We start from the raw sequence: 57,671 nt of genomic DNA, 5'->3' as shown, positions 1-57,671 counted from the left end.
TTTTAAATAATGAGTCATTAACGCCAACTCTAACTGTTTACTATAACGACAATGGGGTAGATAAAATCGCGTATATTGTTTTGTTCAACTACGCGGATAATCCATCTTCAAGATCTGCTCATATTCATATTAATTGGGATACAGTCAAAGCAGGTTTCTCGGCTACAGATAGCTTTCCAGTTACCAATATTCAGAGAATTTCATTTTCAGCGTTTACAAGTAGCTATAACGCCCACTCATCATTGCCCTTGAGTCAGTCAGAAGATGGTTATATTCGTATTACCAATTCAGTCGTTACTGGTACAAATGCACAGTTAAATCTAAGCCGAGTGATCGTACCTCAGCATAATTATGGCTTATGTACTAGCTATGACGACCATTACGATCTGAATCCACAGCGAATAGTAGATAACATGGCTGCTTTGGGATATCACGGTTTTATTAACCATTACTGTGGTATGTCACATTATCCTGAAATGATCTGGAGAAGTGATATTAATAGATTCCAGATTCCAGACACACTCGTTACAGGTCAAGATGTCGTTAACCCTTGTACCCGTAAATGGCATGAGAAATATGCTCAAGCTCTGCATAATGCAAATATGCAACCTGTTTTTGGGGTAAGTTTTGAAATGTACTCGTTAGGAGCAAATGAGTTTTGGGCACAGCGCGACTGGAATAGTAATTTGGGTAAAACGGCCTACCAGCCACCAAGTTATTTCTTTAGTTTATGTGATCAAAATGCTTTGGCATACTTACATAAAGTTTTTATTGAGTTTGCAGATACCTTGGTGACGGGCGGGTGTGATGTCAACATGCAAATTGGTGAGCCTTGGTGGTGGTACAACACGGATACGAACTTACCATGTGTCTATGACTATCCAACTAAGTTAGCTTTTAATGCAGATACAGGTTTATATGCGCCGGACTTGGGAACAATTTATGATGCAATGAATAAGACTGGAACGCCATACGATGAGTTTAAGTCATGGTTACGAAATAAATTAGGACAAACATGCCAAGATATTCGAACAGCGATTAAAGCAAAATATTCAAATGCTCAAGTGTGCCCATTAATCTTTTTCCCATCTATTCGTTCTCCAATACAAACCTTAGCAACTTATATCAATTATCCAAGCGAGCACTATTCTTATCCAAATTTTGATTACATCATGACGGAGGCCTATGATTGGCTTTTAGAAGCGAAACTAGATTTAGCTCATCAGGCTGTTTCACAAATACCAACTCAAGATTTAGGCTACCCTGTAAATAAAGTGGCTTATTTATCAGGATTTGTACCAGATGCATCTATTGCTTATATCTACGGGTTCGATAAAAACAAACCATATCGTACACCGATCTGGCAACGGATTTTTGGAGATATGCAAAACAACTTATCGCTTGGTCTGATGAAGCAGTTTATCTGGGCATATCCACAAGTGATGTTTGACTCGATTACGATTGATACTACTCAAGCTCCAAATGGCTTTTTTGTTGAAAATACGCTATATACACCTATTAGTGATAACACACCATATCCACCAGATATTTACCTATAAGTAAAGATAAGCTGTTTAATATATAAACAATTTAATCAGAAGCCTCTTAACATAAGAGGCTTCTTGATTTTGAAAAACATGCTTGCCTAGACGTACTTGACTGGCTATGCTGTGATGGATTGTCATGAAAGCCAATTTAATTTAAGCAAAATTAAGCTCTTGTATTACCAATATATAATCTATTTTGCTCGACTATAAATACCGAATGATTTAAAGGAAACCCAAAGATGAAATCTCGTGCAGCTGTCGCCTTTGCCCCAGGAAAACCTTTAGAAATTGTTGAAGTTGATGTTGCACCACCTCAAGCAGGTGAAGTTCTCATAAAAATTACCCATACTGGGGTATGTCATACCGATGCTTTTACACTATCTGGTGATGATCCTGAGGGTGTTTTCCCTGCGATTTTAGGCCATGAAGGCGCAGGTGTCGTGGTTGAAGTTGGTGAGGGCGTAACAAGCGTTCAGCCGGGTGATCATGTTATTCCGCTTTATACAGCAGAATGTAAAGAATGCTTATTCTGTAAATCTGGAAAAACAAACCTATGTGTTGCCGTACGTGCTACACAAGGTAAAGGTGTAATGCCAGATGGAACTACACGTTTTTCATATAATGGTGAGCCGATTTACCACTATATGGGTTGTTCAACTTTTAGTGAATATACGGTAGTTGCTGAAGTATCTTTAGCTAAGATCAATCCTGAGGCGAATCACGAGCAAGTTTGTTTACTTGGATGCGGCGTGACGACTGGTATTGGCGCCGTGCATAACACAGCAAAAGTACAAGAAGGTGACTCGGTTGCGGTATTTGGCTTAGGTGGTATTGGCCTAGCTGTTGTACAAGGTGCACGTCAGGCAAAAGCAGGACGGATTATTGTAATTGACACAAACCCAGATAAATTTGAACTTGCTAAACAGTTTGGTGCTACAGATTTCTTAAACCCTAAAGATTATGATCAACCTATTCAGCAAGTGATTGTAGAAATGACAGGCTGGGGTGTAGATCATTCATTTGAATGTATTGGTAACGTAAACGTTATGCGCTCGGCTCTAGAGTGCGCACATCGTGGTTGGGGACAATCCGTTATTATTGGTGTAGCGGGTGCAGGTCAAGAAATTTCGACACGCCCATTTCAGTTAGTGACAGGCCGTAAATGGTTAGGTACTGCTTTTGGTGGTGTGAAAGGCCGTACACAACTTCCTAAAATGGTCGAAGATGCGATGAAAGGTGAAATTCAACTTGAACCTTTTGTGACTCATACTATGCCTCTACAAGACATTAACGAAGCTTTTGTTTTAATGCATGAAGGTAAATCAATTCGTACTGTCATTCATTTTTAAAAAAAGAAAAAGGGCTGTGATTCAGCCCTTTTTTATGACTTATTATAGTTTTATATCTTAGAGGGCATTACCACACATGTCAGTTGTGCCTTGAGGATAGCTAAACTGTAGCGCATTACGGTCAGTAATGAGTTCACTCGACAACTCTTGGCCAAATAAATTTGTAGAATGAATATCTACAACTCCATCAACTGTAAACGCCACTTTCTGTAGTGCACCAGGTAGTTTAAATTTGTATCCTTCATCAAGGCCATTTAAAATGAATCCGACCTGCCTAGTATTCTGGTTGATGTAAATACCTAAGCGTTGATATGCATTTGTATTAACTGTCATGTTTCTATTTTTATGATATCTATCTATTAAAGTATCCTCATTAACTTGGGAACTTAAGCTGTAATATAAACTAGGAGGGTTTTCACCAAAGTCAGGATCATATGCGCCAACAATAAAATTATAAAATGAATTAATTATATAATTATTATCTGTGACACCCGTAAAACTGATATCAGATGAATAATAGGAGCTTCCTGAAGAAATTGTAGGTATCTTAAGCTGCATTTCAAAAGCAACAATATCTTTATGAGGTAATAAAAAATCACCTTCATAGCTTATTGAATTCATTTTTGATTTGCTTTTTGCTGTGTATACAAAATAACCGTAATAATCTTCAGTGATTGGGTCTATTTTGAAACCGAAATTTTGCCCATTAATTCGAGGAAATTTCATCGTAGGTGGTCGATCAGGATACTGAGTATTAAATAGATCATAATCTTCTAGAGTCGCATCAAAATTATATTTGCAGACTGGAGCAGAAGAATTAAGGGAGGTAGTTTGAGTCAAAAGCATTTGAGGTGCTAATTTTTCATTCTTTGTAGGTGATGAAATGCTTTTAGATGCGACTTTTTGATCGGATTCATTACGCGATGTTGTATTGGTATTATCAGAAGATACTTCATATATTGCCCAGCATAATGTAATTGCACCAACAGCAACTATGCCTATTTTTTTCATAAAATATTCCTATCGAGTTAAGTGTTAAATTTTTAGAAAGTAGTGTTAAAGTAAAATTTATTATTAATATTTATGTTTTTAAATTTTATTCAGCTTAATAACGATTCAATATGATTAATCATATTGAATCGTTACAGTAGCCATTGCACGTACTTTACCAGCAGTCACATTTGTTGCTGTTTGATAGTAACGAGCAGTCAATGGCACGTTATATTCAACAGTTTGATTTGATTTCACTGTTCCCAACTCTAGTTTATCGCCTGTACCAATAACCTGATTCTTATTTTGATAATTCCATAAAAGTTGAACCCCAACACCATTTGCTTTAGTTGCATTTGGTTCAAGATTTTTTAAAACTTGGGTATTAGTGCCATCCTGTTGATAATCAAAACTCAAGCTAATGAGGTTTTTCTCTTCATAGCCAGTAGGGTTGATACCACCATTACATAAAATATTTAGATCGAATGACTGGTCGCCTTGGGTTGAACCAACACCTTTAAATCCTGCTTTTGTAACAGTTGGCAACTGTACCTGTTTATTAATAGCACCGCGCCATTCGCAAGAAGAAGAAGCGATTGTAATTGCATTGCCATGTACAGTACTGGTTAAAAAAGGGCGATCACTTCGATTTCCGGCATAATAAGTACTATAAACACCAGGGACTAAAGTTCCAGATCCAGTGTTTTCAGCTGTTTTCACAATTTCTACAACAAAATAACCTTCAGCAAGAGTAATACGAGTACTTGGGACACGACGAGTATAAGGATAGTAACCAGAAAAATTTTCGGCATTAAATGCCTCACGATAAAGACGAATACCAATTCCTGGGATATTTGTTGAGTAGATGCTATCCCCAAGTATGCTAATTGGGTAATTTTGTAATAACTGAGCAACCATCATATCCGAAGAATTACAGGTATACATTGTATAAGGATCTGGTCTAATCTCAAAAAGTGATTTAACTAAAACTTTACCTACAGGGTCACTTGGTCGAACCACAACTCGTCCAACCTGCATTGGAACATCAATTGTTCTGAAACCGCTACTAGTCGTACATGATGCTTGAGCACCAGTATTAATACAAAAACCTAATACTACTAAAGCACCACTATTTAAAAGTAATTTTTTCATTTGCAGACAGCCTCAGTCATTACTACGCTTTGTTGCTTATTTTGCAACTGGTTACTCACATTGTACTCAACCGAACAACGCTCATTGCTTTCATCACCCCATTTTACATAGAGACGATCTTGAGCTTGTGGGGTACGTAAGTAAATCATACTACCTTGTGCAACAATACCTACAGCTTCGTCTTTTTGGTTAAAGACTTGGGCTGCAAACGGTAAGCTGTTGCCATCTACAGTTTTACTATTAATATAAACTGCATAACCAGTTTTGGTTGCAAAGTCCACTTTAGCAATTGCACCAGCAAACGGTGCAATTCGTTGACTCGTTTCTTCAAGTTCTACTTTGCTAGACATTTCTTGAGGATCAAGCGTAATGTCATTAAGACGGTAAGGAGTAACATATGGGACTACTGCATAACCCGCTTTGTTAATACTTAGACCCACTGTATTACTTACTTTTGCTCCTGCTGCTTCAGGTGCGTGAACAAGTACCATCGTTTGTCCTTGTTCAGGGCCAAACAAAACACCTTCTGAGTGGGCAACAACACTACCAGTTAAACTAACCATTGCTTGTTGGTAAGAATCAGCTACGCTATAAGAACCACCAACAGTTGTATAGTTGGTACGATAACGACCATTTACGTTAAATGATGGATTTGTATAGTCTTGATGCGACATAGAAGCACCATAACTAAAGCGATCACCCACCATACCACTTGCACCCACTGTACGACTATCTTCAGACGCAGTAATGTTGACATTGACTGAATTCTTTTTAAAGTTCATTGGGAAAGATAGTGTCATCAAGTACTGAGTATCACGTGATTGAGTGTTTGAACCATATTCAACTTGACGGTTAATCGCAGATAAACCATAGGTTAAACCATGGTAATTATTGCTATAACCAACTTGATATTGTTTAGTGGTTTCACTACGGTTCCAATAATCGACCCATGAACCTACCATGTAGAAGTTACCCCAACCTTCAGGAAGACCTTGGTTTAAGGTAATTTGGAATTCACTACGTTGGCGACCAGCAGCGTAAGTATTGATACCTTTGTCTTCTAAATCACGAATAAGCAGGGCATCACGTAATTTATAGAAGTTTTCTGTTGAGTAGCGATAAGCTGCAAGTGTTAAGTTTGTATTCGTTGGAGAAATTAACTTGCTATAACTTAAACGGAAACTTTGACCTGATTGTGAAGCTTGTTTTTCAAAGTCCGCTTCAGAGTGGGTAACGTCAAATGCAACAGCACCAATAGGGGTTGCAAAAGCAGCACCTAACAATAAGGCTGTATAATTTTCAGAAGCTTGAATTCCAGTATAACCCGTTAAGTAGTTGTTAATACCTTGTTGATATTTACCTTGAACTACCCAAGGATTAAGATCAATATCTCGATCACGGAATTGACCGACTGTTAATGAATAACGGTTCACGCCAGGACGTAACATCTGTACAACAGATGCATAAGGTACAGCAAATTTTTGTATTTCACCATTTGCTTCAATAACAGTAACTTCAATCTCCCCACCAAAACCAGTAGGGTATAAGTCGTTAATTTCAAAGTTACCCGGTGCTACTGTTGTTTGATAAATCAGTTGACCTTGTTGGCGAACTTCAACTTTGGCGTTGGTTTTCGCATTACCACGAATACGTGGAGCATACCCCAACATACTGTTCGGTAGCATTCGGTCATCACTTGAAAAATCGATACCACGATAACCATAAGAGTCAAATACTTCGCCGTTGGTAAAGCTATCACCAAGTGTTAAAACGCCGCGATATTTAGGGAATGCTCGCTGTAAATAAGTACTGGTTTCTTCGTAACTTGATTTAGACTGATTTTCAGCAGGAGTGTCTTGCCATTGCCACTGACCATTATGACGTAATTGCCAGCCGGCTAAATTTAATCCGGCTGTAATCCCCATAAATGCATTTGACGTTTCACTTCTATCGTTAGAATTAGTAAACGTTTTATAAGCACTACCATTATAAGATAAAAAGCCTGCATTAATGCCACGATCCCATACACTTGGGTCAACATAACCTTGAGCATTTTTTTGTAATGCGACTTGTGGAATTGAAATATCTACACGTAAGCGAGAGTTATCAAACTCATAAAATGCGTTTTCTACCCATTCTTCGATTTTGTAACACGTATTATTTTCTTTTTGAAGCGGAGCATGCTTAGATAAAACCTCTTGCTTTACGCCGTATTCAAGAAGATTCATTCCTGTAAAGCAAGTTACAGCATTTTGTGTTGGATCTACTGCTTTAAACACCATGCGACGTTTACCAAACCATTGACCATTTACATATACGTCAACGTTATATTCGCCTGGTAAAACAGGATTACCGTATTTAAAACGAGAAATATCAACTTTTTTGGCATCGCCAATTAAGAAAGCAGAATCAAACTCAGCTTCGACAGGAGCACTCGCAGCTGTTTCTTCAGCGTGCACGAATACAGGCATTGTCATTGTAACAACGCCAGAAGCCAAGTAATAACAAATATGGCGTTTTAATAATTTATAAGATTCTTGCCGTTTTTTTGGCATAGCTAAGTCCGCCTACTCACATAATAGGTGCTTAAAATTTATTAAAAATATAAATCTGATTATTGAAGTTTTATCGTGTGTTCGACTCGACCACCGTAGTCATTCACATTAATAAAACTCATATCCTGAACATTGCCATTCTTAAGCTGAACGGATGCATCAGAAAAAGGCTTAACCATTAGCCCTTCAGGTAATAAATCAACTTTTTTATCACCAACTTTCTGAAAAATAGAAGTCATTGTGATATGAAAAGGTGTTGGATTTTTTACCGTTAAGTTTTGACCAGATTTAACCCATTGAAGCTTATCTGCTGCTAAGTTCGCGTCATCTTTAATCGAAGCTGGACGATAGAAGAATTTAATACGTGAGCGAATAGCTAATTGCAGAAAATTATCAGGTGTCGTATCTGCACCCTTGGAAGTTGGTCTTGGTGGAATATCCAAAACGTTCAACCATAAAACTGTTTCTTGCTTCTGATTTAACTGAGAAGCAGTAGGTAGGGCAGTAATACGAAAAGTCTGACTTTTGGTTGCTTCAACACGAGAAATTGGAGGAGCAATCATAAAAGGAACTTTTGATTGATCCGGAGTACTTTTTGGGTCGCCTTCATCAATCCAAGCTTGAACAAGAGCTGGTTTTGAACCGTTATTGCTAACTTGTAGCGTCACTTCACGAGCATCTGATGGATAAATTACACGAGTGCCATGAATTACAATTTCTGCATGAGAGGCAGGTGCGGCTAGCGCTGAAGCAAATGCCAAACCTAACAAAAAATTATAACTGTTCAATTTCATTTCTGGATTCTCAGCCAAGGAAGTTCGGGAAAGCGTACACAAAATAGGGCTTCTATAAAAATATAGAAACCCTATTGTCTATCAATTATTGATAGATAATTGTGTATTGAACAGAAGTGTTCACTTTACCAGCAGTAGAAGCGCCAGTTGCATAGTATTCAGCGTAGTAGTTAAGATCTGCACTACCAGCTGCAGCAACGTCAACCCATTGAGAGTTCGCTTGAGCACCATTTGCACCCGCAGCAAGAACTGGAATTACTTGGTTATTGTTACCTAAAAGTTGAACATTAACGTTTTTAGCACCAGTAGCGTCTTGGTTAAGTAAACGACCAGTATTAAAGTCAACAGTTGCACCTGGTTCGAAATAAGTTGCAACTTTACCTTCTGAACAGTTAGCTAACTTGATTTGGAAAGGAGTACGACCAGCAACATTTCCAGCAGCAGCTAAAGTTTGTTTAGAAACAGTTGGAAGAGTAACTGTGAAGTCTTTACCAGCAGGTGTAACGATGTCACAAGTTTTGTCTGTTACTAAACCATTAATTGTAATTGTACCATCAGCCGCTTGAGCGTTCGCAATCCCTACAACTGAAAGAGCAGCGATCAAAGCAAGTTTTTTCATAGTGTTTTCTCAAAAAGTCTGGATAAAAGTTTAATCTCTTACTTTTCCAGAGGTTGGCATCTTGAAAAGTAATGCGGCGATACTAACATTTTTTCAACAAAATGCAAACCTCATCACACTATTTTTAAATAATAAGAAATAATCTGCTGTTTTGAGCTAAACTTAAGCATAGTTTTATCGATCTAATCAATTGTTTTAAAAAAAGAATTGTGTATTAATTAATGTATAAAAAAAATTACATAAGAGAAGTACTAGAAAGAATAGATATTTGAAAAAAAATCAATAAAACAATTATATACGATAATTTATCTCTTTGCCCAACAAAGTGTGAGAAATTAATCATTTTTTAAGATAAAAGGCGAATTGTTTATTATTTTGTTCAAATGATAAACGATTCACCTTAATTTCTATGTTAGCACTTCATCTAGAGAAATGAGTCTGGACTAATCATTTTAGTGATAATTTAGAACTACTACTTTTTTATTCGCGGTTATTGTTTCAATACTCGTATCCATTTTTTCAGTATGACTTGCCAAGTTGAATACATTGTCTTTATTTAAATATTGAGTATCGATAGTCGTATTCAGAGTATTGATTTGAGCACATGCTTTTTCAACATTTACTGTAGAACAAGTGTCTTCAACAATATTTCCTTTAATCATTATTGTGTTATTTGCATAACAAAATAGTGGGGAAGTGGAAATCACCGCCAAAACCATAAGTTTAAATATATTATTTTTCATTTTATATATACCTATTTATTAAATAGTTAATATAAGAGATACAATAATTTTTATTTAAAAACAATATAAAAATTCGTTTTAATAAAAAATAAATAAATAACATGTGACCTATATCTCACTAATTATTTTATTTATATAAATAGTTAATACTTTACAATTAATTTAATAGAAATGATAATAAAATCACACTTTTGTGATAATAATGAATCGCAGTCCATATAAATTTAAATTACTGATAATAAATACTTTTAATAAAAACACCATCTTTCAGCGATAGATTAAACTTACTCTTGGATATTTTTATTAATAATAAAATTTATATAATATAATTTTTCAATAATCATGAAAATAATTGATAATATAAAATACAAACCTTTAAAGCTCTTTCAAATTTTCAATTAATAAAATAACCAAATTTTAAAATACAGTTAAATAATTGCAAAAATTTATTTAGAATAAATTAATAGTTTTAAAATTGGACTTTGAAGCCACTTAAGGCTCCAAAAGCTAATTCTTGTACTATGACAAATGCTAGCTACTTGTATGAATTTGTTTTAATCCTTAACTTTGAACAAAATAAGTCTCTTAAATTTGTATTAGTGGATAAAGCTCAATACATAGTCAGCAAACAAAATGCCAGAGTGGGAAATATCGTATGTTTAACTCAACTTGTTCCTTTTTGGTCTTATAAAATTCAATAATTTAAGAAATAAGGTAACAAGTTGAGTTAATTTTTTTTAACTGAACTTGTTACCTTAATGAGCAGTAATATAAGGATATTTTTAATGAAGCCTATGTAGAATTGCTTTCAGTCCATAATATTAGTGAGATGAGATAACTGATGTGTTTTTATATATACACATTGAATCCTTAGCTTTCTGATACTTATATCTAGAAGATAGTGTTCTGGCATCCTTAAAAAATCATTGAATTAAAAAGTGGTTATAACAAATATATAGAAAGTTATATTTGTCTAAATTAATTGTTGATAAAACAACACTAGCCTTGAAAAATGATGAAATATAAACATTTCCAATCCTACTATATTTTCTTAAATAATTGAAAATTAACAATAAATTAAATTGGCATAAAAGCTGCTCAATGTAAGTGATGAAAGTGGAATTGTCCTAAGGAACCCGTATGTCACTTGTAGTAGATAAAAAAGAAAATTCTAAAGAATTTGTAAAAAACATCCTGTCTGAAATTTGGGTCACTCGATGTCCAGTACCCACAGCAACAGGTATTTCATTAAAACGCGGTACTTTAGTTAAAAAGTTTGAAAAACACGGCATTGATGTTGCCGTCTTGCAAGATGCGCGTAAAGGTTTATCGGTCCATCATTTTGATCATCAATTGCCAGCTCTGTTCCGAGAGGGTGGAAATGTACCTGCGTTAGCTGCACGCTCTGAAGGCGCGCCAAGCCGACTCATTGGATTGACTTGGATTGATGAGTGGCAAGTCATTATTGTGCGACCTGATTCAGATATTAGCCAGCCAGAGCATTTAAAAAATGCGAAAGTAGCTTTACCAGAATATGCTGACAAACGTGCTGGCAGTATTTTTAGAGCCATGTCATTGCAAGGTATTCGTGGCGCTTTACAACTTGCCAATCTCACTTTTCGTGATGTGAATTTTATTGAAGTACCTGAACGTGCTGGATCTAAAGAGAATCGTGATGCGAGTACGTATTGGTCAGGTCTTGATGCATTAATTACAGGTGAAGTTGATGCCGTGTATGTAAAAGGGGCTTCTGCTGTTGAAGCTGCAACTAAACGTGGCCTAAAAGTTGGGATTGATTTAGATAAATTTGAAGATGTGACTTCTCGTGTTAATAACGGTACACCTCGTCCAATTACAGTCCATGAAGACCTATTAGAAGATCATTTTGATGTGGTCGTCGATTTTCTTGAAGAGTTGTTTGATACCGCAGATTGGGCACAAGATCATTTAGATGAGGTCTTGGTCATTTTAGAAGATGAAACGATTGCAGGAGCAGAAAGTGTTGCAACAGCCTATCGAAATAATTTTCATAAGTCTTTACATCCGTCATTAAGTGAAGACCGTTTAGAGCTATTAAAACAACAAAAAGATTTTCTTTGGTTGCATGGCTTCTTAGAGTGCGATGTCGATATTGAAACATGGGTTGATCATCGTCCTTTACTCGAAGTTTTAAAACGCCGCCAAAATAAAAATTTTTAAAGAGGATTTGACCATGACAACACTTATTCAAACGCCATTATCTCGTGAACTCAATGACTTTATCGAATTGAACCGTGAAAAAGCTGAATTTGCTTTTGAAGTATTCCGTGAAACAAGAACAATTACTGCAAATGGAACCGTTAATTTTGTTGAACGTGGACCTGAAAATACCTTAGTCACTTTTAACTATGCAGGGCCGTGGTCTAAAGATAAAAAAAGCAAAGTATTGGTGGAGACAATTGATGGTGAAGTTTTCTTGGGAAGAAAAAGTGCAGGTGGCCGCTATAACAAGCTTTTTAAAGAGCATGCAGATGTCACCACAATATCTCATGTACACGCGCCGAATTTAGGCGCTTGGGCTCAAACCCATCGCACTTTACCGATTCGTTATGTGCCTGTTCAACGCTTTCATTTGTTTAAAGAGTTGCCGATTTACATTGATCGCCGTCAAGCTGAAGTGGATTTTATTTTAGATCAACTCAAAGTTGATATTGAACATCGGGCCATTTTGGAAGCCAATGGCGGAGCGACTGTATGGGGACGCCAAGGACTACAGGAAACTGCTGAATTTATTTTATTGCTTGAAGAAGGTGCTCAAATTCAGCTGCTGGCTGAATTAGTCGGTGGGAGCCGAGAATACGGGCAAGGGGTTTTACATCAGCAATGGAAAATGAGTGGATTGACTGAAAAAGCAAAATCGCTGGGCTTGCTTCCTCTGAATTAGATAAAGATTTAAAAAATAAAGATCGAGAATACTATGGCTGTAAAACTTTTATGGTATCTCACTTCTCCAGATGGGCCATATCCTTGGTTGGAATCTGGGCGGTGGGATACTGATTATGAACACTTGCAACAGATTGCGATTAGCGCAGATCGACTTGGTTTTTACGGTTCACTCATGGGTACAAGTGAGTATGAAACACTTGCTGTTGCTGCGAGTTTAATTCCATTTACTGAACGTTTAAAGTTTATGGTTGCCCAACATCCCGGAGAAGTTCAGCCAGCAGTTTTGGCAAAATATGCGCAAACTTTTGATGCATTTTCTAAAGGGCGTTTGTTATTTAATGTCGTTAATGGAAATGATAAGGGTTTAGCAGCTTTAGGCATTCACTATACTCATGATAAGCGTTATGACTTTAGTAAAGAATACTGGAATGCATTTCAACAAAACTACTTAGGTGATACCTCGGGATTTGAGGGCGAGTTTATTCAAATTGCTCCACGCTCAGAGGGCGGATCGCCAATGTCCAAATGGCGTGGTCCAACTCAAAAACAAGGTGTTCCTTTGTGGGGAGCAGGAACTTCTGCCAAAGGCGTTCAGCACTCTGTTGAATTATTAGATGTATATTTGAGTTTTGCGAATACACCGCCGTTACTTGGAGAAAAGTTTAGCAAGGTCGCGGCTGAGGCAGCAAAAATTGGCCGAACTTTAGAATTTGGTACTCGATTACAAATTATTGTTCGGGAAACAGAAGAAGAGGCTTGGCAATATGCTCAGTCGTTACTTGACAAGATTGATGTAAATTATGCAATTGAAGCTGTTAAACGACAGCTTCCTCCAAATGAAAGTTTTGAGAGTTATCAAAGCAACAACCCATCTATTCAAAAGAACTTAGAACAATTACGTCGAGGTGTTTTGCCTCAAGCTAAAGATTTTGAAATTTATCCTAATGTTTGGACTGGCCCATCTTTATTTGGTTTCGATATTTTAAACCCAGCCGCAGGAACTGCCTTAGTGGGTAGTGCTGAAAATATTGCCAAACGGATTAAAGAATACGAAAGCTATGGTGTATCAGCCTTTATCTTGTCTGGGTTTCCGTTAATTGGAGAAGCCTATCGCGTAGCAGATTTATTGTTCCCATTATTAGAGCTAGATCATGGTTTTGAGTTACCTAAGCTAAATAAAAATTCATCCATTGATTCCCTCTTGAATCAAGAAGTCGTGGTTTAAGGGAGAAGGCATGAATAAAATTACACGTAGAGAACTCATTAAACAGACGGGATTAGGTGTTGGCGCTTTTGCTGCAATGAGCCTTATAGGATGTTCTAAGCCCGACTCTTCATCGTCTGAAAGCGCTACTGCCGCTTCACCTCAAAATGATACGCCGAAAAAAGGTGGTGTTATCAAAATTGGAGTGATCAATGGTAACCAAGCAGGCAATTTAGATGCACATAAACCTATTGGTATGTCCAGTGCGTTTAGAGGCTGGCCTTTATATGCAAAGTTATGGGAATGGGGAAGAGATATTCAGCCAAAACTTGCCCTTGCTGAATTTGCTGAACCCAATAATGATGGAACGAAATGGACCATTCGTCTAAAAAAAGGACTCGAATTTCACCACGGTAAAACTATTACAGCCGATGATGTTATTTTCTCTTTACGGCGATTAACCGACCCCAAACTTGCCTCACCATTTGCAGCTTATCTTTATTCTTTGCAAAGAGATGCAATTAAAAAGCGCGATGAATATACCGTTGAAATTCCTTTTTCTCAAGGAAAGGGATTGGTTGTTTTACCAGAAGCATGGATGAGCTGGGGTGGTATTGTTCCTACAGACTACGACCCACTTAAAAATGTAATCGGCGCTGGCCCCTTTAAGCTTGAAAGTTTTACACCCGGCCAGCGTTCACGTTTTGTACGTTTTGAAAATTACTGGAAAGAAAATCAACCTTATGCTGATGCAATAGAAATTATTGATTTTAAGGATCAGACCGGGCGTCTTGCTGCTTTGCAATCTGGCCAAATTGATATTGCTTCTGGGGTAAGTGCGGAGCATATTGCTTTAATTCAATCTAATAAACGGCTAAATCTAGTTTCATCGGAAACCGATGCTTGGCAATCATTTGATATGAATACATCTAAAGCTCCGTTCAATGATCCTCGGGTACGACAAGCTTTTAGATTGATTACCAATAGAGATGATTTAGTTAAACGGGCTTTAGCCGGGCAAGGACGAGTTGCAAATGACCTTTATTCGTTTAGCGATCCTGTATATGACCACAGTATTGCTCAGCGCAAGCAAGATTTAAATAAAGCAAAATCGCTACTCAAAGAAGCTGGTTTTAATAACAGTTTAACAGTCGATTTATATACAGGCCCAGATAGCAATGCCGCATTAGTTTTTGCTCAACATGCTGCTCAGGCTGGTGTCATTGTTAATGTTAAACAGGTTGAAGCTGCTACTTTTGCGGATGCTGTAAAACAAGATTGGGCATTTAATACAGGCTCGAATGTTTCACGTCCTTTCTTATTAACAGTCTTGCAAATTGATGGGCCGGGTGCGGCAAATAATAAAACTCGATTTAAGAATGAGCGCTTTACGGAACTAGTGCATGCAGCATTACAACAACCCGATTTGGAAAAACGAAAAGTTCTTGTTCATGAAGCACAGCATATTCAACATGAGCAAGGTGGTTTACTCATTTGGGGCTTTAATAATGTCCTTGATGCACATTCGAACCAAATTGGTGGTGTAACGCCTGATCGCACTGGTTTTGCTGCGTGGCGTACAGATGAATTCTGGCGTAGAGGGTAACCGATATGACAATTCAATCCAGCAAAATAGAAGAATCCATTCAACAACCAGCAATTGCCAAGTCATTTGAATTTCCTGCATGGTTACCTTGGTTTTTGACACGTTTGGTGTCAGGGGTATTGGTTGTATTTGTTATTAGTCTCATTGTCTTTATTGCGACACAAGCACTTCCATCTGACCCAGCTCGTGTCATTTTAGGACCAGAAGCACCTGAAGCAACGGTACAAATACTTCGTCAACAATTGGGATTAAATGATCCAATATTGCTTCAATACTGGCATTGGTTGAGTCAATTGTTACAAGGTAATTTTGGACGCTCGATTGATTCCAATGTGCCTGTTTTACAAATTATTCAGAATTATTTTGGTAATACAGTTGCACTCACGAGCCTCGTGATTGTTGTTACTGTACCGCTTTCAGTCGTGTTAGGTGTGTGGCTCTCGCTTCATCGCGATAGCAAACTCGATCGTATTATTGTCTCTAGCTCTATTGTGTTTAAAGCGGTGCCAGGGTTTGTTATTGCGATTTGGTTAATGATGTTTTTTTCAACATCGGTTTTACACATATTGCCAGCTGCATCGTTGCTGATTCCTAATGAGTCGCCTTATAGCCAACTAGAATTTTTAATTTTACCAATTTTAACTTTAGCTTTATCACTCATTCCATATCTGATGCGTTTAGTACGTGGTTCTATGATTGATGCGCTAGAGTCAGAATATGTAACCTCTGCGCGACTGCGAGGTATTCCTGAGCGCCGGATTATTTGGAAACATGTTTTACCTAATGCATTGGTTCCTGTGGTGCAGGGTACAGCATTGACCATACGAGTTCTATTGAGTGGTGCGCTCATTATTGAGGTGGTTTTCAGTTACCCCGGTATTGGTAATGCGCTCAATGCAGCAATCGAAATGAGGGATATCCCGACCATTCAAGCAATCGTTTTATTGCTCACCATTTGTGTGGTGGTTGTTAATTTAATTGCAGATTTAATCACGACTTTACTCACACCCAAAATACGAACTGCAAAAAGACATAAAGCACGTTCGCCAGGGCGACGTCAGGCATTACGTTTATGGAAGTCTGGCCGACCAATTACGGTAAAACCTGTCGATCGTCGCAATGCTTTAAAGAATATTCAACAAGGAGGTGGGAAATGAGCTCACTTCATTGGTACCAAAGAAACTTTTTTCAAACATTAATTCGTGAAAGACAAGTACGTTTTGGATTTGTAGTCACAGCTCCGGTTTTGATTTTCGCACTGGTTGGACCGTTATTTGTTGCATTTGAGCCCACTGCATTGGTCGGCATGACTTATGGACCACCTGAAGGAAAATCATTTTTAGGTTATGACTATATTGGTCATGATGTTTGGTCACGTGTACTTGCTGGCGGTGCTTCAATTATCTGGATGACACTGGCTGCTAGTTTGGTCGCATTAGTGATTGGTTCTAGTTTAGGCATATTAGCTGCTTTTGCACGAAATAAGATTGATCAGTTCGTGACTTGGCTGACTGATGTTTTTATGGCCTTTCCCGATCTTATTTTAGTCTTACTTATCGTTTCGATGTTAGGTAGACAGCCTTGGCTCATTGTTCTAACGGTTTCAATTGCTTTTATTCCTGGAGTCGTACGTCTTGCGCGAAGCGTTGCACTTAATTTAGTGGAACAGGAATATATCGAAGCCGCCCGAATTCTTGGTTATTCAAAAATTTATATTTTATTTCGTGAAATTTTACCCAACATGTTGACACCTTTACTCATTCATCTGGGTGTGATGCTGACATGGGCGGTGGGCATGTTATCAGGTTTGGCTTTTCTGGGTTATGGTGTGGCACCTCCAGCAGCAGATTGGGGACTCATGATTAATGAAAATCGCGCTGGTTTATTAGTTCAACCATGGGCCGTGTTTGCTCCTGTCATTTTAATTGCTTTGTTTGCACTTGGAACAAATGTATTGGCAGAGGGAGTTGGACGTGCAGCAGCTCGGATTGAGGAAAAATAAACATGGCAAATACATTTAAAAATACAGTATTGACCGTAACAGACTTAACTGTGGCATTGGTAAACACCGGTAATCATATCGTTTCTAATATTTCATTTAGCTTGAGAGAAGGTGAGGTTCTAGGGCTGGTCGGAGAAAGTGGTTCTGGTAAAACGACATTATCAAGTGCCTTATTGGGCTATGCACGGCATGGTGCCAAAATCATCCAAGGGACTATTGAACTGGATGATGAAGATATTCTCAGTTTAGATGATCATGCTTTACGTCAGGTTCGTGGCCATAAAATTAGTCATGTCGCTCAAGATCCAGGAACGGCACTTAACCCAGCATTAAGTATTGGTCAACATTTATTTGAATTATTAGAAGTCCATCAGGCACAGTCATCAAGTGCTGAAAAATACCAGAAAGTAGCCAAAATTTTAGACGAAGTGGGATTACCTCATGATGAGCTATTTCTAAAGCGTTATCCTCATCAACTTTCAGGTGGGCAACAACAACGAATTTTATTGGCATTGGCCTTTTTGCTACAGCCACGTTTGATTGTTTTAGATGAGCCAACCACCGCCTTAGATGTAACGACACAGACCTTGGTGTTGAACATCATCCGTAAATTATGCCGCGAATATAATGTTGCTGCTATTTATGTATCGCATGATTTAACAGTTGTAAAAGACATTGCAGATCGGGTGATTGTTTTATATTCAGGGCGAATTGCTGAAGATGCGGTATTAACCCAACTATTTGAAACCCCTAAACACCCTTATACGCAAGGTTTACTTAACGCCATTCCCGATGTGGCTATTCGAAAATATTTATCTCCAATTGAAGGACACGCGCCGTCACCAAATGAACGTCCAGCGGGATGTGCTTTTGCAGTACGTTGTACTTTCGCCACAGACATATGCCGTCAAAAACAACCTGAATTAACTCAATTAAAAGATGAGTTTGACCCACATTTTGTTGCTTGTCACCATTCGGATCATGTTGGTGTGATTAATTTTAAAGAGCTTGATCATCAGGTTATTGAAAGAGAAACTGATCGAGAAGCACTGCTAAAAGTTGAACATATTAATGCATGGTATGGGCAGCAACAGGCTCTTTTTGATATCTCATTTCAACTCAAAAAAGGCGAATGTTTAGCATTAGTTGGTGAATCTGGTTCAGGAAAAACAACTTTATCACGTGTTATTGCAGGCCTGAATGAAAATGCAGATGGACAAATTACCTTAGCCCATGAAGTCTTGTCATTGCGTGGGCAACAGCGTCATTTACGGCAGCGACATAAACTGCAATATATCTTTCAAAACCCTTATAAAGCCTTGAATCCAGCACATACGATTGGTCAGACATTAATTAAGGTCGTGCAGCATTTCTTTGGAGCATCTCGACAAGAAGCCTTAGAAAAAGTCACACAGGTACTTAAACAAGTCTCTCTGCCTATACAAGTTCAAGAACTCTATCCTAGAGATCTATCAGGTGGAGAGCGACAACGTGTGGCTATCGCGCGAGCTTTGCTGTGCCAACCTGATGTTTTGATTTGTGATGAGATTACCTCTGCTTTGGATGTTTCAGTTCAGGCATCTATTTTAAAACTGTTACAAGATCTTCAGCAGCAAGGTGTGACCTTACTATTTGTGACCCATAACCTAGGGGTTGTTCGTGCAATCGCAGATCGGGTCGCCGTATTAAAAAATGGACATATTGTTGAATACGGTGAAACAGATCAAGTGCTGAGTCATCCTCAACATATATATACCAAAACTTTGCTTACCCATGCGCCAAGCTTGTTTAAAAACAACGTATTAGAAGTTAGCGCATAAAAAAGAACAGATTTTTCGGAGTTAAAAATGAACGATATTAACCAACGCAGTTTTTTAGAATTAGGTAGCGTAAGACATATTCAAAGTGAGCAAGAAGCACTTGAGATTGCAAAAGAGGTGGCAGATCAACTGAATCAATTTGCTCGAGATCCAAGTTATAACAAGACTGTCCCTTATGATCAGGCGCGTTTAATTTCAGAAGCTGGTTTAACCGCGATTATTGTACCTAAGCAGTTTGGAGGCTTAGGTGCCAGTATTTCAACTTTGGTCAATGTGGTGAAAATTATTTCATCTGCCGATGGTGGTGTAGGGCAGTTATTACAAATTCACTTCACTATGTTCCGAGGAATTTTAACTGGCTATGACGATGAAATTCGTGATCAATTACTTGCCGATGTATTAAGTGGAAAGCGTTTGGGCAATGCACTTGCAGAAGTGGGAGGCAAAGATAAGTTCCATCATAAAACACGCGTAGAACGAAATGCAGAAGGACAATTAATTTTAAATGGTAGTAAGTTTTATTCTACAGGCTCTTTACTCGCAGAATGGATTTCTTTATTTGCTGGTAGTGATGATGGACCAGTTTCAATTTTAATTCATCGAAATACACAGGGAGTAGAGTTGCTCGATGACTGGGATGCAATGGGACAAAATAATAGCGTCAGTGGCACTGTTAATTTTAAAGATGTGATTGTTGATGAACGTTATGTTGCCAAGCGAAATACAGGTGGTTTAGGTACGGTTCTACGTACGGGACTGACTTGGCCTCAAATTCTACACGCTGCAATGGACACAGGAATTGCGAAGGGCGCATTACAAGGCGGGATTGATTATTTACAACATCATGCTCGACCTTGGGTGGAAAGTGGCGTCGATTCACCTACACATGAACCTCATATCATTAAACAAATTGGTGAGTTTGCTGTTTTGGTCCGTTCGGCTGAGGCATTGTTAGATCGTTCAGCACAGATTTTTGAACAGCATTTGGCAAATGTAGAAGATGAAGAATTACAAACTGAACTGATTTTATCGGTTGCTGCTACCCGTAGTGAGTCTGATCATGCATCTTTAAAAATTTCGAGTGAAATTTTTGGATTACTCGGGGCAAGTTCAACCTTATCGAAATGGAATCTAGATCGCTTCTGGCGTAATGCTCGAACTCACACCACGCATGATCCAATTCGCTGGAGGCTCTATCATGTTGGAAATTATTATTTAAATAATATTCCACCAGGAGAATACAACTCCGTACTTCTAAAGAAGCAGGCGGAAAATGTGACTAAATTTAATAAATAATCTAAATATAGGAATTAAATTTAGGTCTGGTATGTAAAGAGGTTAATACTGCCTCATAATTTAAGATTAGTCAGAAGTTTTTTTTGTATAAGTGCTGCCTTACTTTTCAGGGATGAAAAGTAACAAAAATCCTTTGTTTGGCTGATGGCACGTCCATGTTGCCACAGCCCAACGGACGGCATCCATGCCGCCTTTGCACCAGTAAATGTTTTCGTGAGTTTAGATTTTGAATTGACACAAGCAAAGGCAATTAATGGTTTAACTAATCTGAGTTCGATCAGAAATATGGTACCCGGAAACGTCTCCAAATTGGATAAAAACTCGATAAGACTCCGTTAAAATAATTGTTATTAAAGAGGTTAACATTACTGATGCTAACTACTACGATAGTTTATGGTTACTTGAATTTGGATGCTAAAAACAAAAAAGGTTGTCATCAAGACAACCTTTTTGCTTTTGTACTATTAAGCTACTTGAGCTTGAATAGAAATATCCTGCGCCAGCCATTCACGAACATTAATCTGTGCAGGAATAAAGTTCCAGCGATAGAGAAAGTCACTCAAGTCTTGTAAAGCAACAATAGAAGTCTCATCAAAGTTAGTGTTCAGTTTTAGATGTGCATCTGCACCGTATGCTGCATGAACCCATTGCTCACTACTATTACATTCTTTTGCCAAATAACGATGGGTTTCATCGGCATGTGCATGTGCCCATTGTTCTGCTTGTAAAACAGCATCGACAATTGATTGGGCTTGCTTTGGATATTGTGTTAGAAAATCTTCATCGACAGTCAGCGTTCTTGGTGTTCCATTATTGGAGCGTAGAATAGGGTCAGGATGTGAGCCAATATCAATAATGGTATGCAGGGCAAAATCATGAGCAATTTGCGCAGCATGTGCACCTTTTAGGAAAATAGCATCAACATCACCTTTAATTAATGCCACGATCTCTGCACTTGCATTAATTTTGTTGCGGTTACCATAAAAGCTAGAATCATTTTCTTCAGGCTGTTGTTGTTGGGCAGCTAAAATGTCTGCTCGTAAACAATCGACCAACTCAAGATCATTCACCTTCAAATTTACGGTTTTTAATGAATTTTCTAAACCACGAATCGCCTGTGCACGCGAGAAATCAATAATTGCATCTTGATTCAGTGGAATACCAAAACGTTTGCCTTTTAAGTCTGCAACAGTTTTGATGTTTGAATCGTAGCGCGTTAACAATAGTTGAACTTCATCCGCCCAAGATAATCCAATTACTTTAGTTTTTTGACCAGATGAATATGCCCAGATTGCAGGGATACTGCCGCCATGTCGAACTGAGTTGGCAAGGGTATGATTAAAATGAGAGTTACGAATATCTTTGGAGTTTGATTCTCGAATTGATTTTATTTCAATCTGTTGCTCATTAAACTTTTCTTTGAGCCAACCTTTTTGAATTGAAATGCCTAGACCAGTTGGTACAGGGCAGCGTGTATACCAAAGTGTGTTTAATGGTTGAGTTTGATGTGTTGTCATCGTGACATCCTTTTGTGGTTTTCATGCTTTAAAGCAAAATTGATGCCATTAATTAATATATTGATATTTATAAAGTATTTTTAATATCTTTTTTTATGATGTTGATATATCAAATTTTGTTGCGATTACAACAAAAGAATTGCGCTGGTGTTTTAAAAACAACACCCCCATAAATAGCACTGTATAAAAACAATATAAAACAATAATTTAAAATATTTTTTAAGATCATTAATTTGGCATGAATCTCGCAATAAAACGAAATCTTAAATTTTTACTATCTTTTATGTTTAAAAATTATCCATTATTACGAAGTTTGGCTTTATATCGTTTTATGCCATTTCGTTTCTTATTGACGGCGACCTTATTTGTTATTGCGAATATAGGGTTAGCACTTCAACAATATTCAATCGGACATGCGATTGATACCTTAAAACATAGTGAACGAGAAACCTTATTTCAGCATGCTATCACTGATCCTTTAAATCCTTGGTTTTGGTTCATTTTACTTGCGAGTATTGCTAGCGTTAGAGCCGTTATTCAGTATCTGGCAGGGTTAAGTGCTTTAACCATTGGCCAGCAACTACTGAGTATTTTAAGAGAAAGAATCTTTAGCCAAGTACAGCATTTAGATGTTTCATGGCACTGGAAACATGGCTTAGGAGAAGTATTATCTCGTACAACACGTGATTCAGATAAATTAAAAGAAGCGCTCATCAATTTTTGGCGACAAGTGTTTGAGTCAAGCTTGGTTGTTACCGTAACCGTTGGGCTCTTATGTTGGTATCATCCTTGGCTTGGCCTGGTTCCTTTATTATTTATTTTTTTAGGACTTTGGGTTCTATTTAAACTGACCAATCAATTGGTGGTTCTGGACCATCAAGTTGCATCTGCATATGAAAAAGTCAGCGATACCTTGGCAGAGAGTGTGAATGGAATTCGGGTAGTCAAAGCATTTCAACTCGAAGAGAAACTCTTACAACGTTTTAACCATGCTGTAGATCTATTTATTCATCATTCTATTCAGACCATCAAGACAAGTGCGAAACGACTTCCTATTCCACAAGTGATTATTGCAGGTTCTTACTTATGGGTCATTGCTTTTGGTGCTTATTTAATTGGTCAAAATCAGTTGCAAGTAGGGCAATTTGTTGCTGCAATTCTCATGGCAAATTTATTGGTGTTTCGTATTGAAAGCATTGGTCAGGTCTTACATATTTTTGCTGATGCGCGTTCGTCTGCAACAAGAATCTGGCAAATGTTAGATGAGAAGTCCGCAATTGAAGATCAACAATATCCTCTAACATTACAATGGCGTGATGAGTTAAGCATTAAATTAGAAAATGTCAGTTTTCAGGATAGAACAACAAAAAATTTTATTTTAAAGCAATGCAGTGTTGGATTTCGAGCAGGTGAAATCGTTACTGTTGTCGGTAAGACAGGCTCAGGTAAAACGACTTTGATGAATTTACTGAATCGGTTTATTGACCCAACAGAAGGGCAAGTTTTGATTGGTTCTGAGCAAATGGGATGGACGAATATTAAAGATTTGAGCCTATTTGAATTACGACATTTGGTTCAGATCATTCCTCAAGAAAATTTCTTTTTTAGTGGCACACTGGCAGATAACTTAAGAGTTGCTAAGCAAGATGCAACGGAGCAAGAGATGAAAGAGGCTTTACATTTAGCTTCTGCATCTGAACTATTACAAAGACTTGATCATGGCTTAGACACGTTGATTGGAGACAAAGGCGTTACCTTGTCTGGAGGACAAAAACAACGACTTGCTTTGGCCCGTTCTATTTTAAAAAATTCGCCAATTTTAGCATTAGATGATTCTACCAGTGCCTTAGATGCCACTACAGAAAAACAAGTTTTACAGCGTCTATCAGTACTTTCTGATGATGGAAATAATTTTAAGAAAACAATCATTATTAACTCTAATAAACAAACCACGATTGCTTTATCTGATCGCGTTATTGTGCTTGATCAGGGGCATATTATTGCCCAAGGCACACATGCTGAATTGGTTCAAAATTGTTTATTTTATCGAGAGTTGATGGGTTTTCAGTTAGAGCAGCAGGAGATTGATGCATGAATACCAGTGTTAAAAATTTCCGCCCATTTGCAAAATCAGCTGATCTACAAATCGAAGAAAATTTGGCAAATGCCTCAATTCATAGAGGAATGCTAAAAAAACTTATTCCTTTAATTTATCCCATCCGTTACTTGCTGCTTGCTTTAATTGCAGGAGAAATTTTACAAGTGATGAGCGTTTTTGTTCGGCCTTGGGTGGTGAAATATATTTTAGATTCGGGCTTTCAACAAATTGCTGGAAAAATGGTATTGAATCAGCCTGTTTTATTCATTGCGATTAGCATTTTAACCTTAAGTTGGATTTGTCGTTTTGCTTTAGCGGGCGTATCAAAATATCTTTCAGGCCGAGCAGCTTTGAAAGTGATTAATGGTTTAAGACGTTCGTTATTTCAGCATATCCAAAGTTTAAATATTGGTTATTTTGATCGTACCAAGGCTGGCAGGATTATTTCACGGGCCGATCGTGATGTCGAAACGCTAGAGCCTGTTTTAATACAAGGGCCACCAGAGTTACTTTCGGCAATTTTGCGTTGTGGATTAGCTTCAGTACTGCTTTGGCATATCTATCCACCATTTTTTTGGTGCTTATTTGCGACACTACCCATTTTATTTGGAATGACTGCTATTTTTAAAAAGTCATCACAAAAACATTGGGGACGAGTTGCGGAGGAACGCAGTCGATTTACTGCTCATTTGGTTGAAACAGTAAATGGAGCAAAAATCATTCAGCAGTTAAATTACACTGAAACCAATCAATCTCGTTATCAAGAATTATTAAAAGACTTTAATAACTCTATTATTTATGGCAGCAAGCGGACCAGTTGGTTTGCTCCTTTTACAGGTTTACTTTCGACTCTAGCCACTGCCGGATTCATTGTGATTGGCAGTTATGCTTATAGTGATGGCATGATTAGTATAGGGCAGTTTGCAGAAAGTATTTTCTATGTGTTTTTATTCTTAGCGCCGTTACAGGAACTGACCGATTTATTTGAACGTTATGCCAATGGAGCAGCGTGTGCGCAGCGAATATTTCTACTTTTAGACACTCAATCTACGATTCAAGAACAACCGAATGCTGTGAAGCTTGAACAGTTAAATGGTCATATTCGTTTTCAGTCGGTAGATTTTGCCTATACCCACAAACCTGTTTTACAAAACTTTAATTTGGACATTGAAGCTGGAAAAATAATTGCGATTGTAGGGCCAACTGGACATGGCAAAAGTACCATGGTTCAGTTACTAACGCGATTTTATGAACCCCAGCAAGGTGGAATTTTTCTAGATCGTTATCCAATACAAAATATTCATCTTGCAAGTTTAAGACAGCATGTGAGTATCGTTTTACAAGATAACGTTCTATTTAGTGGATCTATTTTAGATAACTTACGTCTAGTTCAACCTGATGCTACAGACCAGAAACTTATCCAAGTTATTGAAGACTTAAGGGCAGACGAGATATTGCAACAACTGCAGCAAGGCTATTTAACCGAAGTTGGGGCGCTTGGTAAAAATCTTAGTCATGGACAAAGGCAACTTGTTTGCTTAGTTCGTGCTTATTTAGCAAACCCCAAAATATTAATTCTAGATGAAGCCACCTCTGCAATCGATATTTATACCGAGCAAAAAATACAATATGCGCTTAGACGCTTATGCCAAAATAGAACCTGTATTGTCATTGCACATCGGCTAAGTACCATTCGTGAGGCCGACAAAATTGTCGTGATTGAAAATGGCCATGTCGTAGAAGAAGGTTCGCATGAGCAGTTAATACAGCAACAGTCGTCTTACTTTCAGTTATATCAGTCATATTTACAAAACCAACTTGTTTAAGAGATTTGCAAATTTAACAACTGTAGTTTTATAAACATTTTTTTGAATCATTGTTTAAATTTAAACAATGATTCTTTTATTTAATCTTCTTAATATATTGATAATAAACAATAAAATATTTGGCATCGGCTTTGCTATATCGGTCTAGATCGTTAAGGAAGCCAATATGCGTACATATTTTTCTCAATTCATTCTTCACTCCTCAATTTTTGCACTGAGTACACTCACTGCCTCAATTACTTTGGCAAATGATCAAAAGAATTTGCCAGAGAAAGAGGATGCCATCACATTACAATCTGTAGTTGTTACAGGCTCTAGACGAGCAATTAGTAATTCTCTTGATGCACCTGCACCCGTGGATATTTTAACTGCCAAAGAGTTACAAGAGACTGGTGCAACTGATCTTGCAGCAGCGTTAACACGATTGTCTCCTTCGGTGACTTTACCGAGTTCTCCTGCAGGTGGGTTTGGGGCATCGGTTCCGCCAAGTATTGCACTTAGAGGATTATCTGCTGATCAAACTCTAATTTTAATTAATGGAAAACGTCGTCATACATCCGCTTATTTCACCCGCCAAGCCTATGCAGGTGGAAGAGGCGCAGCGGTAACTGACCTAAGTTTAATTCCAGTGAGCGCGATCGAGCGTATAGAAATCTTGCGAGATGGAGCTGCGGCACAATATGGCTCAGATGCAATTGCCGGTGTCGTTAATATTATTTTGAAATCACGAGATCATGGAGGGGGCGTAAGCTATCAAACGGGTGGCTATACTCAAGGAGATGGTGAACAACATAAAGTTAATCTTTGGAAAGGTTTTGCGCTCCCTAATGATGGTGCGTTGACGGTTGCATTAGATTTAGGCAAACGTGAAGCCGCAAGTAACACGGCACCTGATACGCGAACTTTTTATGATGGTTCAACCAAGGCTCAATATACAGAACAAAATACACCCTATAGAACTTGGAAATTTGGCTCCCCCGAACAAAAAGATCAAATCAATGTGACTGCCAATCTAGATTTGCCTTTGACTGATGACCTTGCACTTTATGGTTTTAGTAGCTATGGACATCGTAAAACAATAGGGGAAAACTTTTATGAGCCACCAACAACCAAAACTGTACTGAATCAATCCAGCTATTTTAAAGAACGCTATCCAGATGGACGCTCGCCATTGAGCTTAGTCACTGTAGATGATTTTGCAACGACCGTTGGAGTTAAAAAAGGAGAGCAGAAGTCAGGTAAATATGATCTTTATGCGACCTATGGACAAAATAAAGTCAGCACAAAACAAGGCAATGGCATTAATCCAAGTTACGGGCCAAATTCTCCTTCAAACTATGACTTGGGTGAAAATATTTTTTCACAATTAAATACAGGGCTAGATTATAGCCGTGATATTGCAATTGACTGGTTAGCAAGCCCACTCACGTTATCTACAGGGGTTTTATATCGTTGGGAGCAATATAAGCAAAATGCAGGTGATCCAATTGCCTATACCCGCGGCCCGTATTTTAATCCAAGCACAACTTTGGGTGTTGGTGTTCCAGGAATATATGCCGGAATTACAGACCAAGATGAACGAAAAATCAGCCGCGATGTTTATGGTATCTATCTAGATTTAGAAGCAGATATTATTAAAGACTTGAATGTGGGTGCCGCTGTTCGAAGTGAAAAATATTCAGACTTTGGCTCGACCACAAACGGAAAAATATTTGCTAAATATGATGTATCACCTAAATTTACGGTACGTGGTTCAGTAAATACAGGCTATAGAGCGCCGTCATTGGCACAGCAGGGCTATTCGGCTTATAGCGTACAAACAGTGCAAACCCCTTCAGGTTGGCAAGATGTTCAACAAAGAACTTTAGTTGCAGGAAGTGAGGCGGCTTTACTCATTGGCGGAACTTCTCTTAAACCAGAGAAATCGACGAATTATTCTTTAGGTTTTGTTTGGAAGCCACTTGTTAATACATCGGCAACTTTAGACCTTTATCAAATCGATATTAAAAATCGTATTTTGCTTTCAGACAATATTACCGGAAGTGTAATTACCAATGCTTTTGCCAATACACCGTATTCAAATATTGCCAATGTGGCGTTCTTTAATAATTTATTAGATACACGTACTCAAGGCTTAGAGCTCGCACTTAAACATGATTTAAACCTTGAACAATATGGCAAGTTAAATCTGAACCTAGGCCTGGCATATAACAAAAATGAAATTACCGAAACTCGAGATTCTATTACCGCAAAAGGTGAGCGGATTCCTGTTTCAAGTATTGCAGGACGAAATACACAAAGCCTGATTGAGTCTGCTGCACCGAAAACAAAGCTAACGCTTGGCGCACTTTGGTCAAATCAAGCATGGAGCGTGAATACGGCTGTCCGTCGCTACGATAAATGGACCACTTTAAATAATACCAATACTGCACTAGACCAAACCTTTGACCCTCAGTGGATTGCAGATTTGGATATTGGCTACAAAGCGGATGCATTAGTGAAAGGCCTGAAATTCAATTTAGGGGCGATCAACTTATTTAATAGCCATCCTGATCAAGCCAAAGATTCTTCGGTCGGCAATATTGTCAAATATAGTTTTAATGCGCCTGAAGGAGCATTTGGAATGTATTTATATGGCCGCGTAAGTTACGAATTTTAAATCAAAAATCATGAGACAGTTTTTAAGGTAAATAACAATGCAACATACTTTTTTATCAACTCTATGCAAGTTTTCTTTAATCACAACAATGTTAACTTCAAGTTGTTTGGCGACTGCTCAACAAGCTCCAGCGCCTGAAGATAAATATGGAGATGGCCGAGTTTCCGAGTTTTATACATGGAAATCAGCTATTCCTGAACAGGCAGGAAAATTATTAAAAACAGAAGCGATTCATAATCCTTATATTCGTTTGGCAAATGACAGTCAGGCTATTCGGATTCTCTACAGTTCTACCAGTGGTAAAGATAGCAAAACACCTATTGTGGTTTCAGGAAGTATTCACTTACCAAAAGGAACGCCGCCGAAAGAAGGTTGGCCAGTGGTGTTATGGGCACATGGTACGGTCGGTTTGGCTGATGCTTGTGCGCCGTCTTGGAGTGGACGATCATACCGAGATGTACAATATTTAAATCGTTGGCTTAAAGAAGGATTTGCGGTCGTTGCCACAGATTATGAAGGGTTAGGTGTTGCAGGACCGCACTTGTTAATTAATAACCCAATGCTGGCTTATAGTATTTTAGATAGCGGTAGAGCCGCTTTAAAAACCAAGTTGCCACTTGCTAATAAGTTTGTGATTGTTGGCCAATCACAAGGAGGCGCTGGGGCTGTTGCGGCTTCTTCCTACTCGGCAACGTACGCACCTGACTTAAATATTAAAGGTTCAATTGGTACAGGTGTGATTTATCAAGATCCTGAAGCGACGCCTGAAAAAAATCAGTTAAAGTTAAATCCTTACGAAGTCAGCCCATCACTGGCTTATGGCATCTATAGTTTTTTAGTGACACAAAGCTTATATCCAGAAATTAAAACAGACGATATTTTCACGCCTGAAGCTGCTCCTTTAGTTGAACAAGCAAGAAATGCCTGCTTAACAAGTTTTATGGGAGATATTCAAACCGCAGGGCTTTCGCCAGCACAAGCATATAAACCTAATCCGCCGGCAAGCTATAAAAAGCTGCAAGAGAAACAGTCAAATGATTATGGTTATTACCCTACATTAAAAATTAGTCATCCATTATTTATTGGAACGGGAGCAAATGACCGAACACCAGATGCTCGTTCTCAAATGAAGCTGGTGGCAGATGCTTGTAAAGCAGGTACAGTGGTCGAAGGTCATTTGTATCATGGCTTAGGACATAGCGAAACTGTGAATGCCTCATTAAAAGATTCAATTCCGTTTGCTAAAAAAGTGATTGCAGGAGAGAAAATTCAGGCTATTTGTAAACCTGACTTGCAATAAAAGATGGACTAAAGATTTTCTCACTGAAGAAAATCTTTATTAAAAAAAACCGCTCTTCAAAGATATTGAATGAGCGGCTTTTGCTTTAAATGTTTAAGCGATTTGTTTTAATCTTTTGGCTGCTTCTTCACGTACAGCGGGGATGATATAACGACCATAATCGACCGTATCATAGATCGGATCGTAGCCCCGATTTAAGAAAGTCGTCACCCCTAAATCTACATAATCAAGTAATGAGGCAATAATGGTGTCTGGCGTACCAACAAGGGCAGTCGTATCGCCATAAGCCCCTACTGCAGTTGCGGTTGGCATCCATAATGCGCGGTCATGTCGATCACCTTGCTGGGCTGCTGCCAATAAGCGCTGTGAACCAATGCCTTTGATTTTATGTCCAGATAATGTGCCATTATTTTGAAAAGTTGGATTATTTTGAATATCTGCAAGAATCTGTTCTGCTCGTTGCCAAGCAAGTTCTTCGGTTGCACCAATAATAAGACGTACAGATAAACTAACAGGAGGCTGCGGTTTATTGGCTTTTTCTGCTGCGAGCTTCAACTTAGTAATTTGCTCTTTTACCCCAGCCAGTGGTTCACCCCATAGTGAATAGAGATCTGCATGGCGAACTGCAATATCATAAGCAATGTCTGATGAGCCACCAAATGATATCGGGATTGTACCGTTGACTGGCTTTAACGGGCAAAAAGCATTATCTAACTTAAAGTATTTACCTTCATAGCTAATTGGTTGATCGCTTTTCCAAAGTTTCTGGATGATATCTAGATATTCACCCGTCCGCTCATAGCGCTGAACTTTATCAATAATATAATCACCTTCTTGAGGCTCAGCTGTAATTCCCGTAATCGCATGTAAACGGATTCTTCCACCACCAGTAGTATGATCAAGTGTTGCAAAAGAACGCGCAGCAAGATTTGGAGTGAGCAGTGCAGGACGATGGGCAATCATAAATCCAAGACGTTCTGTATGTTGGGCAAGATATGCCGCGATTTGTGCACTGTCTGGGCTGCTTGGCCCGCTAGCAATTAAGACTTTATCAAAACCAGCATATTCATGTGCCCGTGCATGGTAACGTAGATATTCGAGGTCAATTTTATGGCCAATTCGTGTTCCTTTGGTTTCAGACCATTGGTTAGGGAAAACCATACCTACAAATTCGATGCTCATTATTAAACCTATTTTGTGAATTTTAAATGAATGAGCAAAATAAATGCCAAGCTTTATACCTATATAAATCAAATATAGGAATGGATTATAATTTTTTAGAGTGTTTAGATTTAATCAAAAAGACAACATTGTGTTTGATAAGCAACACATCATAAAAAAAGAATTGTGTTTATTTTTAATTTATAAGAGAAAATATTTTCAGAATAAAATAGGTGAATTTTGGATTAAATATATTTATTTGTTATTTATTAAAAAACGCACTGAAATGTAATATAGCCTTTTAGAATGCTTATATCATAAGTTTTATGGGGTAATTATGAAGACCTTTTTAGATAATGATTATAAAGTAATTACTTTGCCTGATAATGGTGTTCCTGTAAAACCAATAAGAGCAAAAGCAATTATCTTTTCAGATCAGAACTCCCGTAAATTATTAAATCAAGTTGAAACGATTGCTCCAAGCTCTGCTAGTGTCATCATTCAAGGAGAGTCCGGGACAGGTAAAGAGTTAATTGCACGCGAAATTCATTTGAAAAGTGATCGTAAAAATAAGCCTTTTCTTGCGGTCAATTGTGGTGCTTTGGTCGAGACTCTTGCCGAGTCTGAATTGTTTGGCTATGAAGCTGGCGCTTTTACGGGTGCAAACAAAACTCGAGCTGGTATTTTTGAAACAGCCGATGGGGGTACTTTATTTTTAGATGAAGTAGGTGAGTTGCCTCTATCCTTACAAGTTAAGCTGTTAAGAGTATTGCAAGAAAAAGAAGTCGTACGCGTGGGTGGTCGAAAACCAATTCCAATTAATGTCCGTATTTTGTCGGGGACGCACGTCGATCTACGTAAAGCTGTAGCAGAAAACAAGTTTCGTCTTGATTTATATTATCGCTTGAACGTGGTTGTGCTTAATATTTTGCCACTACGTGAACGTAAAGGGGACATTTTACCTCTGGTTGATTTCTTCTTAAGTTCATACTCTCAAAAGCTCATTACCACTAAGCCAAATATCAGTGATAGAGCAAGAAATGCGCTACTGAACTATAGCTGGCCAGGCAACATTCGTGAGCTAGAAAACAATATTCACTATGCTTTGCTGGTGAGTGGCGGTAAAACAATTGATCTTGAGCATTTAAGATTTTCTGAGGAAACGGGTTCTGCCGTGTTACCAGACAATGATCTTATTCAAGAGTTTGAAAGTATTTTGAAGCGTCTTTTTCAAGAATATGATGGGGAAGCATGGCATATCATTGAAGATAAAATAGTAAATACTGCATTTTCAAGTTGTTGGAATAATCAGGTCAAGACAGCAAAAATGTTAGGCCTATCGCGTAATGTTTTACGCAATCTTTTATCAAGATATAACTTACTGCCTAATAAGAATGAAAATGAAATTGCTTAAGGGTTTTACCTAGAAAAAACATCCATTTTTTAATGGATGTTTTTTTGCGTTGTGAATTTTGTGACCCATAAACCCAATTCAAATAACAACCACATTGGGACTGCAAGAGCAAGCATGCTAAAAACATCAGGAGGGGTAATAAACATTGCAATAAAAAAGAAGAATACAATGATGTGCTTACGATGTGCTTCTAGCTGTTGAATAGAAATAAGACCAATAAAAATAAGAATATAGGTTAAAACTGGAATTTGAAATACCAGACCAAAAGCAAGAAAAAGCTTTAAACAAAAATCTAGATAGCTATTGATATCCGTCATGGGTAAGACATTATCAGGCGATGCCAAGACGAAAAACTTTAAAGCGAGAGGCAAAATTAAAGTATAGGCAAACACAATTCCTAAATAAAATAGAAGGTTACTCGAAAGTACAAGTGCTATACCGAATCTTTTTTCTTTTTGATAAAGAGCTGGAGCTACAAATTGCCAAAATTGATAAAGAATAAAGGGAATACTTAATAAAATCGCAAAATAAATATTGAGTTTAAATGGTGCTAAAAATGTACTCATCACATCTGTTGCAATCATGGTGGAATTGCTAGGAAGTAATGAAATTAAAGGATGAGCAAGAAAATGGTAGTTCTTCTGAGCAAGCGGAAGTAATAATAAAAAAATCGCTAAAACAATACCAATGCTATAGATCAGCCGTTTTCTTAATTCTTTTAAATGTTCGCTATATTTCATTTCAGTGAGACTTTCTCTGACAATATGTTCCGTCATGCGGCTTGATCCTCACTGAATTTATGGGCTGTTTTAAAATGAGCTAAAAATGGTGTCTTTAGCTCATCTTGTGAGCGGGTATAGATATAGTCATTGATGCGGCGTGCTTTGGTTTTTTGTTCTGTAAAAACAGATGTTTGTACATTTTCAATTTCTTGTTGCATGAGAGCAAGTTGTTGTTTGAGCTGCTCTTCATTTTGTTTTATTTTTTGCAGCTCTTCTTGCATGACTCTCTTAAGTTCGATCAGGTCAAGTTCGTTTTCAATATCATTTTGAATTTTACTAATTTGGTTTTTAACTGCTCTGTATTTGAGGAGGACTGATCTTAACGTGTGAGGAAGCTTTTCAGGTCCTAAAATAATAAGCGCAATAATTGCAAAAGCTAATAACTCTCCAAAGCTGATATTAAACATAATAATAAATCACTCATATTTTATTTTGTTTTTCATTATGTGATTCAACTGGACTAATATCTTTGTATTGCTGGTTTTGCAATAACTTCTGATCATCAGAATTAACTGAATCTTTAAAATCTTTAATTGCACCACCTAAGTCTTTACCTAGATTTTTTAACTTTGAAGTTCCAAATAATAAAACAACAATCACTGCAAATAGTAAAATATGCCAAATAGATAAACCCATTTTCTCTATCCTATATTAATTAAATGTAAAGAATATTAATATCACGATATTATCTGTTTTCTAAATCATATTAATATCGATCAATATTCAAATTAATTATGCTTTGTGATCTAGCATATTAAGTGCCTGATTGCGAAAACCAAATAAAAGTTCACTTTCTTTATGTCGAGGATGTGTCAGTGGAACTTGAATAATTTCTTTAATTTTTCCTGGTCGGGCTGACATCACAATGACACGGTCTCCAAGATAGACAGCTTCTTCAATATCGTGGGTGACTAAAATCATGGTGATTTTTTCGTGTTGCCAGATACGCTGAAGCTCAGCTTGTAAGTGACTCCGTGTGATGGCATCTAAAGCGCCAAACGGCTCATCCAAAAGTAAAATATCGGGTTTATTAACGAGTCCACGGGCAATTGCAACACGTTGTGCCATGCCACCAGACAGCTCATGTGGATAAGCCTTTTCAAAACCTTTCAGCCCAACAATTTCTATATGCTCATTTACCCGTAAATTTCGCTCTTCACGGGTGAGTGGAGTCTCTTCAAGTGCTAAATGGATATTTTCAAAAACAGTAAGCCATGGAAGTAATCGGTGTTCTTGAAAGATAAGACCACGTTTTAAATCGGTACCTTTTATTTGGGTTTGATTCAATAAAATTTCACCGTCATAGTCTTGATCTAATCCAGCAATAAGACGTAATAATGTTGATTTTCCACAGCCACTGCTGCCAACAATCGAGATAAATTCGCCTTGCTCAATGTTGAGGTTAATACCATCTAAAACGGTCAAAGTATTTTGATCACGTTGAAAAGATTTACTGAGTTTTTTAATAGAAAGTAGTGAGAAAGACATATAAATTCCTAACAATATTTTTTAAAAAGACAAATTAGGTACGCCATTGCAGCAGGCGTTTTGAAATAAGATGAATACTTGCTGTCATAAAGGCCCCACAAAGAGTAACCGTTATGGCGCAAACCAACAGAATATCCATTTCTGCATTAATCTCGGCTTTCATCATTAAGTTGCCGAGTCCTGCACCTGCATTGAATAGCAATTCACTTGCTGTAGTGGTGATCCAAGTAAAGGGCACGGCTAAATTTAGACCAGTTAAAATATGGGGTAGGGCTTGAGGAAGGCGTATTTTTTTAAATTTTCGCCAGAATGAAAATTGATAAATACGTGCGATTTCATCGTATTTTGCATCATTGTGGCTAAGGCCCTGAAATGTATTAATCACTAATGGAAAAAACGAAGCAAGCGCGATAATAAAGATTTTTGCTTCTTCTCCGTTACCAAACCATAAGGCAATTAAAGGTGTTAAACCCAGTAATGGAACTTGTCGAATACTGTTAAATATTGGAGAAACTAAAGCATTTAAAACTTTTGAATAGGCAAGCAAAGTACCTAAAATTAATCCGCTTATCGAACCCAAGATAAATCCAATTCCAGCTTTTTTAAGACTTCCCCACGTGTTTAGCCACAATTCACCTGTTTCAAGCAATTTAATAAATGCGAAATAAATGTTTTGCAAAGGAACAAATGCATAGGCATGACTGGCGCCTAAGCTTGAGTTGTATTGCCATAAGCCTAATAACAGTAATGGTAGTACTAGGCCTTGTATTAAAATAATTGGCCGTTGCCATGATTGTTTTAAAGTAAATGAACGCTGAGACATTATTTATTTCTCCCCCGAACTGAGCGCAGGCGAGATAAATCGTTGTTCCACTAAACGTAAAACTTTATCTAAACCAAACCCGACCACGCCTGTGATAAACACGCCAACCATCACGATATCTAAGCGCAACATTTGACGTCCTAGTTCCATCATTTGCCCAATACCCGTTCCAGCTGCCAGTAGTTCAACGGCAACTAAAATCAGCCATGCACGACCAAGTGCAATTCGTAGTCCACCAATTAACGGCGGGACTATGGACGGAAGAATAATAAGCCTGAGCCAAGCTCGTGTTTTAAGCTGGTAGATTTGTCCTAATTCAATATATTTTTTGGGAATATTTTTGACTGCATCGGCCGTTGCTAATGCAATTGGAAAAAAGCAGGCTTTAATAATCAGTAAAATTTTAAATAATTCACCAATCCCAAAAACTAAAATAAAAATAGGAATAAGGACAAAGATCGGAATTTGATAAAAAACGTTAAATAAAATATAGGTGTAATTGCGAAATAAAGTATTCGCCCCATAGGCAACACCAAAAGCAATTGCACTGATTGCTGCAATAGAAAATCCCAAAAACAGACGAGAAAGACTATCTTTGAGATGCATTTGAAGTTCACCACTTTGTAACAACGCAATGAAAGTATTCCAGACAGTTTTAGGCGGCACCAAAATTTGGGTTGGGAAAATCTGTAAAGAACTAATCAAATGCCAAATGAGTAATACTAATAAGGGTGAAATCACAGAGAGCAGCCCATACACCTTTTTAGAAGAAAATGTCTTACGGAGTGGGGTTTATAAAAGGGACTGTTCTAAATTTTGTGTAAGTACTTAATTTTCATTTATCCTTCAGAGGATAATTACAAAAGGTACTTCACATGGATGAAGCAACAATCAAAAGTATGGCTGCCGAATTGGCTAAAGGTCTAAAAACACCAGAAGACTTAAACCAAATGACAGCAGTCTTTAAAAAATTCATGATTGAAACTGCACTCAATACTGAACTTTCAGACCATCTCGGTTATGAAAAGCATCAGCCCAAGAAAGGCTCAAATAGCCGTAATGGGTTTAGTTCTAAAACCATTACAACTCAAGATGGACAACTGGCTTTAGATATTCCCCGTGATCGAGAAGGTTCATTTGAGCCACAAATTATCAAAAAGCACCAAACACGCATCACCAGTATGGATGACCAAATCCTCTCACTGTATGCAAAAGGAATGACTAATAGGGAAATTGTAGCCTTCTTCAAAGAAATGTACGATGCCGATGTGTCAGCATCTCTCATCAGCAAAGTTACCGATGCTGTGATTGAGCAAGTGACTGAGTGGCAAAATAGAGCCTTAGATAGCCTTTATCCTGTTGTCTATCTTGACTGTATTGTTGTCAAAGTCCGTCAGCACTCCAATGTGATTAACAAGTCCGTATACCTTGCTTTAGGCATCAATATGGATGGGCAAAAAGAATTACTGGGTATGTGGATTGCTCAGACAGAAGGTGCCAAATTCTGGCTGTCAGTCATGACAGAGCTAAAAAATCGAGGAGTACAGGACATTCTTGTTGCCTGTGTAGATGGATTAAAAGGCTTCCCTGACGCGATAGCCTCTGTTTACCCTCATACTGATATTCAACTGTGTATCGTGCATGTTGTACGCAATAGCCTGAGATTTGTAAGCTGGAAAGACTACAAAGCTGTTACGTCGGGTCTGAAAGCGATTTATCAGGCAAGTACAGAGGAAAATGCTTTAAAATCCCTAGACATCTTCTGTGATCAATGGAATCACCAGTATCCCAAAATTGGAGAATCCTGGCGGGCCAATTGGGAAAATATCCGAACGATCTTTAGCTATCCAGCCGAAATACGTCATGCAATTTATACAACAAATGCGATTGAGTCGTTGAATAGCGTAATACGCCATTCAACGAAGAAAAGGAAAATCTTTTCATCTGATGACTCAGTAAAGAAGGTCATTTACTTAGCAACATCAAATGCTGCGAAGAAATGGACGATGCCAATTCAAAATTGGCGTTTAGCAATGAATTGGTTTACGATTCAGTTCGATGATCGATTAAAAGATCATTTATAAAAAATGGAACTTACACAAAATAATTTACAGGCTCAAATAAAACGTTATTTTGCTCAATAAGTGGCTTTACTAGTATTTTCATTGTCTAGTTTCCTTGCTTATTTGAAGCATGATTCGTCTGTAAATTTTGAATCGCTTGACGGGTAAACTTCGGATTCAACAGTTCATCTGCTTTGATTGGAGTTTGAATAAGCTGATTTTTCACTGCATGATCAATGACTTTTGAATAATGCTGTTTCAGAAAGTCGACTTGATAGTCTGGAGACCAGTCTTGTTGCCATGTGCTTGCCGTATTCTGGCTTTCACGTTGAATCACACTAAGAGGTTGGCCAAACTTAGTTTGACTTTGCTGAAACTCATCTTGATGGTGCGCAATCCAGTCCATTGCACGTACTGTCGCATCAGCAAGTAATTGCGTGGTATCTGGATGTTGCTCAATATAACTTTTGCTCCCCCAGAGTTCGGCACGCATTTTCCAGTCTGCTGGCAAAGATTGTGACGACCAAATAATTTTACCCAAATGGCGATCTTGTAAAGTAAGCGCATCGCTTAAGGTAAAAAAGGCATCTACACTTTTGGCAGATAAAGCAGCAGCCCCAGCTTGCGGGTTTAAATTCACAATTTGAAAGTCTTTTAGGCTTAATCCTTTACTTTGTATGAGTTGCCCAAAGTTAATTTCCCACGGACGGCCACGATGTAATGCAATTTTTTTACCTTTTAATTCTTCAATAGATTTAATAGGTGAGTTTTCTGGAACAATAAGGTAGACGTTATTACCAATACCTCCGGGTACAACAATTTGTGTTTTAACGCCTGTGGCATTAAGGACTACAGCAGGAAGGTTTCCATAAAAAGCAAAATCGATTTTATTATTTAGAAAACTTTCATTAACCAGAGTTGCTACAGCAGCAGTAGTCACAGGTTCCCATTTTAATTCAATGTGATTTTGCTTTAATGCTTTTAGAAAAATTTGATCTTGTGAAATAAGTTGTGGCACACCAATGAAATCTAAGCTACCTGAAGTGCCATTGGCAACCACAGCAATTCGAAGTTGTTGCTGTTCAGACTGTTTTGGGGTGGTCTCTTCTGTTTTTTGTGCGCCACAAGCAACAAGACCCAAAAAACTAAAACCTAAAACTAGACGTGGAAAAATACGCATATCATCATAAGAATTAAAAAATATATGGGTATTGAGCAAGAACCAAGCCAATAAAATTATCTTAAACAAATCAATTGATTATATTTTTTCTGAATTATTATTGAGGTTAAATGCCACCGTTGTGTTGTGATTGGGACACTCTTTAGCGTTTAAGTGTTGAAATATCAACACAGCCTTTAAACTCGATTTTTTAATATTTATATAAAACAGTAGTATAGCTAAAAATTAATTTAAAAAAATAACGGCATGATTCCTGCTCATAAGACTTTTAACGAATTAAATATCGTCAAATCTTTAAATTATCGAGATTCATTATGTCAGTTGAGTTTTTATGGAGAATCCCTGTTCATGGGGATGGTCGTCGAGCACATCAATTACACACACGCGGTGAATGGAATCAATTAACTCCAACAGTCCAATCTCCACAACGTGTTGCACCGCAACATGAAGATCAGTTATTTGCTTACTATGACTATGTCGAGCAAGTGGCGAAAGCAGCCGATATTGTTGGTTTTCACGGCGCACTCATTCCAGCTTTTCCACATACTGAAGAACCATGGGTGTTAGCGTCTGCACTGGCAAGAGAAACTAAAAGACTTCGTTTGCTCATCGCAATTCAGCCCTGGTTTATTCATCCTGCTTATGCAAGCCAAATGGCTGCAAGTTTGCAGCGCTTAAGTCAGGGACGAGTAGAGTGGAATGTGATTTCAGGGGGAGGCGGTGCACAACAACGCGCATATGGGGACTTTATTGAACATGATCAACGCTATGCACGGACCAACGAATTTTTAGAATTTGTGAAAGGTTATTCGCACCATGCACCATTCAATTACGATGGAAAGTTTTTCCATGTTGAACAGGGCGGCCTGAAATACCCAATGAATCAATATGACGTTCCACGTTTATGGTTAGCAGGTGCAAGCGATGCGGCTTTACAAGTCGCAGGCCGTCATGCAGATATCCACTTAACTTGGGGCGAACCTGTAGACCAACAGAAGAAAATAATCGAACAGGCTCAAAATTTCTTTGAACAGAATTCACCAGAACGAAAAGTTAAATTTGGTATGCGTATTGATATTTTAGCGCGACCAACCCAAGAACAAGCCTTCCAAGAACTTAAACAAATGTATGAAACCATTGCTGTCGATAGTAATGCTTTTGAACGAAAAGACACTGAATCTGTAGGAGCGAAGCGTCAGCAAGCCTTAGCACAGGGCAACCGTTTTGAAGACCTATTTGTGAGTCCGAATGTGTGGGCGGGAATGTCAAATGTACGAGGTGGCCCAAACTGTATTTTAGTCGGGAGCTATGAGCAAGTCGCAGAACGTTTGCAAGAATATATTGATATTGGGGTGGGACATTTTATTTTAGCCAGTAACCCGCATTTAGAAGAAGCATATCGAGTGGCTGAAGAAGTCTTACCCTTAGTAGGATATAAATTAAAATAATAAACTTAGATCCCTTTGCGATATCAAAGGGATCTTGTTGTTTGAACAGCATAACACTGTCTGAAAACCAACATCTTTTGTATCAATCATTTGAAAAATACAAATTAAATTCATAAAAAATAATAACTTATATTTTTGGCATGGCTTGTGCAATTTACCACTTAATCTTTTATTTTTAGTTTAAATTTTTATGCGTGATCAAATCTTTAATCCCCATAAGCGGGCTTTGCTCTTTGAGCAATTTGCGACAGTTGCAGCCACAACTGAAATTGCAGATCCGTTTGCACGGCATGATCAAGACGTTATTCAACCTGCTCCAGTGAAGTTGAATAAAGTCTTAATCGCAATTATTGCGGTTGCTTCAGCACATCTTGGAATTTGGTATGTCGCAAAACAATTACCGACACCAGCTTTAGATATTCATAAACCAGAACCTGTGGTGATTGAAATCGTAAAACCGGTTGAACCACCTAAAGTGATTGAACCCAAAATTCCACCGATTACTGAGAAGCCAAAAGTTCCACCTGTGGTGGAAAAACCCAAGCCAATTCCTAAACAGGTTGAACAGCCTAAACCAGTCCCAAAAAGTGTGGAACAACCTAAGCCAGTTGCAAAAGCGGTGGCTGAGCCCACTCCACAAAAAGTTGCAGAACCTGTGGTCACAAAAGAAGTAGTCGCAGAACCGGTTAAAAAAGTGGCTGAGCCTGTAAAAGCGTCAGATGACAATTTACCTGTGACTGAAGCCAAAGGTTATGCCGGATATCTCAGTAACCCTGCACCTGAATATCCTGAACAAGCTTTAGAACGTGGTTGGGAAGGCTCAGTCATTTTACGGGTCAAAGTATTAGCAAATGGCAGTCCTGATACGGTCAGTGTCAAGCAAAGTAGTGGCAAAAAACTTCTAGACAGTGCTGCCGTAAGAACAGTAAAGCAATGGAAATTTTCACCTGCGCTAAAAGGGAAAACCCCTGTAGAAGGCTGGGTCGATGTTCCAATTCATTATCAATTACCGAAATAAAATTTAAATTAAGAGGATATTTTCATGTCAGATATTAATTCATTGATCCATGACGGCACGATCTGGTTATTAGTTGCTTTCTCAATTGTGACTTGGGTGTTGATTGTGGTTAAAGTGGTCCAGACGCAACGAGCGACAAAACAAAGTAAGCTTTTTGTAGAAGAGTTTTGGAAAGCAAAAAACTTATCAGATGCAGTAACTAAGTCTGAACTAGGTGAAGGCCCAGCAGCACGAGTGGCTAATACAGGGTTTCAGACTTTAATTGAAGCAGATGAAAAGACGCATCAAGACTTACAAAACAGTTGGAGCCGTCAGGACTTATTAGAGCGCCATTTAAGTAAACAAGTTCTAACTGAGCGCCGCCAATTAGAAAAAGGTTCAGCTTTACTGGCTTCTATTGGAAATAACGCCCCATTTATTGGTCTGTTCGGTACAGTATTTGGGATTATTCATGCATTACAAGCAATTGCTCATTCAGGTAATGCAAGTATGGATGTCGTGGCTGGACCAATTGGAGAAGCGCTGGTGGCAACAGGTATTGGTATTGCAGTTGCTGTACCTGCGGTGCTTGCTTATAACTACTTTGTGCGTAAAGTAAAAACAATTGGCGCAGATCTTGATGATTTTGCGACGGATTTCGTGAGCCTGAATCAAAAAGCAGGATTCCAACTACCAACTGCAAAAAAGGGTACGACTGGTAATACGGCGCTTAAAGATAATTCTGCTAAAGAAGTGAAAGAGAAAGGAGTGTTTGCATAATGGCAATTTCTACCTCTCAAGAAGACGATGTCGTCAGTGAAATTAATATCACGCCGCTAGTCGATGTCATGTTGGTCTTACTCATTGTATTCATTGTGACAGCTCCTTTGTTAACAAATACGGTGAAAGTGAACTTACCAAAAGCTGCTCCAACTCAATCGACAGACCAAAACAAAGCTGTAGTGATTAGTGTAAATCCACAAGGTGAAATATTCCTTGATAAAGATAAGGTGACACTTGCGAACTTTGAACAAGAAATAAAGTCACGTAAAAGCAGTAACCCTAAACTAGCATTAAACTTAAATGCTGATGAGACCGTACCGTATGGAACAGTTGCAAAATTATTGGCAAGTATTGAACGTGTAGGCGTAGATAAACTTTCTGTGATTACAGTGCCTAAATAATTATACCTCCATAAAAAAAGCTGCTTCGGCAGCTTTTTTTATATTGTGAGTACAGATGAGTATTAAGCTTTCCAGAGTTTTTCAAAGCGCCATGTCGGAAAAATCGTATGTTCAGGAGCTAAACCACCAATATTTTTAGCTGCTGCATCAATCGTATGGCTAAATCCCCAAATGAGCATTCCACCACGCTCATGTTGAATTTTTTGTGCTTGCGCTAAATGGATTTTGCGTTTGGCTAAATCAGGCTCTGCCAGGGCTTTAAAAAATAACTCACTATATTCAGGGTCTTTAAAGTTCACACGATTCGTTGTGGAAATGGGTGCATCATTAACAACGGCAGTCGATAAATATGGCGTGCCGACATTGGTCGCATTACTCGATAGCTGCCATTTACTGCGGTCAGGGCCATTAAATGTTGTAAAATCGACTTGTTTAACTCGAATATTCACATTGGCTTGTTTTGCTTGCTCGGCAAAAATTAATGCAGGTTGAGCACTACTCACTGGGGTAACAAGTTCTACATTCAAACCATCTTTAAAACCTGCTTGCGCTAATAGATTTTTTGCCTCGGCAATATTTTGTTGGCGCTGCGGCAAATTGAGAAAGGCAGGGTCTTGCGGCGAATAAAGATCATTGGCGATTCGACCTTGTCCATTTAAGCCTCGCTGTACCAACTCTTCTCGGTTTGCAATCAAACGAAATGCCTGACGCACTCTAGGGTCATTAAACGGCGCTTGTTGAGTGTTAAAGTCAAAACTATTATGCGTATTGGTCGCAGAGCGTATGGTTTGAATGTGTTTTGCTTGCTCCAAAATTTTAATATATTCAGGTGAGATCGCATTTGCGACATCAATTTGTCCAGCCAATAAAGCATTTAATCGAGAGACCTGATCTTTAAAATCAATCACTTCAAAACTATCTGCATAAGGTTTGTCTGCTTTAAAGTAATTATTAAAACGGGTAAAAACAGAACGCTGCCCCGGAATAAACTCTTTGACTTTATATGGACCAGCTCCGACTGGATTATGAATAGGGTCGAAGTCAGTCGGTACAATTCCTCCAAAGTTTACCCAAGTTTCGGGCAGTGCAACAAAGCCGGGAATCGTACTAATAAAAGGAATACGAACCGTATATTCATCTAGTTTTTGAATACGATCTCGGTCAATCCACTGCACCAGATTACGAAATGGTGAGGCGAGTTTAGGATCTGTTAGACGTTTAACTGAAAAGATCACATCATCAGCAGTAATGGTTTTACCGTGATGAAATTCTAAGCCTTTACGTAACCGAATGGTCCATTCACTTGCATTGTGATTAGGTTCTGCAAACTCCGCTAAAGCAAGTCGGGGCAGCATATTTTCATCCCATTCCCATAATTTATTATAAATAGCGAAACCTCGTGTAATACCACTTCCTGATGCTGAAAGATGAGGATCTAGACTGCCTGATTGTTGTCCTCCAATTAAACCTAAGCGTATAACACCTCCATGCTTAGGTGTTGCTGAAGAGGAAGTTTTTGATTCTTTACTATTATCTGGAGAGGGGCCACAACCTGATAAACTGCCCAACAAAGAGACGCCACCTAGCGCCGTGAGACTTTGTGTTAAAAATTTTCGACGTGATAACTGAAATGTTTGATTTGTCATTATAAATACCTGATTAGATCTTCATCTTCTAAGGTATTGCAGAATAAATGCCAATATTTTTATATAATTTTAATATATTTATCAAATACTTATATAATTATTGTTTTTGGTGAGTGTCTCTATTTCAACAGCTTTGTTGAAAAAATAAACATGAATAGAATTGATAAGTAAACAATTAGAAATTAAAAATAAATAAATCAGATTGTTAGATTGAATTATTTGGCGATTCAATGGTTGGCATAGGCTTTGCGTAACGCATTGTAAATTTACTTTACTGAGTGTGATATGAGACAGCCTTTTCAATTAAAACCTTTAGTTATTGCGCTTAGCGTATTAGGGGCGACTTTACCGTTATATGTTTTTGCCGAAGAAACGCCACAGCAAGCAGGTGATTCTGAAAGTGATGTAATTACTTTGTCCGATGTAGTCGTTACTGGAGCAGCCAAGAAAACTACTGTAATTCCTAAACGCAAAGTTACCTCAATTTATGGAACGGATAGCTCTGTATTGGATACCCCGCGTGTAGTATCCCAAGTATCAGAACAACAATTTAGAGAAGATGTTATTCGCAGTGCGGATGATCTCGTCAAATATGCACCGAGTATTACGCGAGGCGGGGGACAAAATGCTAACTTTGCTCCACAAATTCGTGGACAGAACTCGGAAGTTTTTCAAGATAGTCAACGCATTTACAGTACTCGCCATCCAACCAATCTCAATGCTTATGAAGGAGCCGATATTGTGGCAGGGCCAACAGGTGTAATTTTTGCGCCGACTTCAGGTTCTGGCGGATATATTAACTACCTGACCAAAAAGCCTAATTTTAATAAAGCTGAAACCAATATCTCTGGGACTGTAGGTTCCATTTACTCAGGTAAAGGTGCAGAGCCTAATTTCTCTGTCAGTATTGATCATACGGCACCCATTTCAAAAGAATTAGCATTTCGCGTGAGCGCAACAGCACAAAAGACAGATGACTATTATGACAATGTGAAAAATAATTTTAATGCATTTTATGGGGCACTTGCTTGGCGTCCAAATGATCGTTTACGGGTAGATTGGAATATCAGTTACGATGACTATTACGATTTTAACGTGACGCATGGCTGGAATAGAGCGTCGCAGCAATCTGTTGATAATGGCCTTTATTACAAAGGTAGAGCTACGCCTATTATTCAAAACGGATCGACTTTTTGGTCTCCTGTATTTGAATCGGGTGCGGCAAATTCTAAAGTGATTGGTTGGCAAACTCGTCAGAAGAACGATAAAAACCAATATGTTGCTGTTGGTGGAGTTCAGACCACGCCGTTACCGAACTCAACTGCTGATCAAGCAGGAACGATTAAAGGTTGGGTCTACGATCCATCAATCCCCGGTAATGAATTGGTCAAGCTAGATGATAATGTTTCAGGACGTAGTGAAGATAAAAATAGTGCTAAGCGATTTAGCACTCAATTAAAAGTAATTAAAGATTTAAATGACCATTGGTCTATTGCAAACAGTACGCTCTATCAAAATAACAAAGATTTAGGCGACTCTGTTGGAAGCTTTTTTACAGATTTAGATCATGAGTTAATTGATAACCGACTAGAATTTTTAGGTGACTATGATTTTGAAATAGCTGGCATAAAAATTAATAATAAAAGCAGTACCGGAGGAACATATCGTCATGAGAAGTTTACCTCTTTAGCTGCAAATAATAGTTTTAATATTAATCCTTATGATTTAACCAATGATCCATCGCAGAAGAACCCTGGTGATTTACTGGGGTTGATTAACAATAGCGGTTCAACAGGAGGTTGGATTGGACAAGCCGGAGTACCACAATATTCTCAATATTTTGGCTATTTAAATTTGCCGCGCATGTACCCAATTGGAAATGGTTTATATGCTGAAAAAGGTGGCTTTCCACCGAATGGAGGAGGCGCTGTCTATACGGGCTCTGGTTTCTGGGATACGTTGAGTGTGTTCACTCAACAAAACTTTACCTTTAACGATGTATTCGGTATTAATTTAGGCATTAACCACAGTTCTGTAAGAGCAAAACTTGAAAACCCACTTGTTTTAACCCCAACAGATGTCCGTTCTTCGAGTGACAAATATAGTCTATTGAGCTATCAACTGAGTACGTTTATTAAGCCTACTGCGAAAAGCACACTCTATTTTACTTATGACAAAAGCACTGCATTAAATACGGGAGTATTTGGGCCTTTCTTGATTTGGGGTGCAGGAAATCAACTCAATCCTTTATCTTTTGACAGTCAAAGTGAACTAAAAGAAGTAGGATTTAAATATGAACCTATCACTGACCAGTTATTTTTAACCCTAAGTGGATTTGAACAAAAACGAGATTTATCGCCTGATACCAACGGCAATATGGCTCGCTTTGAAATAAAAGGTATTGAGTCATCATTAAGATGGCAACTCCAAAAAAATATAGCGATTGGGGGCAATTTCACTTATTTAAATGCTGAATACAGCTCTATTGTACCTGCTGGTTTTTCACCATTTGGCTTTCATGCGGACAATGCTACGGTTTGGGGAGACAATAATGCTTTAAACCAACGTAAAGCTGGACGTTATGATGCAGCAGGAATTCCCAAATACTCTGCAAGTGCTTATGTAGATTACCAACATCAGTCTGGTTTTGGCGTCAACCTTTCGGGATGGTGGACAAGCTACTGGTACACAAACTTAAGTCAAACCGTGAAAGTACCGAATAACTATAATCTGGACTTAGGTCTTTATTATCGCCAGCCACAGTGGACGGTGGGCCTTAACATTCTTAACTTAACCAATGAACGAAATTTTGTGAATGGTTTGGCAGGGTCGAATAGTGAGTTTTTACAACCAATGCGTCCTCTGACTGTACAAGGCCAATTTAGTTATAAATTTTAAAACCAATCAATCATTTCCACGAATCTTAAAAAGCCATGCGTCTGTATGGCTTTATTATTAATACGGGATATAAAACACGTTAAATCGTGAATGTTGAAATAACAACAATAATACCTTTCAGACTGTCTATCTATCAGCAGCATTGAATCATTTTTATTTTTAAAATTTTATTAAGCATTTGAAATTATTTAAATAAATTAAATGGCATAGAAGTTGCCAATATAAGAATAGATTTATTTAAATGGAGTCACCATGTTTAAGGTTACAAAAATTAGGCAGAGTATTTTAACTGCTATGTGGGGAGTAACGGCGAGTGTTTCGACATTAGCTTTAGCGAACGATGATGCTGATGCAATTCCTGCTGAGCAACAAGCTCAAGTGGTAAATGCTAAAGATGTAAAAAAACTAGGCGATGTCATCGTTACTGCACAATATCGTGCACAAAACATTCAAAAAGTTCCAACTGCAATTACAGCGGTTTCAGGCAAAGATTTGGCCGCGAAAGGCTCAACATTTATTGGCGATGTTTTAACTTATACGCCCAATGCAGCAGCGGAAAACCCAGATGGTGATAGCCGTCCACGTTGGTATATTCGTGGTCTAGGAACTGGCGATGTAGCAGCCTCTACAGTTTTTCCAGTCGGTATTTATGCAGATGGCGTTTATTTAAATGCGCCTGTTGCTGGTGCTGGAGATTTATTCGATTTAGAACGTATTGAGGTTCTACGTGGTCCACAAGGCACGCTTTACGGTAAAAACACCACGGCTGGGGCAGTAAATTACATTTCACGAAAACCTGTTTTTACAGATAAACCGACTGGTTATGGAACAATAGGAATAGGTGACCATAATCTTCGTACTTTTGAAGGTGCCGTGAATGGGGCTATATCAGATAACGTTGCCGTACGAGGAGCATTCTATTCAGAAGACCGCGATGGCTATGCAAAAAATTTAGCCAATGGTGAAAATTACGGGGATGTAGATAAAAAATCATTTCGCTTCCAGATATTAGGAAAAGTTAATGATGATTGGAATGCTTTAGTCAATCTACATAGCCAAACTTATAATGGTCTTGGTAATAATGGCTCTTTAAGTATTGGAAAATACTGGGGTGTTTATGAAAGACCACAAGGCCGAGATACAAATTTAGATTTACTTGAAAGTAATAAAATTCAACATGATGGCGCTTCACTCACATTAACAGGAGATTTAGGCGGCGGTCATACTTTTACATCCATTACAGCGTTTGATAAAACCACTCAAAAATCTATTTCTGATGGTGACTATACGCCTTACGATGTAGCAAGAAGCTATAGCGATAATGAATGGCGCCAATATAGCCAAGAGTTTCGTGTTTCTTCTGATGCTGAAAAAAGACTCAGTTGGATCGCAGGTTTCCACTTTTTTAATGAAGACTTAGATTCAACAGGTGTAAGTGCGCGAGTAAATAAAACATTACCGAATGGCGCTCCAGCTCAGACGGCGGGAACACCAGCTTTTAGAGATATTACCTATAACCAGACCACACAAAGTTTTGCCTTGTTTGGTAACAGCACCTATAAATTTACCGATAAATTTAAAGTGACAGGTGGTCTACGTTGGACAAGTGAAGAAAAAGATATTGATCTAGATCTTGTTCAAATTACCTCAGGTGATTACACCAAAGGCAGTTGGTGGCAAAAGGATGGGTATAGCAATGCAGTCTATAACCCAGCGCCGAATGCAAATGGTTCAACAAGTCGTAAAAAGAGATGGAATGAGCTGACTTACGATATTACGCCAGAATATGAAATCACTCCTGATATCAACACATACTTCCGTTTTGCTCGAGGTTTCCGTTCAGGTGGTTTTAACACTGGACTTTCTAGTAGCCTGACGCAACTTGCAGATGTTAACCCTGAATATTTAAATAGCTATGAGCTAGGTTTGAAGTCTAGCTTGTTACAAGGCAATTTAACCGCCAATGCCAATATTTTCTATTATGACTACAAAGATATTCAAACAAATTTATTGGTTGCGACAGAAGGACAAGGTGGTGGGGTAACCTCAGTTCTGGCAAATGGTCCTAAAGCAGAAGTAAAAGGTGCCGAATTAGAATTAGATTATTTAGCGGTGGTGTTTCAAAAAGTATGCTGACATTAAATGAAGCCATTATTGATGTAAAAAAAGGTTAAGTCGAAAGCTTTAAAATGGTTTTCAATCTTTTTTGAAAAATTACAACTCCTTCTAAAACCACGCCTAATTCGATGCCTTATTTTGCAATTATTACCTTCAATACCTACAGTAAAAAATTTACCAATACTTTGCTTGCAGTTTTTAAAAGCAGTTATGAAACTGTCCCAATGATCACTTGCAATTCGGGTGTAGTGAATACCTAATTGTTTAAGCTTTGTTTTCAATCGTTGAACTGTAGCTAAGTCTCTTTTACCCCAAACATAAGCAACAATCTCACCTGTTTCTCGATGGTAGGCGTAAATAAGCCATTGTTTATTATTTTTATTTCCCACAAAAGTCCAAAACTCATCAACTTCAAGAGACTCATAATGACTTTGTTTAGGCTGAATTTGGTAGGTCGATTCGGTTAAAGTACGTAAAACTTTACCGATACTGATTCGCTCAACTTCAGCGATATCTCGTATACCACTACCTCTGACCATCAACTGTAATATTTTTCGAGTAATGCCTGAATTACATCCTAGATAGCTCAGAGCATGGTCACCAATAAACTGACGTTTACAGTCTTTGCACTGATAGTTTTGTTTCCCATCTACTTTGATGCCATTTTTCTTTATACTGTCACTGAGGCAGGTTGGACATTTGATTTCTAGAGTTATTCGCATTTCTCTATTTTATCAAAATTCAACCTGCTTTGTTTCAGCATACTTTTTGAAACACCACCTATTTAGCTACCGATAATTTACGCCTACGTTTTGCAGGCGCTTATTTAGACAGTGAATACACCGACTTTGTTGATAAAAACCCAGTAACCAATGTCGTAAATGCTGACAATACAGGTAACAGCTTGGTTCGTTCTCCAAAGTACACCATCGGTTTAGGAGGTGAATATACCTTTAATCTTGATAGTGGAGCACGCGTTATTGTGGGCACAGATGCAAAATATCGTGACCGCGAGTTTTTCTTAGTCAATCGTCAAGATTATTCTGTTGACCCAATCTTGAGTCAAAAAGGGTACACCTTATGGAACGCGAACGTTGGATATATCAGCGCAAATAATAAATACCAAGTTAATGCTTACGTTAAAAACTTGCTGGACGAAGAATATCAAGTTCATGGGCGACCAAATGGTCCTGCTGGACAATATGTCTTAACCTATGGAAACCCACGTCAAGTTGGTGTTTCTCTCACTGCAAAATTCTAAGCTTTGCTTTAAGGAGAAAATAATGGGAATTGAATTTTTTACACGTTTACCACTTCATGGCGAAACAGAATTTTTACCCGGGGACCCACGTAATCGTGGTGATTGGGCCAATATTGAAAATGTTGAAAATACCGGAGCGGTTTCGAACTATGAAGTCGGTGATGACTTTACCTATATTGATTACTTAAGTCAGGTAGCGCGGGCAGCAGAAATTAATGGTTTTGCTGGTGCACTCATGGTGAACGCACCAACGGGTGAAGAGCCTTGGACAGTATGTTCATTGCTTGCAAGAGAAACCAAAAAACTTAACTTTGTGACTGCATTTCAGGCCTATCATTTTAGTCCATATAATGCTGTACAAACTGCGGCAACGTATCAGCGTGCAACAGGCAATCGACTGGTTTGGAATATTATTAATGGCGGCTCGGAAGTAATCCAACGTCAGGTCGGCGATGACTTACCTCATGATGAGCGTTATGCACGTGCTACAGAGTTTCTAGATGTTGTAAAAGGATATTGGAATAATCCTTCATTTCACTATAAAGGAAAGTACTATTCGGCAGAAGGCGGTGGTCTAAAATATCCACTGAATAAAGCAAGTCTTCCAATTATTTGCACAGCAGGTTCTTCGGAAGCTGCTCGTGAGTTTGGAGCAAAACATGCCGACTATTATTTAATGCGAGCTGAAAAACCAGAAGAAATTGCAGCATTGATTGCAGACGTACGTACTCGTGCAAAAAAATATGGTCGTGAAAATATAAAATTTGGTCTATCGATCGATACCATTGCTCGCCGTACTGAACAAGAAGCATTAGCTGAAGCACAGCGGTTTCTCGATGAAGCTGCTGAAAAACAACGTTTACACGCAGCAGCAGCCCATGCGGGGTTACGTTCAGCGCGAGTATTAAGCTTCGAAAAAGAGTACGCCGAAAAAGATGGCAGTAAAAATGTCAGCGACTTTTTTATCCATCCAAATGTTTGGTCAGGGTTTGGATACATTGGTGTGCCACCAGGTGTTGCTTTGGTAGGGAGCTACCAACAGATTATTGAGCGTATTCAAGAATACAATAGCATTGGCATAGAATTATTCTTTCTTGCAGGCTATCCACATCTTGAAGAGTCATACCGTCTTGGTGAACACGTTCTTCCACACTTTAAAAAGCAACGTGCTCGATTACAGCCTACGGTAGCTAGCCCAGAGTTTGATATTGCGCTTTAAAGTTTAAATGTTCTTTAAATAAGCCTGATTAGTAAGCTAGTTGGGCTTTTTAAATTTTGTTCCTTATAGGCATTTGATCTTTTATGAAAGCTCTATACAAGAATTCTTATCTTTATCTCTTATTTATAAATATAAATATTTTCTGATCTTTGTACCTGTGTAGACAGTTAAACAAAACATCTCTCTTTACACTCATCCAGAGCATAACACCAAAGATGATCACAACACGTCTCATATTAGATCTGCATGACACGGATAAATGATCATCAGGTATACGTTTAGTTAAACATTCTGAGAAATCTATAAAAGCAGAATGTATGGATATATATCGAGATATGAAAGAAATAATTTCGCAAAAAAATTCATCCGGCATTGTCTGGAAAAGTACCAAGAAACCATGGTTCATTTCTGTTGGGTATTTTAACTCGCTTGCGATCTATTGGATTGTACCTCTTTGTTTATTCTTACTGTGGTGGGTAGCGTCAAACGAGCAATGGATGCCTGCTCAAATTTTACCTACCCCAAAAGACACTTGGCATTCTTTCGTTGAAATTGCATCTCAAGATCTATGGTCACAGCTTGCGATCAGTCTTGAGCGCTTTGGTCTTGGCCTATTATCAGGTGTGTTAGGTGGCGTATTTCTAGGTGTTTTACTTGGTTATAGCCGCATTGCAGAACAATACCTTTCTGCAACGTTTTATGCGTTGGTCATTATCCCAACATTGGCTTGGTTGCCTTTGCTCATGATCTGGCTCGGCATCGAAAATAGTTTAAAAATTTTCATAATCTTTAAGGCCACAATGGTGCCGATTGCCTTACATACTCAGGCAGGCGTACGTGACATTCAACCCAAACTCAAAGAAATGGCAGCAATCTTACAGTTTAATCGGCTAACCTTGCTTACAAAACTTGTACTGCCAGCCACACTTCCATATTTCTTTACTGGTTTAAGACTAGCTGTTGCAGCAGGCTGGACGAGCTTAATTGCTGTTGAATTGTTGGCTTCATCGGAAGGCATTGGATATTTGATGGTGACAGGTCGTCAGCTATTTCAGCTTGATATTGTCTTTGTCACGATTTTTGTGATCGCATCTGTAGGAATTATTTTCGATTTTATCCTGCATCGAATTGAACGAAAGTTTGTGTTTTGGCCACATGCTGCTTTGAGTGCTCATACTTTTCACAAAAAAAATAGAACAGATATTTTTAAATCATGGGTTTTACCTTTGAGTTTAGTGGTGCTTTGGGCAGTGAGCAGTTGGTTTAACTTGATTTCGAGTCAAATTTTGCCCGCGCCGTGGAAAGTATTAGAAGCACTGTGGTCAGGCATTCAAGATTTCTCACTCACTACCGCCATGTATTACAGCCTTTATCGTGCAATTTTGGGTTTGATTATCGGCGGGCTAATTGGGGCGTCTGTAGGAATTGTGGTGGGGTTATTTAAACCTATTGAAAATCTGTTGGCACCTACACTCAACACATTACGTCTAATTGCCATTTTTGCTTGGATTCCGCTACTGACAGCTTGGTTTGGGCTCGAAGATTTATCAAAAATTGTTTTCATTTCAATAGCGACATTTTTTCCGATGTTTATTGCGACATGGAAAGGCATGTCGAGCATTCCCATGCAGCTTGTTGAGGTATCGAGCACTTTAAGAATGACATTGCTTCAACGCTTAACGCTTTTGATTTTACCGAGCATTGCACCATCAATGTTTGCTGGATTTCGATTGGCGTTGCTCTATTCGTGGATGGCATCTTTTGGAGCTGAATACTTGATGGGCTCTGGGATTGGTATAGGTAGCTACATGATGGCTGCACAGCAAAACTTTGAAATGGAGCGTGTGATAGCAGCAACCGTTTTGGTCGCTGGTTTAGGGGCGATTCTGGCATGGCTGGGCAAAATAACTGAAAACTACGCAACATCTTGGCGAAAAAATTGAGGTCAAACCATGACAATTACCCTTAATACAAATACTGAAAAACATCACCAGTCTTTTCAATCTAATGCTCAAACACGTGTGGCATTTCACCATGTCCACAAGTCTTTTGTCGTCAATCAACAACCTGTTAAGGTCATTCACGACTTTAATCTAGAAATTAAAGAAGGGGAGTTTATTGCGATTGTGGGTAGCAGTGGCTGCGGTAAATCTACGCTCTTACGTCTTTTGGCAGGACTAGATCAAGATTTTGATGGTCGAATTTTAATTGATGGTGCCGATGTAAGCGGCATTGGCGGCGATCGAGCGGTAGTTTTTCAAGAACATCGCTTATTTCCTTGGCTTACCGTTGAGCAAAACATTGAGCTAGGTTTATTAAATGAGGCGTTAACTTCACGTGATAAAGATATTCTGGTCCAGAAAGCAATTGAGTTGATTGGCTTAAATGGCTTTGAAAAGGCCTACCCACACCAACTATCTGGCGGGATGTCTCAACGTGTAGCTATTGCACGCAGTCTTGTTGTGCAACCACGTATTTTTCTGTTAGACGAACCGTTTGGTGCCTTGGATGCATTAACACGGCACCAAATGCAAAATGAATTGCTACGCATTCAATCTCAACAAAAAATGACCACTGTTTTTATTACACATGATGTGGAAGAGGCCGTAACTCTGGCAGATCGTGTGGTGATTTTAAAACCTAAACCTGGTCGTGTTGAACAGATTATTCCCGTCAACTTGCCGCGTCCTCGAAATCGTTCAAGTTTTGAATTGCATCAATTAAAAGAACAGATTTTTCGGATTTTGACCGAAGACAAAATTGGTTAATAGGAGTTATTGATGAGTGAATTTAGTCAAGGCTCGATTAGAAAAGCATTTTTATTTGAGCAACTATCCAATCAAGTCTCCCATACAACGACGGTTAATGATCCTTTTAGCCATAACGTAAACGTAGATGCTGGAAATGATCCTGCTGGACCAAAAAAGAATGCTTTGGCAATTGCGATTGTCGCCGTTGCTGCGGCACATTTGGGAATCTGGTATATCGCCAAACAACTTCCTACACCTCAGCTTGATGTTAAAACACCTGACCCTGTGGTGATAGAGATTGTCAAACCGCCTGAACCACCTAAGGTGATTGAACCTAAAATCCCTCCAGTGGTGCAAAAGCCAAAGATACCGCCTGTTAGTCCAAAGCCTGAGCCTGTACAAAAGCAAATAGAGCCACCAAAACCAGTACAGAAACACGTTGAGCAGCCTAAACCTGTTGAACAGCATAAGGCAGTAGAGCAACCACGGCCTGTAGCGGAACCCTTAAGTAAAAACGTGGTGGCGGCTCCTGTTCAACAACCCGTTTCAAAACCCGCTGAAGCACCTGCGAAAGCTGCTGATGACAACTTGCCAGTTACAGAAGCAAAAGGCTATGCAGGTTATTTGAGTAATCCAGCGCCTGAATATCCTGAACAGGCTCTCGATCGGGGTTGGGAAGGTTCAGTCATCTTGAGGGTAAAAGTCTTGCCAAATGGCAGCCCTGATAGCGTGACAGTCAAACAGAGTAGTGGCAAAAAAATACTCGATAGTGCAGCAGTGAGAACCGTAAAACAATGGAAATTCTCACCAGCCTTAAAAGGGAAGACACCAGTCGAAGGATGGGTCGATGTTCCTATTCACTATCAACTCCCGAAATAATTTTTAACTTAATATTGATCTATAAGGAATTTTAACATGAGTGATATAAACTCCCTGATCCACGATGGGACTATCTGGTTATTGGTTGCTTTTTCAATTGTGACGTGGGGTTTGATTGTCATTAAACTGGTTCAAACCCAAAAAGCTGACCGTCAAAGCAAAGCCTTTGCAGAAGAATTCTGGAGTGCCAAAAATCTGCAAGATGCGATTCAAAAATCGGAAGTAGGGCAAGGACCAGTGGCACGCATTGCAAATACTGGTTTTAAAACACTTGCCGATGCAGACGATGATACTCATCAAGATTTACAACATAGTTGGAGTCGTCAAGATTTACTCGAGCGTCATTTACGCAAACAAATTTTGTCTGAACGCCGCCAATTAGAAAAAGGTTCTGCCTTGCTCGCATCAATTGGTAATAATGCACCTTTCATTGGCCTATTTGGTACAGTCTTTGGGATTATCCATGCTTTACAGGCCATTGCACATTCGGGTAATGCCAGTATGGATGTCGTTGCAGGGCCGATTGGTGAAGCGCTAGTTGCAACAGGCATCGGGATTGCAGTGGCTGTTCCAGCAGTACTGGCATATAACTATTTTGTGCGTAAAGTAAAAACTATTGGTGCAGAACTAGATGACTTTGCGACTGATTTTGTCAGCCTAAACCAAAAATCAGGTTTCCAGCTTAAGGCAGTCAAGACACAAACAACAAATACGAGCATTCCAGCCAGCGAGTTAAGCCATAACCACAATAAAGAAAAGGTATATGCATAATGGCCATTTCAACATCAGAACAAGATGATGTCGTCAGCGAGATTAACATTACCCCTTTAGTAGACGTGATGTTGGTTCTGTTGATTGTGTTTATCGTCACGGCGCCCTTACTGACGAATACTGTTAAGGTAAACTTACCCAAAGCTGCACCAACACAGGTGACAGCTCAGACCAAGGCTGTGGTCATTAGTGTTAATCCAAAAGGGGAAATTTATCTGGATAAAGATAAAGTCGCTCTTGAACACTTCGAACAGGCCATTCAAACGCGTAAGGCGGCCAATCCTAAACTGGCTCTGAACCTGAATGCAGATGAGACCGTTCCTTATGGTACGGTTGCCAAGTTACTGGCCAGCATAGAACGTGTAGGCGTTGATAAACTATCAGTCATTACATCGCCTAAGTCTTAAGTTCTATCAAAATAAACAAGACGAAAGAAAATCAAGATCCAAATTTGAGAACTTGATTTTCATATAATTGTTTAATCTAAATTTATATTAAACTTGAATTTCACGATTAGGTTGTATGGTCTATTTTAGAGCTTCAATTTGATGGTGAGATGGCGAATGACAACACTTGTTTATAACGATAAAAGAAGAAATAACTATGATCATTTTTTAGATTTATTAGATCAAACTCATATCAATCGTTATCAAGATTTCAACATTACCTTTGAATATAAAAAACTGGCTGAACAAATGCTGTCAGAATGTGAATTCATGGACGCATGTTCGCTTGAAGAAAAGCAAAAATTATTTAATGAAATTAAGATAAAGCATCTTTATCAAGGGCAAGTGCTATATTCGAGAAATCAAAACTGTCGTGAACTGATCATTGTTTTAAGTGGTGTACTCAAGTTAGGTTGGAATTCATACGATGGGAAATATCTTATTCATCGCTTTATTCCTACAGGCGCACTATTAAATATTGTCTATCTTATTTCTGAATCTGCGCTAGAGCATGAATATGTTGCACACGAAGCAACTGTGATTGCGACCATTCCAGAGCATATCTTTAAGTACACCATACAGCACAATTCACGCATGCTATATCAGGTTTTAAAATTGGTATGCCAAAGAACACGTCTTTTAGACAATGATATCTATCACACATCTACACAACCTTTAAAGGTACAAATTGCGCGACAGCTCATCTATTTAATCGAATTTTTTTCGACTCAGACTCAAAAAGGCATTGAGGTTTTATTAAAACTCTCACAAGAAAATTTAGCTGAACTTTTAAAAATATCGAGACAAAGTATCAGAAAGGAAATTCAGTGGTTTGTTGAAGAAGGCATTATAGAAACAAAATACAATCATATCTCTGTCAAAGACATCGACAAATTAAAAGCCTTACTGCACTAAAGAGATTATGACGAATTATGAATAATTTTTCATAAATGCAGAAATGCTATGTAATTTTTGTTGCAGAATTTAAAGGGGGGAATTTCTAAACTCATATCATCAATGACGAGAACGATGATATGGCAGATTTATTAATAAGAAAACCAGTGAGTGAGTTAATCGATGTGATCCCTTTAGCAGGTCGTATCGGTGCGCAAATTAATGGTGTTGAATTATCTTCAAACCT

46 protein-coding genes and 2 pseudogenes (2 of these 48 only partly in view) are annotated in these 57,671 nt (G+C 38.4%); 31 read left to right on the top strand and 17 right to left on the bottom strand.

Annotated features, from left to right (window positions below):
• Both F985_RS13060 and F985_RS13055 read left to right on the top strand, forming a co-directional pair.
• Positions 1-1,559 carry the 3' portion of a non-contractile tail sheath protein gene (locus F985_RS13060; RefSeq protein WP_004701642.1) on the top strand. Its footprint begins 313 nt before the window's first position, so only the last 1,559 of its 1,872 coding nucleotides appear in the window; the start codon falls outside the window, past its left edge; it ends in the stop codon at positions 1,557-1,559.
• Positions 1,560-1,786: 227 nt separating this feature from the next.
• Complete coding sequence (locus F985_RS13055; RefSeq protein WP_004701639.1) at positions 1,787-2,896, top strand: S-(hydroxymethyl)glutathione dehydrogenase/class III alcohol dehydrogenase; 1,110 nt, start codon at positions 1,787-1,789, stop codon at positions 2,894-2,896.
• A 57-nt stretch (positions 2,897-2,953) separates the two neighbouring features.
• On the opposite strand, the gene F985_RS13050 is transcribed toward F985_RS13055, so the two are convergent.
• The 6 genes from F985_RS13050 to F985_RS13025 all read right to left on the bottom strand — a co-directional run bounded on the left by F985_RS13050 (position 2,954) and on the right by F985_RS13025 (position 9,749).
• Positions 2,954-3,907 carry a DUF4882 family protein gene (locus F985_RS13050; protein WP_004701638.1) on the bottom strand — a complete coding sequence of 318 codons (954 nt, stop codon included), beginning with the start codon at positions 3,905-3,907 and terminating at the stop codon, positions 2,954-2,956.
• A gap of 114 nt (positions 3,908-4,021) precedes the next feature.
• Positions 4,022-5,038 (bottom strand): fimbrial protein, encoded by a 1,017-nt coding sequence (locus tag F985_RS13045; protein ID WP_004701636.1) that lies wholly within the window; start codon positions 5,036-5,038, stop codon positions 4,022-4,024.
• Positions 5,035-7,593 (bottom strand): fimbria/pilus outer membrane usher protein, encoded by a 2,559-nt coding sequence (locus F985_RS13040; protein WP_004701634.1) that lies wholly within the window; start codon positions 7,591-7,593, stop codon positions 5,035-5,037. Before F985_RS13040 ends, F985_RS13045 begins: the two co-directional genes overlap by 4 nt.
• Before the next feature lie 59 nt (positions 7,594-7,652).
• Positions 7,653-8,387 carry a fimbrial biogenesis chaperone gene (locus F985_RS13035; RefSeq protein WP_004701631.1) on the bottom strand — a complete coding sequence of 245 codons (735 nt, stop codon included), beginning with the start codon at positions 8,385-8,387 and terminating at the stop codon, positions 7,653-7,655.
• 85 nt (positions 8,388-8,472) lie between these two features.
• Positions 8,473-9,006 carry a fimbrial protein gene (locus F985_RS13030; RefSeq protein WP_004701628.1) on the bottom strand — a complete coding sequence of 178 codons (534 nt, stop codon included), beginning with the start codon at positions 9,004-9,006 and terminating at the stop codon, positions 8,473-8,475.
• Positions 9,007-9,458: 452 nt separating this feature from the next.
• Positions 9,459-9,749 carry a hypothetical protein gene (locus tag F985_RS13025; protein ID WP_004701626.1) on the bottom strand — a complete coding sequence of 97 codons (291 nt, stop codon included), beginning with the start codon at positions 9,747-9,749 and terminating at the stop codon, positions 9,459-9,461.
• 1,140 nt (positions 9,750-10,889) lie between these two features.
• Between F985_RS13025 and F985_RS13020 the strand changes: the two genes are divergently transcribed.
• The 8 genes from F985_RS13020 to F985_RS12985 are packed head-to-tail and all read left to right on the top strand — an operon-like array spanning position 10,890 to position 20,602.
• The gene (locus F985_RS13020) at positions 10,890-11,948 is read left to right on the top strand and encodes an ABC transporter substrate-binding protein (protein ID WP_004701625.1); all 1,059 of its coding nucleotides are present in this window, start codon (positions 10,890-10,892) and stop codon (positions 11,946-11,948) included.
• Between the two features lie 13 nt (positions 11,949-11,961).
• The gene (locus F985_RS13015) at positions 11,962-12,672 is read left to right on the top strand and encodes a class II aldolase/adducin family protein (protein ID WP_004701623.1); all 711 of its coding nucleotides are present in this window, start codon (positions 11,962-11,964) and stop codon (positions 12,670-12,672) included.
• Between the two features lie 33 nt (positions 12,673-12,705).
• On the top strand, positions 12,706-13,899 hold the full coding sequence (locus F985_RS13010; protein ID WP_004701622.1) for an LLM class flavin-dependent oxidoreductase: 1,194 nt from the start codon (positions 12,706-12,708) through the stop codon (positions 13,897-13,899).
• Positions 13,900-13,909: 10 nt separating this feature from the next.
• Positions 13,910-15,484 (top strand): ABC transporter substrate-binding protein, encoded by a 1,575-nt coding sequence (locus tag F985_RS13005; RefSeq protein WP_004701620.1) that lies wholly within the window; start codon positions 13,910-13,912, stop codon positions 15,482-15,484.
• 5 nt (positions 15,485-15,489) lie between these two features.
• Positions 15,490-16,641 carry an ABC transporter permease gene (locus F985_RS13000; protein WP_004701618.1) on the top strand — a complete coding sequence of 384 codons (1,152 nt, stop codon included), beginning with the start codon at positions 15,490-15,492 and terminating at the stop codon, positions 16,639-16,641.
• The gene (locus tag F985_RS12995; RefSeq protein ID WP_004701615.1) at positions 16,638-17,486 is read left to right on the top strand and encodes an ABC transporter permease; all 849 of its coding nucleotides are present in this window, start codon (positions 16,638-16,640) and stop codon (positions 17,484-17,486) included. Before F985_RS13000 ends, F985_RS12995 begins: the two co-directional genes overlap by 4 nt.
• A 2-nt stretch (positions 17,487-17,488) precedes the next feature.
• Positions 17,489-19,306 (top strand): dipeptide ABC transporter ATP-binding protein, encoded by a 1,818-nt coding sequence (locus F985_RS12990; RefSeq protein WP_004701612.1) that lies wholly within the window; start codon positions 17,489-17,491, stop codon positions 19,304-19,306.
• 27 nt (positions 19,307-19,333) lie between these two features.
• A complete protein-coding gene (locus F985_RS12985; RefSeq protein WP_004701611.1) occupies positions 19,334-20,602 on the top strand; it encodes an acyl-CoA dehydrogenase family protein in 1,269 nt (422 codons plus the stop codon).
• 464 nt (positions 20,603-21,066) lie between these two features.
• Here F985_RS12985 and F985_RS12980 read toward each other — a convergent pair whose 3' ends face one another.
• Entirely contained in the window at positions 21,067-22,119 is a 1,053-nt protein-coding gene (locus F985_RS12980; protein WP_004701609.1) for an ABC transporter substrate-binding protein, read from the bottom strand.
• Between the two features lie 283 nt (positions 22,120-22,402).
• On the opposite strand from F985_RS12980, the gene F985_RS12975 reads away from it, so the two are divergent.
• From F985_RS12975 to F985_RS12960, 4 genes are all read left to right on the top strand, one after another.
• Entirely contained in the window at positions 22,403-24,214 is a 1,812-nt protein-coding gene (locus tag F985_RS12975) for an ABC transporter ATP-binding protein (RefSeq protein WP_025469132.1), read from the top strand.
• On the top strand, positions 24,211-26,043 hold the full coding sequence (locus tag F985_RS12970; protein ID WP_004701605.1) for an ABC transporter ATP-binding protein: 1,833 nt from the start codon (positions 24,211-24,213) through the stop codon (positions 26,041-26,043). Before F985_RS12975 ends, F985_RS12970 begins: the two co-directional genes overlap by 4 nt.
• 166 nt (positions 26,044-26,209) lie before the next feature.
• Positions 26,210-28,702, top strand: coding sequence for a TonB-dependent receptor plug domain-containing protein (locus tag F985_RS12965; protein WP_004701604.1), 2,493 nt, complete (start codon positions 26,210-26,212; stop codon positions 28,700-28,702).
• A gap of 37 nt (positions 28,703-28,739) precedes the next feature.
• Positions 28,740-30,002 carry a lipase family protein gene (locus F985_RS12960; RefSeq protein ID WP_004701602.1) on the top strand — a complete coding sequence of 421 codons (1,263 nt, stop codon included), beginning with the start codon at positions 28,740-28,742 and terminating at the stop codon, positions 30,000-30,002.
• 93 nt (positions 30,003-30,095) lie between these two features.
• Here F985_RS12960 and F985_RS12955 read toward each other — a convergent pair whose 3' ends face one another.
• Complete coding sequence (locus F985_RS12955; protein ID WP_004701599.1) at positions 30,096-31,184, bottom strand: LLM class flavin-dependent oxidoreductase; 1,089 nt, start codon at positions 31,182-31,184, stop codon at positions 30,096-30,098.
• A 316-nt stretch (positions 31,185-31,500) separates the two neighbouring features.
• Between F985_RS12955 and F985_RS12950 the strand changes: the two genes are divergently transcribed.
• A complete protein-coding gene (locus tag F985_RS12950; protein WP_000846949.1) occupies positions 31,501-32,577 on the top strand; it encodes a sigma-54 interaction domain-containing protein in 1,077 nt (358 codons plus the stop codon).
• Positions 32,578-32,606: 29 nt separating this feature from the next.
• On the opposite strand, the gene tatC is transcribed toward F985_RS12950, so the two are convergent.
• The 6 genes from tatC to F985_RS12920 form a co-directional block, all read right to left on the bottom strand.
• A complete protein-coding gene (tatC, locus tag F985_RS12945) occupies positions 32,607-33,353 on the bottom strand; it encodes a twin-arginine translocase subunit TatC (protein WP_004701597.1) in 747 nt (248 codons plus the stop codon).
• Positions 33,350-33,766, bottom strand: a complete 417-nt coding sequence (gene tatB, locus F985_RS12940; protein ID WP_004701594.1) for a Sec-independent protein translocase protein TatB — start codon at positions 33,764-33,766, stop codon at positions 33,350-33,352. Before tatB ends, tatC begins: the two co-directional genes overlap by 4 nt.
• A 13-nt stretch (positions 33,767-33,779) precedes the next feature.
• Entirely contained in the window at positions 33,780-33,995 is a 216-nt protein-coding gene (locus F985_RS12935; protein WP_004701592.1) for a Sec-independent protein translocase subunit TatA, read from the bottom strand.
• 96 nt (positions 33,996-34,091) lie between these two features.
• The gene (locus tag F985_RS12930; RefSeq protein WP_081401283.1) at positions 34,092-34,862 is read right to left on the bottom strand and encodes an ABC transporter ATP-binding protein; all 771 of its coding nucleotides are present in this window, start codon (positions 34,860-34,862) and stop codon (positions 34,092-34,094) included.
• A gap of 19 nt (positions 34,863-34,881) precedes the next feature.
• Entirely contained in the window at positions 34,882-35,670 is a 789-nt protein-coding gene (locus tag F985_RS12925) for an ABC transporter permease (protein WP_004701589.1), read from the bottom strand.
• 3 nt (positions 35,671-35,673) lie between these two features.
• Positions 35,674-36,429, bottom strand: coding sequence for an ABC transporter permease (locus F985_RS12920; RefSeq protein WP_031944472.1), 756 nt, complete (start codon positions 36,427-36,429; stop codon positions 35,674-35,676).
• 116 nt (positions 36,430-36,545) lie between these two features.
• Between F985_RS12920 and F985_RS12915 the strand changes: the two genes are divergently transcribed.
• Positions 36,546-37,754, top strand: a complete 1,209-nt coding sequence (locus tag F985_RS12915; RefSeq protein WP_000343018.1) for an IS256-like element ISAba26 family transposase — start codon at positions 36,546-36,548, stop codon at positions 37,752-37,754.
• Positions 37,755-37,839: 85 nt separating this feature from the next.
• On the opposite strand, the gene F985_RS12910 is transcribed toward F985_RS12915, so the two are convergent.
• Entirely contained in the window at positions 37,840-38,913 is a 1,074-nt protein-coding gene (locus tag F985_RS12910) for an ABC transporter substrate-binding protein (RefSeq protein ID WP_004701586.1), read from the bottom strand.
• Between the two features lie 314 nt (positions 38,914-39,227).
• Here F985_RS12910 and F985_RS12905 point away from each other — a divergent pair, with 314 nt between their 5' ends.
• The 4 genes from F985_RS12905 to F985_RS12890 all read left to right on the top strand — a co-directional run bounded on the left by F985_RS12905 (position 39,228) and on the right by F985_RS12890 (position 42,542).
• Positions 39,228-40,361 (top strand): LLM class flavin-dependent oxidoreductase, encoded by a 1,134-nt coding sequence (locus tag F985_RS12905; protein WP_004701584.1) that lies wholly within the window; start codon positions 39,228-39,230, stop codon positions 40,359-40,361.
• 190 nt (positions 40,362-40,551) lie between these two features.
• On the top strand, positions 40,552-41,379 hold the full coding sequence (locus F985_RS12900; RefSeq protein WP_004701582.1) for an energy transducer TonB: 828 nt from the start codon (positions 40,552-40,554) through the stop codon (positions 41,377-41,379).
• Positions 41,380-41,403: 24 nt separating this feature from the next.
• Positions 41,404-42,138 (top strand): MotA/TolQ/ExbB proton channel family protein, encoded by a 735-nt coding sequence (locus F985_RS12895; RefSeq protein ID WP_004701581.1) that lies wholly within the window; start codon positions 41,404-41,406, stop codon positions 42,136-42,138.
• A complete protein-coding gene (locus F985_RS12890; RefSeq protein ID WP_001018517.1) occupies positions 42,138-42,542 on the top strand; it encodes an ExbD/TolR family protein in 405 nt (134 codons plus the stop codon). Before F985_RS12895 ends, F985_RS12890 begins: the two co-directional genes overlap by 1 nt.
• A gap of 62 nt (positions 42,543-42,604) precedes the next feature.
• Here F985_RS12890 and F985_RS12885 read toward each other — a convergent pair whose 3' ends face one another.
• Positions 42,605-44,188 (bottom strand): ABC transporter substrate-binding protein, encoded by a 1,584-nt coding sequence (locus F985_RS12885; RefSeq protein ID WP_004701579.1) that lies wholly within the window; start codon positions 44,186-44,188, stop codon positions 42,605-42,607.
• A 285-nt stretch (positions 44,189-44,473) separates the two neighbouring features.
• Here F985_RS12885 and F985_RS12880 point away from each other — a divergent pair, with 285 nt between their 5' ends.
• Together F985_RS12880 and F985_RS12875 are read left to right on the top strand one after the other, a co-directional pair.
• Positions 44,474-47,086, top strand: a complete 2,613-nt coding sequence (locus F985_RS12880) for a TonB-dependent receptor (protein WP_004701577.1) — start codon at positions 44,474-44,476, stop codon at positions 47,084-47,086.
• 252 nt (positions 47,087-47,338) lie between these two features.
• Positions 47,339-49,198 (top strand): annotated as a pseudogene (locus F985_RS12875) (TonB-dependent receptor); the annotation flags it as partial.
• A 26-nt stretch (positions 49,199-49,224) separates the two neighbouring features.
• Here the strand turns inward: F985_RS12875 and F985_RS12870 are convergent.
• Positions 49,225-49,926, bottom strand: a complete 702-nt coding sequence (locus tag F985_RS12870; protein ID WP_001223318.1) for an IS1-like element ISPa14 family transposase — start codon at positions 49,924-49,926, stop codon at positions 49,225-49,227.
• 59 nt (positions 49,927-49,985) lie between these two features.
• On the opposite strand from F985_RS12870, the pseudogene F985_RS12865 reads away from it, so the two are divergent.
• From F985_RS12865 to F985_RS12825, 9 genes and pseudogenes are all read left to right on the top strand, one after another.
• Positions 49,986-50,465, top strand: a pseudogene (locus F985_RS12865) (TonB-dependent receptor domain-containing protein); the annotation flags it as partial.
• Between the two features lie 22 nt (positions 50,466-50,487).
• The gene (locus F985_RS12860; protein ID WP_004701571.1) at positions 50,488-51,684 is read left to right on the top strand and encodes an LLM class flavin-dependent oxidoreductase; all 1,197 of its coding nucleotides are present in this window, start codon (positions 50,488-50,490) and stop codon (positions 51,682-51,684) included.
• A 317-nt stretch (positions 51,685-52,001) separates the two neighbouring features.
• Positions 52,002-53,627: an ABC transporter permease gene (locus F985_RS12855; RefSeq protein WP_004701570.1), complete on the top strand. Its 1,626-nt coding sequence runs from the start codon at positions 52,002-52,004 to the stop codon at positions 53,625-53,627.
• A gap of 9 nt (positions 53,628-53,636) precedes the next feature.
• On the top strand, positions 53,637-54,452 hold the full coding sequence (locus F985_RS12850; protein ID WP_004701568.1) for an ABC transporter ATP-binding protein: 816 nt from the start codon (positions 53,637-53,639) through the stop codon (positions 54,450-54,452).
• A gap of 12 nt (positions 54,453-54,464) precedes the next feature.
• Positions 54,465-55,313, top strand: coding sequence for an energy transducer TonB (locus tag F985_RS12845; RefSeq protein ID WP_004701567.1), 849 nt, complete (start codon positions 54,465-54,467; stop codon positions 55,311-55,313).
• Positions 55,314-55,349: 36 nt separating this feature from the next.
• On the top strand, positions 55,350-56,084 hold the full coding sequence (locus F985_RS12840) for a MotA/TolQ/ExbB proton channel family protein (RefSeq protein WP_004701565.1): 735 nt from the start codon (positions 55,350-55,352) through the stop codon (positions 56,082-56,084).
• The gene (locus F985_RS12835) at positions 56,084-56,491 is read left to right on the top strand and encodes an ExbD/TolR family protein (protein ID WP_004701564.1); all 408 of its coding nucleotides are present in this window, start codon (positions 56,084-56,086) and stop codon (positions 56,489-56,491) included. Before F985_RS12840 ends, F985_RS12835 begins: the two co-directional genes overlap by 1 nt.
• A 156-nt stretch (positions 56,492-56,647) precedes the next feature.
• A complete protein-coding gene (locus F985_RS12830; protein ID WP_004701561.1) occupies positions 56,648-57,445 on the top strand; it encodes a Crp/Fnr family transcriptional regulator in 798 nt (265 codons plus the stop codon).
• Positions 57,446-57,564: 119 nt separating this feature from the next.
• On the top strand, positions 57,565-57,671 hold the start of the coding sequence (locus tag F985_RS12825; RefSeq protein ID WP_004701559.1) for a TauD/TfdA dioxygenase family protein. Its footprint extends 802 nt past the window's final position; only the first 107 of its 909 coding nucleotides appear in the window; it begins with the start codon at positions 57,565-57,567; its stop codon lies off the right edge, out of view.

The sequence above is a fragment of the Acinetobacter seifertii genome, from assembly GCF_000368065.1.
Classification (GTDB): domain Bacteria; phylum Pseudomonadota; class Gammaproteobacteria; order Pseudomonadales; family Moraxellaceae; genus Acinetobacter; species Acinetobacter seifertii.
Note: the sequence above shows the minus strand (reverse complement) of the source record. Positions and strands in the feature narration are given on the sequence as shown.

Bases quoted from the DNA above. Each gene is read 5' to 3' on its own strand.
- F985_RS13055 (WP_004701639.1), top strand. From the start codon at position 1,787: ATGAAATCTCGTGCAGCTGTCGCCTTTGCCCCAGGAAAACCTTTAGAA.
- F985_RS13050 (WP_004701638.1), bottom strand. From the start codon at position 3,907: ATGAAAAAAATAGGCATAGTTGCTGTTGGTGCAATTACATTATGCTGG.
- F985_RS13045 (WP_004701636.1), bottom strand. From the start codon at position 5,038: ATGAAAAAATTACTTTTAAATAGTGGTGCTTTAGTAGTATTAGGTTTT.
- F985_RS13040 (WP_004701634.1), bottom strand. From the start codon at position 7,593: ATGCCAAAAAAACGGCAAGAATCTTATAAATTATTAAAACGCCATATT.
- F985_RS13035 (WP_004701631.1), bottom strand. From the start codon at position 8,387: ATGAAATTGAACAGTTATAATTTTTTGTTAGGTTTGGCATTTGCTTCA.
- F985_RS13030 (WP_004701628.1), bottom strand. From the start codon at position 9,006: ATGAAAAAACTTGCTTTGATCGCTGCTCTTTCAGTTGTAGGGATTGCG.
- F985_RS13025 (WP_004701626.1), bottom strand. From the start codon at position 9,749: ATGAAAAATAATATATTTAAACTTATGGTTTTGGCGGTGATTTCCACT.
- F985_RS13020 (WP_004701625.1), top strand. From the start codon at position 10,890: ATGTCACTTGTAGTAGATAAAAAAGAAAATTCTAAAGAATTTGTAAAA.
- F985_RS13015 (WP_004701623.1), top strand. From the start codon at position 11,962: ATGACAACACTTATTCAAACGCCATTATCTCGTGAACTCAATGACTTT.
- F985_RS13010 (WP_004701622.1), top strand. From the start codon at position 12,706: ATGGCTGTAAAACTTTTATGGTATCTCACTTCTCCAGATGGGCCATAT.
- F985_RS13005 (WP_004701620.1), top strand. From the start codon at position 13,910: ATGAATAAAATTACACGTAGAGAACTCATTAAACAGACGGGATTAGGT.
- F985_RS13000 (WP_004701618.1), top strand. From the start codon at position 15,490: ATGACAATTCAATCCAGCAAAATAGAAGAATCCATTCAACAACCAGCA.
- F985_RS12995 (WP_004701615.1), top strand. From the start codon at position 16,638: ATGAGCTCACTTCATTGGTACCAAAGAAACTTTTTTCAAACATTAATT.
- F985_RS12990 (WP_004701612.1), top strand. From the start codon at position 17,489: ATGGCAAATACATTTAAAAATACAGTATTGACCGTAACAGACTTAACT.
- F985_RS12985 (WP_004701611.1), top strand. From the start codon at position 19,334: ATGAACGATATTAACCAACGCAGTTTTTTAGAATTAGGTAGCGTAAGA.
- F985_RS12980 (WP_004701609.1), bottom strand. From the start codon at position 22,119: ATGACAACACATCAAACTCAACCATTAAACACACTTTGGTATACACGC.
- F985_RS12975 (WP_025469132.1), top strand. From the start codon at position 22,403: ATGTTTAAAAATTATCCATTATTACGAAGTTTGGCTTTATATCGTTTT.
- F985_RS12970 (WP_004701605.1), top strand. From the start codon at position 24,211: ATGAATACCAGTGTTAAAAATTTCCGCCCATTTGCAAAATCAGCTGAT.
- F985_RS12965 (WP_004701604.1), top strand. From the start codon at position 26,210: ATGCGTACATATTTTTCTCAATTCATTCTTCACTCCTCAATTTTTGCA.
- F985_RS12960 (WP_004701602.1), top strand. From the start codon at position 28,740: ATGCAACATACTTTTTTATCAACTCTATGCAAGTTTTCTTTAATCACA.
- F985_RS12955 (WP_004701599.1), bottom strand. From the start codon at position 31,184: ATGAGCATCGAATTTGTAGGTATGGTTTTCCCTAACCAATGGTCTGAA.
- F985_RS12950 (WP_000846949.1), top strand. From the start codon at position 31,501: ATGAAGACCTTTTTAGATAATGATTATAAAGTAATTACTTTGCCTGAT.
- tatC (WP_004701597.1), bottom strand. From the start codon at position 33,353: ATGACGGAACATATTGTCAGAGAAAGTCTCACTGAAATGAAATATAGC.
- tatB (WP_004701594.1), bottom strand. From the start codon at position 33,766: ATGTTTAATATCAGCTTTGGAGAGTTATTAGCTTTTGCAATTATTGCG.
- F985_RS12935 (WP_004701592.1), bottom strand. From the start codon at position 33,995: ATGGGTTTATCTATTTGGCATATTTTACTATTTGCAGTGATTGTTGTT.
- F985_RS12925 (WP_004701589.1), bottom strand. From the start codon at position 35,670: ATGTCTCAGCGTTCATTTACTTTAAAACAATCATGGCAACGGCCAATT.
- F985_RS12915 (WP_000343018.1), top strand. From the start codon at position 36,546: ATGGATGAAGCAACAATCAAAAGTATGGCTGCCGAATTGGCTAAAGGT.
- F985_RS12910 (WP_004701586.1), bottom strand. From the start codon at position 38,913: ATGCGTATTTTTCCACGTCTAGTTTTAGGTTTTAGTTTTTTGGGTCTT.
- F985_RS12905 (WP_004701584.1), top strand. From the start codon at position 39,228: ATGTCAGTTGAGTTTTTATGGAGAATCCCTGTTCATGGGGATGGTCGT.
- F985_RS12900 (WP_004701582.1), top strand. From the start codon at position 40,552: ATGCGTGATCAAATCTTTAATCCCCATAAGCGGGCTTTGCTCTTTGAG.
- F985_RS12895 (WP_004701581.1), top strand. From the start codon at position 41,404: ATGTCAGATATTAATTCATTGATCCATGACGGCACGATCTGGTTATTA.
- F985_RS12890 (WP_001018517.1), top strand. From the start codon at position 42,138: ATGGCAATTTCTACCTCTCAAGAAGACGATGTCGTCAGTGAAATTAAT.
- F985_RS12885 (WP_004701579.1), bottom strand. From the start codon at position 44,188: ATGACAAATCAAACATTTCAGTTATCACGTCGAAAATTTTTAACACAA.
- F985_RS12880 (WP_004701577.1), top strand. From the start codon at position 44,474: ATGAGACAGCCTTTTCAATTAAAACCTTTAGTTATTGCGCTTAGCGTA.
- F985_RS12870 (WP_001223318.1), bottom strand. From the start codon at position 49,926: ATGCGAATAACTCTAGAAATCAAATGTCCAACCTGCCTCAGTGACAGT.
- F985_RS12860 (WP_004701571.1), top strand. From the start codon at position 50,488: ATGGGAATTGAATTTTTTACACGTTTACCACTTCATGGCGAAACAGAA.
- F985_RS12855 (WP_004701570.1), top strand. From the start codon at position 52,002: ATGGATATATATCGAGATATGAAAGAAATAATTTCGCAAAAAAATTCA.
- F985_RS12850 (WP_004701568.1), top strand. From the start codon at position 53,637: ATGACAATTACCCTTAATACAAATACTGAAAAACATCACCAGTCTTTT.
- F985_RS12845 (WP_004701567.1), top strand. From the start codon at position 54,465: ATGAGTGAATTTAGTCAAGGCTCGATTAGAAAAGCATTTTTATTTGAG.
- F985_RS12840 (WP_004701565.1), top strand. From the start codon at position 55,350: ATGAGTGATATAAACTCCCTGATCCACGATGGGACTATCTGGTTATTG.
- F985_RS12835 (WP_004701564.1), top strand. From the start codon at position 56,084: ATGGCCATTTCAACATCAGAACAAGATGATGTCGTCAGCGAGATTAAC.
- F985_RS12830 (WP_004701561.1), top strand. From the start codon at position 56,648: ATGACAACACTTGTTTATAACGATAAAAGAAGAAATAACTATGATCAT.